The organism is Actinoplanes auranticolor (genome assembly GCF_018332655.1).
In the GTDB taxonomy this organism is placed as follows: Bacteria; Actinomycetota; Actinomycetes; order Mycobacteriales; family Micromonosporaceae; genus Actinoplanes; species Actinoplanes auranticolor.
Genome location: NZ_BOQL01000037.1, coordinates 56395 through 111373 on the forward strand (window position 1 = coordinate 56395; position 54979 = coordinate 111373).

Sequence of the window (54979 nt, forward strand, 5' to 3'; positions counted from 1 at the left end):
GCCGGTGGTGACCTTGACGGCGCGCCGGGCGGCGGCCTGGCCGACAGCCGAGCCGCCGATGACGGCGACCTCGTGCGCGGCCGAACCGGCGACCTCCGCGACAGCCCGGGCGCCGATCGCGGTCTGCGTCTCCAGCGTCCAGGCGGCCAGCTTGCGGACCCGGGCGGCGGCGTCGCGCAGCCGTTCCTCGCTCAGCTCACCGCTGCGCACAGCGGCGACGATGGCGTCCCGCAGCCGCACCGCGGTGTGCTCGTCGGCGTGGTCGCCGCCGACACAGATGGCGTCGGCTCCGGCGGCCAGCGCCCGTACGGTGGCGCCCTCGAGCCCGTAGGTGCGGCGCACGCCCTGCATCTCGATGCCGTCGGTGACGATGAGGCCCTGGAAGCCGAGCTCCTCGCGCAGCAGGCCGGTCAGGATGCGCCGGCTCAGCGTCGCGGGCAGCTCCGGGTCGTACGCGGGCACCAGCAGGTGCCCGGTCATGACCGACTGCACGCCGGCGGCGATGGCGGCCTTGAACGGCACCAGCTCCACCTCGGCGAGCCGCTCCCGGCTGCGGTCGATCAGCGGTACGTCGTGGTGCGAGTCGACGGCGGTGTCGCCGTGGCCCGGGAAGTGCTTGGCACAGGCAGCGACACCGGCTTCCTGCAGGCCACTGATCCAGGCCGCGCCGTGGCGGGCCACCAGAGCCGGCTCGGCACCGAACGCGCGTACCCCGATGATCGGGTTGTCGGGGTTGCTGTTGACGTCGGTGTCCGGGGCGTAGTCGAGCGTGATGCCCGCGTGGGCCAGCTCGAGGCCCAGGTCCCGGGCGACGGCGTGGGTGAGCTTGAGGTCGTCGATCGCGCCCAGGCCCAGGTTGCCGGGCCGGGAGCTGCCGTGCCGCGACTCGAAGCGGGTGACGTCGCCGGCCTCCTCGTCGATGGCCACGATGACGTCCGGGCGTTCCGCGCGCAGCTGGGCGGTCAGGGCCGCGACCTGGGCGGGTGTCTCGACGTTGCGGGCGAACAGGGCGACGCCGCCCAGCCCGTCGGCGAGCCAGCGACGGACCCAGTCGGGCACAGCGGTGCCTTCGAACCCGGGCTGTAACACCGTCGCGGCGAGAACTGGCAAATCGCCATGATTCGGCATGTGTCCGCGTACCTCCGGTGACGACGAATACGCGCTCAGCGAGCACGTCCCCCAACGTGATCGACCGACAACCGTCATGGGCGCGGCGACGACCTATGGTCACCCACTTCAGCCCTTTAGTCAACAAACCTTTCTATTAAGCGAACTTAAAGTATTTCGCCGCTTGCCGGGCTCGCTAAGCTTCCTCCGTGCGGACACAGTGGGCGACGCCCGCCCTGGCAGCCTCCGGCGTGGACTGGTCCGAGGTGCACGCGGTGCGGCTGCTCGGCCTCGCTCTCGGCGCCCTGATCCTGCTATGGGCCATCCGCCGGATGTTCGGCGGCAAATAACCGGGGTATCCGCCCGGTATGCGAATCGGATACTTCCTGTCCAGCGAGGAATACACCCCCGCAGAGCTCATCGAGCAGGCCAAGGGCGCCGAGCGCGCCGGCTTCTCGGCCCTGTGGATCTCCGACCACTACCACCCGTGGGTCGACGCCCAGGGCCAGAGCGCGTTCGTCTGGTCCGCCATCGGTGCCCTGAGCCAGGCCTGCTCCCTGCCCATCACCACCGCGGTCACCTGCCCGACCGTACGCATCCATCCCGCCGTGATCGCCCAGGCCGCCGCGACCAGCGCGGTGCTGACCGGCGGGAAGTTCCGGCTCGGCATCGGCACCGGCGAGGCCCTCAACGAGCACATCTTCGGCGACGCCTGGCCCGAGGCCGACGTGCGGCTGGAGATGCTCGAGGAGGCGGTCGAGATCATGCGCGAGCTGTGGAAGGGCGGCACGGTCTCGTACCGCGGCAAGCACTACACGGTGGAGAACGCCCGGATCTACACGCTGCCGGAGAAGCCGGTCGAGATCCTCATGTCCGGCTTCGGCCCCAAGGCCACGTCGGTGGCGGCACGCATCGCCGAGGGCTACATCAGCACGATGCCCGACGGCGAGATGGTGCAGCAGTTCCGCAACGAGGGCGGCGGCGACCGTACCTGTCAGGCCGGTTTCAAGGCCGCCTTCGCTTCCAGCGAGGAGGAGGGCGCGCGCATCGCGTACGAGAAGTGGCCCAACGCCGGCGTGCCCGGCGAGCTGTCCCAGGTCCTGCCCTCGCCCAAGCACTTCGAGCAGGCGTCGCAGCTGGTCACCCAGGACATGATCAAGGAGGCCTTCGTCTGCGGCAACGACCCCTCCGCGCACCTGGAGATGATCGACAAGTACGCCCAGGCCGGCTTCGACGAGGTCTACGTGGCCAACACCGGGCCGCACTTCCAGGGCCTGTTCGATCTCTACGCCGAGCACATCCTGCCCAAGCACTCGTAGCGTTTGGGTGACCCACCCGTGGGGCACAATGGCCGCTCGATGAAGCTACCCATCTACGGCCCGCGCCTGCGCAAGGTCGCCCGGAAGCACTTCGGCTGGCCCGGCCTGCGCCCCGGCCAGTTCAAGCCCATGCGGGCCGTGCTGCGCCGCCGCGACGCCCTCGTCGTCCTGCCCACCGGCGCCGGCAAGTCGGCGATCTACCAGATCCCGGCGGTCCTGCTGCCCGGGCCGACAGTGGTGATCTCACCGCTGCTGGCCCTGCAGCAGGACCAGATCGCCGCCCTCAACGAGCGGGACGACCCGGCCGTGCGGGCCGTGCGGGTCAGCTCCGCCGAGACCCCCCACCAGCAGCGCGAGGCCATCCGGGAGATCCAGGAGGGCCGCGCCGAGTTCCTCTTCATCACCCCGGAGCAGCTGGCCAACCCGGAACGGCTGGCCGAGGTACGCGCCCTGCGCCCGGGCCTGGTCGCGATCGACGAGGCGCACTGCATCTCCGCCTGGGGCCACGACTTCCGCCCGGAGTACCTCTCCCTCGGGCACCTGATCAAGGGCCTCGGCCGGCCGCCGGTGCTGGCCCTCACCGCGACCGCCTCGCCGCCGGTCCGCGAGGACATCATCGCCCGGCTGCACCTGAACAAGCCCGAGATCCACGTCTCCGGCCTGGACCGGGACAACCTGTTCCTCGAGGTCGCGTACTGCCCGGACGAGGACTACCGGTGGCGGCGGCTCACCGCCCTGCTGGACGAGGCCTCACGGCCGGGCATCGTCTACGTCGCCACCCGGCGCGGGGCCGAGGAGCTCGCCGAGCGCCTGACCCAGGCCGGTTACAGCGCCACGTTCTATCACGGCGGGATGGCCGGTGGCGCCCGCGAGCAGGCCCACGAGGACTTCCTCGCCGACAAGGTCGACGTCATGGTGGCCACGTCGGCGTTCGGCATGGGCATCGACAAGCCCAACATCCGCTGGGTCGCGCACGTCGCCCTGCCCGACTCCCCGGACAGCTACTTCCAGGAGATCGGCCGGATGGGCCGCGACGGGGAGCCGAGCCGGGCGCTACTGCTGTGGCGCTCCGAGGACGAGGCCATCCAGCGCTTCTTCACCGGCGGCTCGCCCGAGGTGGCGGAGATCCGCGAGCTGGCCGCCGCCCTGCGGGCCGGACCGGCCACCAAGACCGCGCTGAAGGAGAAGACCGGCCTCGGCCCGCGCAAGCTGGGCCAGCTGCTGAGCCTGCTCGAGCAGGTCGGCGCGGCGGTCGCCGGCAGCGGCAACAAGTGGACGGTCCCGGTCTTCGCGCCGCTGCCGGCCGCGGCGGCCGAGGCCGCCCTCGCCGAGTACGAGCGCCAGCAGGTCGTGCAACGCTCCCGCACCGACATGATGCGCGCGTACGCGCAGAGCAACGCGTGTCGTTCCCAGACGCTGCTGGCCTACTTCGGCGAGGATCTCGCCGAGCGTTGCGGGCACTGCGACAACTGTGCCGACGGCGTGGCCGAGGAGACCGAGGAGGAGACCGGTGACGAGCCGTTCGCCGTGCACAGCACGGTGCGGCACGCCGAGTGGGGTCCCGGCATGGTGATGGGGTACGAGGAGGATCGCATGACCGTGCTCTTCGAGGAGGTCGGCTACAAGACCCTCTCGGTGCCCGTCGTCCAGGAGCACGCGCTGCTGGTCGTTGAGAAGAAGAAAAAGAAGTGAGTGAGTGAGGATTCCGTGACCGACGAACCGTTGTACGCCACATTCGGCTTCACCGACGCCGAGTGGGGGCTGCTGGTCGGGCTCCCGCAGTCGGTGCTGACCGCCGCGAGCGTGGCGACCCATGACAGCGCCCGCAAGACCCGGGCCGAGACGGCTGCCGGCCTCGACCAGATCTCCGACGCCCGCGGCTCGGCCAGCCGGCTGGTCACCGCGATCGCCACGGCGGTGCTGGACCAGACCGGCGACCCCGACCGCGGCGAGGAGCTGCCGGCCATCGAGCCGGCCGACCCGGTGGGCTACGGCCAGGACGTCGTGGGCCGCGCCGCCGAGGCGTCCGCCCTGCTGGCCGCCAAGGCCGATCCCGCGGACGCGGAGACGTACAAGCACTGGCTGGTGGAGATCGCGGAGAGCGTGGTCGGTGCCGCCTCGTCCGGTGGCGTGCTCGGTCTCGGCGGCGACGTCGTGACCGACAACGAGCGTGCCTTCCGCGACGCCCTGGCCAAGGCACTGGCCGACTGATTCCCGGCCCGGGGCCGCGCCGGAGACCTGGTGACCGGCGGGGCCCTGGGCCGGCCCGCGTTCCGGTGGGATGCTCGGACCATGGTGGTGGACGAGTCCGCGTGGGCGCGACCGGCGGCGGCGCTGCGGCCGTACGTCGCGCACTACTCCGGCTGGCGGCAGTGCGGGGTGCCGCCGACGACCCACCGGGGGCTGCCCTCGCCGTACCTCACGCTCGTGCTCACCCTCGACGATCCGCTCGTCGTGCACGCCCACCCGGACGGCCGCCAGGCCCCGGGCAGCTACGACGCCCTGCTCGGCGGCCTGCACCTGGCCCCGGCCCTGATCGCCCACGGCGGCCGGCAGTCCGGCGTCCAGGTGGCCGTGCACCCGCTCGGCTGCCGCACGCTGTTCGGCCTGCCCGCGGGTGAGCTGGGCGGCCTGGACCTCAGCCTCGCCGACGTGCTCGGCGGTCCCGGGGTCGAGCGGCTGCGCGCCCGGCTGCTGGCCGCCCGGAGCTGGCCCGATCGTTTCGCGGCGGTGGACGCCGCCCTGCTCGCCCTGGCCCGGCACCACGAGACCGAGGTGCATCCCGACGTCTCGTATGCGTTCGGCCGGCTGCTGGCCACCGGCGGCCGGCTGCCGGTCCGCGACCTGGCCGGCGAGGTGGGCTGGAGCCCGCGCCACCTCACCGACCGGTTCCGGGTGGAGACCGGCCTCGGGCTCAAGGAGGCGGCCCGGGTGGTCCGTTTCGACCGGGCCCGGCGCCGGTTGACCCCCGGCACGCCGCTGGCCCGGCTCGCCGCCGACACCGGCTTCTACGACCAGGCGCACCTGGCCCGCGAGTTCCGGTCCCTGGCCGGCTGCTCACCGTCGCGCTGGCTCGCCGACGAGTTCACTTTCGTCCAAGACCATCCGCGCTCCGGCGCGCAGGATGAGGGTCATGAGTGATCCGAAGACCCCGCCACCGCAGGTGTGGCCCACGCTGCGGGCCCGGGACGCCCGGGCCCTGATCCGTTTCCTCGTCGACGCCTTCGGTTTCGTGGAGGTCGCCGTCTACGGCGAGGGCGACCAGGTCGCCCACGCTGAGCTGGCCTGGCCGCCGGGCGGCGGCATCATGCTGGGCTCGCACCGCGACGACCCGGACGACCCGTGGGCGCTGCGGCCGGGCACCTTCGGCGCGTACGTGGTCACCGACGACCCGGACGGCCTGCACGACCGGGCCCTGAAGGCCGGGGCGACCATCGTCCGCGAGCTGAACGAGACCGGCTACGGCTCACGGGAGTTCGCCGTCCGCGACCCCGAGGGCAACCTGTGGTCGTTCGGCACCTACCGCGGCGAGCCGGTCCCGGCGGCGTAACGCAGCACGACCGCGCCACCGTCGAACGGCCTGCTCTCCACCAGCCGCAGCGCCCGCCCGCGATCGCGTCGTACATGACCCGGCTCATCGCCCACGTGTCCGCCTGCCGGAAGAAACCGTTGAGGTAGGCGGACTCGGGCTCGCCCGACGGGAACGGCTCCCAGAACTGCCCGTCCGCCCCGGCGATGCGCCCGTCCAGCGTGGTCTGCGTGTGCACGACGATGCTCCGCATCCCGGCAGCCTATTGCTTTCCGGCGGCTCGCTGGACGATCAACCGCCGAGCAGACGCCGGGCGTAGGCCGCTGCCACCGCCGCCGCCCGGTCGCGGACGCCGAGCTTCGCGTACGCGTGCAGCAGATGCGTCTTCACCGTCGCCTCGCTGATGAACAGGCGCTTCGCGGTCTCCCGGTTGGAGCAGCCCTGCGCGATCAGGCCCAGCACCTCCAGCTCGCGCTGGCTCAGCTCCTCGCGGGCCGGGGAGCGCAGCTCGCCCATCAGCCGGCCGGCCACCGCCGGGGACAGCACCGACTCACCGCGGTACGCCGCCGACACCGCGCGGAACAGCTCCTCCCGGGGCACGTCCTTGAGCAGGTAGCCGGTCGCGCCCGCCTTGATCGCCGGCAGCACGTCGCTGTCCGTGTCGTACGTGGTCAGCACCAGCACCCGGGCCGGCACGCCCTGCTCGCGCAGTGCCCGGATGGCCGTCACGCCGTCCATGCCCGGCATCCGCAGGTCCATCAGCACCACGTCCGGCTGGACCGCCCGGGCCACCGCCAGCGCCTCGTTGCCGTCGGCGGCCTCACCCAGCACCCGGAAACGCTCGTCGCCGGCGAACATGCCGCGCAAGCCGTCGCGGACCACCGGATGGTCGTCGACGATCAGCAGGCCGATCATGCGGCCGCCGCCACGTGCAGCGCCGGTACGCAGGCCGAGATCGCCGTGCCGGCGCCCGGTTCGGACTCCACCGCCAGGGTGCCGGCGATCCGCTGCACCCGGTCCCGCATCGCGGTGAGCCCGTAGCCACCGGCGTACTCGTCGGTGCGGGTATGGGCCGGGTCGAAGCCGGCGCCGTCGTCGCGGACGTCCAGGGTCACCAGATCCTCCATGTAGGACAGGGTCAGCGCGACCCGGCCCGCCGCCGCGTGCCGGGCCACGTTGGCCAGCGCCTCCTGGGCGGTACGCAGCAAAGTGGCCTCGATCTCCGGCAGCAGCGGCAGTGCGGTGCCGGTGGTGATCAGCTCGGCGGTCACGCCGTGGCGGGCCGACCACCCCTGGACCACCTCGGCCAGCGCGTCCGGCAGCGTGGCCCCGGTCAGCGGTTGCGGGCGCAGCGCCTGGACCGAGCGGCGGGCCTCGGCCAGGCTGTCGCGGGCCAGCTGCCGGGCGGTGTCCAGGTGCCGGCGCCGGTCGCTCTCCCGGTCCGCCGCCTGGTCGGCCGCCTCGAGCTGGGTGACGATGCCGGTCAGGCCCTGGGCCAGCACGTCGTGGATCTCGCCGGCCATCCGCTGGCGCTCGTCCAGCACGCCGGCCTCCCGGGCCTGCACCAGCAGCTGGGCGTGCAGGCCCGCGTTCTCGGTCAGCGCCGAGGCCAGCTTGTCGTTGGTCTCCGCCAGCTCGCGCATCATCTCGGCCCGCCGGGCCGCGTGGTCGCTGTTGAGGATGGACAGGTACGTCATCGACACCGCGATGCCGATGTTGAACGCCAGCAGGATGAGGAACGCCACCAACACCTCGGCCGCGGCCCCGAGATTGCCGAAGCCGCCGATCTGGGAGACCGCGGTCAAGCAGGCGACTGCGCCGGCCCCGGCCAGCCGCCACCGGCCGCGCAGGACGGTGCCCACGTACAGGTAGCCGGTCCAGGCGAAGAACCCGTAGAAGGGGTGGCACCAGATCAGCAGCCCGATCAGCGCGAGCAGCCCGACGAAGAAGACGACCATGACCCGCGGCCGGTCCGCCCACCCGGGATGCAGGGTGACCATCCACAGCAGCCACCCGAGCGCGAGCAGCACGGCGGCGAAGGTGATCGGCAGGCCCTGGCGCGGCACCCCGATGTCACCGGCCGCGAGCACCATCACGGTCGAGCCGGCCAGCGCCACGTACGGCATCAGCAGCAGCCGCCGGTCGGCACGGCGCTGGCGGATCTCGAGCCGCTGCACGTCGGACATCGTTCCTCTCACTCCCAGCGGAACAGTCTGGCCGCCGCCAGCCCGAACACCAGCATGTACGCCACCAGTACAGTAAGCGACCCCCAGGCCGGCCACTGTCCGCTCATCGCCTCCTGCACGGCCCGTTCGCCGGCGCCCAGCGGGGTCAGGTCGGCGATCCGCCGCAGCACCTCGGGGAACACCTCGCGCGGCGTCCACAGCCCGGCGAAGAACATCAGCGGGAAGAACAGCAGGGTGCCGATGGTGTTGGCCGCCTTGCCGCTGGGTGCCACCGCGGCGACGAACAGCCCGATGGCGAACGCGGCGCCGGCGGTGGCCAGGAAGGCGAGGACGAAGCCGACCGGTTGCCGCGGCAGGGCCACGTCGAAGATCACCCGGCCGATGATCAGCACCAGGACCAGCGAGCCGACCGCGGTGAGCAGGCTCATCACCAGCTGGGCGCCGAGCAGCGCGACCGGGCGGGCCGGGGTGGTGGCCAGCCGGCGCAGGATGCCGCGCTCGCGGTAGGTGGCCAGCACCATCGGCGCCACCTGCAACCCGAGCGAGGCCAGGGTCATGATGATCGCGATGGCCACGTACAGGTCGATCACGCGCTGGCCGTCGAGGTAGTCGTTGGGTTTCCGGAAGGCCGGGATGCTGCCCAGGATGACGACCAGGACGGCCGGGAAGGCGAAGATCCAGAAGAGCTGCATCGGCTCCCGCACGAAGAGCCGGAACTCGGCGCGGGTGAGTTTGGCGAAGACCCTCATCAGGACTGCTCCTCCGCGGTGGCGCGCCCGGTCAGCCGGACGAAGGCGTCGTCCAGGCTGGCCTGCTCGACGCGCAGGTCGTTGGCGATGATCCGGTGGGCGGCCAGCGCCGCCGTGACGGCGTGCAGCACGTTGCCCTCGCCGATCACCTCCACCTGCGTGCCGTGCCGGCGCACCTCGCGAACCTCGGCCAGGCCGGTGAGCACGCCGTCGTCGAGCGGCACGGACGGCCGGAAGCGGATCCGCTGCTCCACCGAGACCCGGGCGATCATCCCGGCCGGGGTGTCCAGCGCGACGACCGTGCCCGCGTCGATCAGGGCGACGCGGTCACAGAGCCGCTCGGCCTCCTCCATGAAGTGCGTGACCAGCAGCACCGTGACCCCACGGTCGCGCACGGACTCGACCAGCCCCCAGGTGTCCCGGCGGGCCTGCGGGTCCAGACCGGTGGTCAGCTCGTCCAGGATCGCGATGGCGGGGTTGCCGATCAACGCCAGCGCGATGGACAGGCGCTGCTTCTGCCCGCCGGAGAGCTTGGCGTACCGGGTCGTCAGCTTGCCGCCGAGGCCCAGCTCGTCGGCGAGGCGGCGCCAGTCGGCGGGCTCGGGGTAGAAGGCGGCGTACAGCTCCAGGGCCTCGCCGGCGGTCATCTTCTCGGGCAGCTGACTCTCCTGCAGCTGCACACCGACCAGCCGGCGCAGCTCGGGGTCGCGCGGGTCGCGGTCCAGGACGGTGATCGTACCGGCGTCGGGCGTCCGCAGCCCGGCGATGGACTCGACAGTGGTGGTCTTACCGGCGCCGTTGGGGCCCAGGACGCCGAAGATCTCGCCGCGCTCGACGGTGAACGACACGTCCCGGACCGCCACCGTGTCGCCGTAGCGTTTCTGCAGGTGGTCGACGCTTATGACTGGCATACGCCCAGCGTCGCAGCGGACGCCGGGCGGCGAATCGACCAGCTCGCGAGTCCACCGGTCAACCGATCGGTGGACCCGGGACTACACCGTCGCCTCGGCGCCCGTCTCGCTGGGCTTGCGGCCGGAGACCGCCGCGTACACCGAGCCGACCTGGGCGGCGACCCGCTTCCACGAGTACGCCTGGCGGGCCCGGTCCAGCGCTGCGGTCGCGTACGCGAAGCGCCGTACCTTGTCGTTGACCAGCCGCCGCAGCGCGCCGCCCAGCGCCCGCGGGTCGCGGGCCGGGACCAGGTCACCGGTGAGGCCGTCGACGACGGTCTCGTTGATGCCGCCGACCGAGGTGCCGATGACCGGCACGCCGCAGGCCATCGCCTCCAGCGGGGCCAGCTCGAACTGCTCCTGCCACGGCGCGGCGACCAGCAGGTCGGCCGAGCGGTACCAGCGGGGCATGTCGGCGCTGGGCACGTTGCCGACCAGCCGCACCCGGTCGGCCACCTGGTAGTGCTCGGCGAGCGCGCGCAGCTTCTTGGCCTGCGGGTCCGCGGCGAGCTGGGCCGCGGAAGGACCGCCGACGACGACGTACTCGGCGCCGGGGAGATAACGCATGGCCTGGATGACGTCGCCGTAGCCCTTGCGCTCGACCAGCCGGCCGACGGACAGGATGCGGGGACGTTCCGGGTCGCGCTCGACCGCGGGGCCCTCCGGGGTGAACCGCTCGCTGTCGACGCCGGCGGGCACCACGGTCAGCTGGGTGCGGGGCACGCCGATGCGCACGAGCCCGCGGACCTCGTTCTGGGTCTGGGCGACGACGCGGTCGACCGCCCGGCCCAACGCGCGCTCGTAGCCGGTGCGGGTGGCGCCACTGCCGGCCGGTCCGGCCTCGCCGAGTTCGTGGAACGACTGGACGACCGGGATGCCGACCTGGCGGGCGGCGGTGACCGCGGCCAGGCCGCTGGTCCAGAAGTGGGCGTGGGCGACCTCGGGCAGCCAGTCGGTGTCGCGCCACTCGGTGCGCAGCCACTGCGCGAAATCGCCCATGTGCGACAGCAGCTGCTCGGGCGGCAGGGCCAGCGCGGGGCCGGCCGGCACGTGCACGACGTGCACGCCTTCGCTCATCTGCACGATGGCGGGCAGGTGCGGATCGTCGCGGCGGGTGTAGACCCGCACCTCATGGCCCTGCTCGGCCAGCGCCGCGGAGAGTTCGGCTACGTGGCGCTGCTGAACGCCGGTGGTGTCGCGGGTGGTCAGCGGGCTCGCGTGCTCGGAGATCATCGCGATACGCACGGGGTCCTCCTCCAACAGCTTGAGTCCGGGAGAAAGACCGGAGTTGAGGCTGTGATACGCGGCGAGACATGCCCGTCACTCAAAAGCGTAAACATGCCAAGTGCCGGGTACGTGTACCTCGTGGCTATCGTCAAGCGTACCGTCCAGGCATCCCCGGATCAGGTCTTCGCCGTGCTGGCGGACGGGTGGACCTACAGCGACTGGGTCGTGGGCACGGTGCACATCAGAGACGTGGACGAGCACTGGCCCCAGGTCGGCGCCCAGCTGCACCACAAGGCCGGGCCGTGGCCGTTGTCACTGCACGACAGCTCGACGGTGCTGGCCATGGTGCCGGACCGGCTGCTGAAGCTGCGCGCGGGCCTGTGGCCGCTCGGCTCGGCGGTCGTGGAGCTCGTGCTGGACCCGCTGGCCGACGGCGGCACCCGGATCACCATGAAAGAGGACTTCGAGGCCGGGCCGCTGCTGTTCGTCCGTAACAAGCTCAACGACCTGGTGCTGCACCGGCGCAACATCGAGTCGCTGCGCCGGCTGAACGACATCGTGCTGCGCTCTTCCACCAAGGGAGCGCAGACATGAGCGAGCTTGCGAGCGAATCATCAGCTCAGCGCCGGACGAATGTCATCGCCGGAGCGCCAGCGGAGGCGATGGCATGAGCCAGGTCGTGGTGATCGCCGGCGCGAGTGCCGGGGTCGGGCGCGCGGTCACCGCGGCGTATGCGGCCCGTGGCGCCAAGCTCGCCCTGATCGCCCGCGGCCGGGCCGGGCTGGAGGGTGCCTCGTTGGAGGCCCGGGCGACCGGGGCTGCCGACGTGCGCACGTTCCAGGTCGACGTGGCCGACGCCGAGGCGGTGCAGGAGGTCGCCGACGAGGTCGCGCGCGACTGGGGCGACATCGACGTCTGGACCAACGACGCGATGGTCTCGGTCTTCGCCCCGGCCTGGGAGGTCACCCCGGCCGAGTACAAGCGGGTCACCGAGGTCAACTTCCTCGGCACGGTGCACGGCACGCTGGCGGCGCTGCGGCACATGCGCCGGGCCGGGCACGGGGCGATCGTGCAGATCGGCTCCGCGCTGGCCTACCGGGGCATCCCGCTGCAGGCGCCGTACTGCGCCACCAAGCACGCCATCCAGGGCTTCAACGACTCGCTGCGGGCCGAGCTGCTGCACGACGGCAACCGGGTGAAGCTCTCGATGGTCCAGCTGCCGGCGGTCAACACACCCCAGTTCTCCTGGGTACGGACGCGGCTGCCCCGGCACCCGCAGCCCGTCCCGCCGATCTACCAGCCGGAGGTGGTCGCCCGGGCCGTGCTCTGGGTGGCCGACCACGGCAAACGCGAGATCAACGTCGGCGGCCCGACCCTGAAGACCCGGCTGGGCAACATCGTCGCGCCCGGACTGCTCGACCGGTACCTGGCGCGCGACCAGCAGGGCTACGAGGGTCAGCAGACCGCCGACCCGATCGACCCGGCGACCTGGCAGGACAACGTCGACAAGCCGGCCGACGAGGAACGCGACCACGGCGCCCACGGCGTCTTCGACGACCAGGCCCGGACCAGCTCGTTCGCCCTATGGGCGGCGATGCACAAGCCGGTGGTCGCGGGCGTCGTCAGCGCCGGGCTGGGCGCGGCAGCGGCGGCGCTGTTGCGCCGCCGCTGAACCTCAGCGGTAGATCGCTTTGTGCGCCGTGCTGATCGCGGCCTCGTAGAGCCGGCCGGTCAGCGCGCGGTCCCGGGCCAGTGCTGCCCGCGCCGCGTTCGCCCCCGGCGCCCCGTGCACACCGCCGCCCGGGTGCGCCGAGGCGCTGGCCAGGAACAGCCGGTCGACCGGGGTGTCCGGCCGGCCGAGCCCCGGGATAGGACGCAGGAAGAGCTGCTGGAACGCCGCTGCTGTGCCGCCGCCCAGGGCTCCGCCGACCAGGGACGGGTCTTCGCGTTCCAGGTCGGCCGGGGAGAAGACGTTGCGCCCGACGACCAGCCGGCCGAAACCGGGGGCCTGCTGCTCCAGCACGGCCTCCATGCGCTCGACGTGGGCGGCGATGTCCTCGGCGGCCCACTTCTTGCGATGCGGCAGGTGGGTGTACGCCCACACCGACTCGGTGCCCTCCGGCGAGTGCGACGGGTCCGCGGTGGTCATCTGCCCCAGCAGCAGGAACGGGTCCGGCGGCATCTCATCCACGGCCAGGTGGGCGGCGTACCGGGTCAGGCCGTTGAGGTCCGCGCCCAGGTGCACCGTGCCGGAGCCGGCCGCGGCCGGGTTCTTCCAGGGGATCTTGCCGTTGACCGCCCAGTCGACCTTGACCGTGGCGCCGTCCCAGCGGAAGAACTCCAGGTCCTCCTGGAACCGCGAGGGCAGCCACCGCGAGCCCACCATGTCGAGATACAGCGCGGGAGCCGGGACGTCGGCGAGCACGGCCCGGCGGGCACGCCAGTTGCGGCCGTCCGCCGTGCGTACCCCCATGGCCTTGCCCCGCGCGACCAGGATGCGGGTCACCGGGGTGCCGTAGGTGATCCGCCCGCCGCGCGACTCCAGCCGGGCGACCAGCGCGGAGGTGATCTGCTGGGCGCCGCCGACCGGGACCGGCCAGCCGTACTCCTGGCCGAGCATGGCCAGCAGCCAGCCGTAGACGCCGCCGCCCGCGTCCTCCGGTGACAGATCCGTGTGCAGGGCGCAGCCGGCCAGGGCGAGCTGGGCGCCCTCGCCCTCGAACAGCTCGCCGCCCAGCTGACGGACGGACAGCACGAGCCGCCGGGCCAGCCGCAGAGAGCCGCCGACGCGCAACTGCCGGGCCAGCTCCAGGCCGGAGCGCACCGGCGGGAACGGCGTGAAAAGCACGTCGAGCATCTGCTTGGAGACGTTCCGCCAGTCGTCGTAGGCGTGCCGCCACCGTTCCCCGTCGCCGGGGGCGAACTGCTCCATCGAGGCCATGGTCGTCTCGAGGTCGCGGTTGACGGTGGCCGCCCGGCCGTCCGGCAGCAGATGGGTCAGCACATCGGGGGCATTGGTCCAGCTCAGTCCGTGCTCCCCGAGCTCCAGCCCGCGCATCACCGGCGAGGCGAAGCCCAGCGGATAGAAGGAGCTGAACAGGTCACTCAGGTAGCCGGGAGCCGTCACGAAGCCGGAGCGCACCGCGCCGCCTGGATGGGGCGTCGCCTCCAGCACCTCGACACTCCAACCGGCGTCGGCAAGCAGGTTCGCCGCCACCAGCCCGTTGTGTCCCGCCCCGATGACTATCGCGTCCGCACGTTCCACGTCACCCGCCGCCTCTCGTCGCGCTCGCCCTACCCTGTCGAGTTTGTCGCAAACAAGGTGCGGGTAGTGCTGTGTGTGCACGGCGTGACGGAAGAGGAGCCCCACCATGACTGCCGTTGACGCCCGTACCGAAGCGAATCCGCTGCCCACCCGCTTCCGCCAGCTGCACTGGTCGACCTGGCGCGGAGTGCTGTGGCGCAGTGTCAACGGTTACCTCGACGACGACTGCGGGGACCTTGCGGCCGCCCTGACCTACAACGCGGTGCTCGCCGTCTTCCCGGTCGGCATCGTCGTGGTCGCCCTGGTGAACCTGGTGACCGACGGCCGCACGGCGGTCAACACGATCCTCGGCATCCTGGAGGATCTGGGCGCCGGCTCGATCGTCGCCGACCAGAGCCTCAGGGACGTGCTGGACGCGATCATCGTGCAGCAGAGCTCCGCGAAGGTACTGCTCGGCTTCGGTCTGCTCGGCGCCCTGTGGTCGGCGTCGAACTACGTCGGGGTCTTCACCCGCGCGTCCAACCGCATCTACGGGGTGCGCGAGGGACGGGCGTGGTGGAAGCTGCGCCCGCTGCAGATCGGCCTGAGCGCGATCGCCCTGGTCCTGATGGCCACGGTCGCCGCCGGGCTGGTGATCAGCGGCCCGCTGGTGGACGCGGTCGGCAATGCCCTGCACGCCGGCGAGGCGGCCAAGCTCACGTACTCGATCGGCCGCTGGCCGGTGCTGGTGCTGATCCTGATGCTGCTGCTCTCGCTGCTGTTCTGGATCGCGCCCAACGTCAAGCAGCCCCGGTTCCGCTGGCTCACGCTCGGCGGTGTGGTGGCGTTGCTGGTCTGGGCCCTCGCCACCTTCGGCTTCGGCCTGTACGTGGCCAACTTCGCCTCCTACGACAAGACGTACGGCAGCCTCGGTGCCGTCATCGCGTTTCTGGTCTGGCTCTACCTGTCCAACTCGGCCCTGATGCTCGGTGTCGAGATCAACGCCGAGGTGCAGCGCGGCCGGCAGCTCCAGGCCGGCAACGAGGACCCGGACCCGCCGCTGCAGCCCCGTGAGGTTCCCGACGACGACAAGCCGGGCGACCCGGTTTAGCCGAGCGCCGGCCGGGCACGTCTTCAGTCGAGGGCCGCGGAAGCGACCCGGCACCACGGCAAGGCGGGGCAACAAAACTGAAGGGGAATCACCGTGAGTACAGTCACCGAGTCCGTTGACGTCAACGTCCCGGTAACCACCGTGTACAACCAGTGGACCCAGTTCGAGGAGTTCCCTCGCTTCATGGGTGGGGTCGAGGAGATCAAGCAGCTCGACGCCACCACCACGCACTGGAAGACCAACATCGACGGGGTCAAGCGGGAGTTCGACGCCAAGATCACCGAGCAGCTGCCCGACGAGCGGGTCGCCTGGACCTCGATCGAGGGCTCCAAGCAGGCCGGCGTCGTGACCTTCCACCGGCTCAGCGACACCACGACCCGGGTCACCTGCCAGATGGACTTCGAGCCGCAGGGCGTCGCGGAGACCGCCGGCGACAAGCTCGGCTTCCTCGACCGCCAGGTCAAGGGCGACATGAAGCGCTTCAAGGAGTACATCGAGCAGCGCGGCACCGAGTCTGGCGCCTGGCGCGGCCAGGTGGACCGCCCGGGAGCATGATCGCGTGAACCACGGAACGGCCGCCGGTGTCCCGGCGGCCGTTTCGCCGTCCGGAGCCCGGGTACGCCACAGACATGACTGATCGCGAAGACGGCGTGTGGCGCAACGAGGAGAAGACCTCGGTGAAGGACCTCAGCGAGGCGATGGCCACCTGGGACACCGACGGCCAGGGCGACCCGACGGACAACGACGCGGGCCTGGAGCAGGCGTTCGGCCACGACGCCCAGGTGAAGAACGAGGTGGGCCAGACGGACCCGGACCGCGAAAGCCGCCCCAGCACGACGGGCCGCAGCGGACCGCATTGATTCAAGTTCCTCGACCCGGCTGTTCTAGCCGCCGGCTGCTGGGTCTCAGCCCCAGACGGTGACGCTGCCTACCTCTGTTCCTACGTTCAGGGTGTAGCGGTTGGGGGCTTTTCGCCAGGTTGCGGGGGCCAGGGTGGTGTTGGTCGGGGCCCGGGTCCGGTCGGCCCACGGGACGGCGACCAGGGCTGCGCCGCCTCGGAGGTGCAGGCGGAGGGGCGTACCCGGGGGGATGGCGACCGCCACCTCGCCCACGCCGCCGGCCACGATGATCGGGACCGTGCCGCGGGGGGCCGGGAGCCGCATGCTGACCAGGCCGGTGCCGGAGCCCAGCTCCAGGCGGCTGAGCCGACCGGCCGACAGGTCCAGGTGCTGTTCGCCGGCTCCCGCCGGCAGGCGGATGTCCCAGCTCACTGCCCGGTTCAGCAGGATCTCCACGGTGTCGGGGCCGTCCGCGCCGGTCGGGCGCAGGCCCAGCCGGACCCGCCCGTGGGTGCCGGTGACCGCCGGCGCTAGGCCCGAATCGGCCGGGGTGCTGATCCGGTAGAGAAGTCCGGGCAGGTCTGCGAGGCGCACGTCGACCCTCGACGCCGCGTCCCGGACGATCAGGAAGGCTCCGGTCCGACCGTGCAACGCGCCCGCCGAGACGTGATCCTGCGGACCGTCGGCGGCGGGCATCTGCCGGGCGCCGAGCATCGTCACTGGCGCGCAGCCGGCCCCGAATAGACCCACCAGGGCGGCGGCGAGCAGCGAAAAGACGGCTCGCGAACCGATCGTGGACCGACGATGACGCTGCGCAGTAGGCACCATCGGACAACATGAGATCGGCCGAAAGGGTGACGGTGAAGCACCCAAATCGGGCCACAATATCCGGATGCGTTCAGCCGGTTTTCTGTCCGAGCGTCAGCGCCGCCTCGCGTGGGTGGGTTTTCTGCTCGCCGCGTTCCAGGCCCCTGCCGCCGCCCAGCTCATCGACGACGCCTCCTGGCTCTTCGCCGTGGTGGTCGCTCTGCTCGTTGCCGCTGTGATCATCGCCGACGACACCCAGCGTCGGCGGCCCACCACGGAGTAGTCCCCGGACCTCTCCGAGTCACCGTCACCCGGTCCCGAGCCCGCGGGCTCGGGACCCTTCACGCCTGGTCGCCGCCGTGGCCAGGTGATGGCCGCGGTCAGCGGGCCTCGTGGCCTTCGCGCCCCCGGGTCCGCCTGCGTTCCTTCAGCTCCGCCTCGTAGAGGTGGCGCCGCCCGCCGGCCAGTTCGTCCCGGGCGTCCTTCTCGAGCGCGCGGAACTCGGCGTAGTAACCGTCGTCGAACTCCTCGACCAGCTGGAACGTCCAGTGCCCCGGCACGACGTTGCGCCCGATCAGCTCCTGGGCGATCCGCTCCGCGAGCTTGGGCTGCCCGGCCTGGACGAACAGCGACACGGCCTCGTCGAGCTTGAAATCGGCCTCGCCGATGAGCTGGTGCAGCGAATACAGGTGCCCGCGGACCCGTTCGACAGTCTCCAGGGCCTCGCTGAGCTTGCCCAGCGCCTCCACCGTGACGTCGTCCACCCCTTCGGGCCGCCGGTGCTCGCTGTCCGGGCCGTCCACCATCCGTGCCTCCCTCTACCTCAAGGTCCGGTCCCTGGCTTTCCCCACCGGCGCGAGTTCAACCGAGCTGCACCGGTCGGAGACACCGTTGGCTACCCTGCGGTCTCTAGCTTTCTTCTTATGAATGGCCTGTTCAGCGGCGCTGCCGCCCGTGCTGCCCTGCGTTCCGCCCACGCCTGCCTCGAGGAGCTGATGGCGTCCGTCGGCACCGGCGGCCTCGACGCAGCGACGCAGTCCCCGGGACTGCTCGCCACCGTCGACCAGCACGCCGCGGGCATCCGCGACAGCCTGTCGTCGGACGTCCGCCCGCTGACGGCGGTCATCCTCGCCGCCTACGCGGAGGGAGTCCGCGATGCGGCGTTCAGGCACGGCTGGCGCCCGCCGGTCGGCCCGATCGACTGGGCCGAGAACGACTGGGTGCTCAACCGCCTGCTGGCGGTCTGCTCGCTCACCCGCACCCTGCCCTGATCTCCCGCTGACAGGCCACGCCGACCCTTCGGGGCCGGTACCGGAAATCCGGTGCCGGTCCCCTTTCATGTCCGGGCCGCCCTCGTCAGGCAGCCGGTCCGTCATCCCGTCGCGCCCGGATGACCTGCGTCTTCTCCCCGTCCGCGGGATCACTCTGCTGGGGCAACGCCTGCCGCAGCTCGCTGCGCGAGATCACCACCGTGCTGTCCCCATCAGCCCCGTCGGGCACTGTCCCGCTCCGCTGCCCGGTGACATCGGCCGTCGTCTCCGCGTCGTCAACCACCGCGCCCGCATCTCGGACCTGGCCGTCGGGGTCGTCGCCACCGCTTCCGACCGGGGCACCGCTGCTCTGGCCTACCGGGGCTCCTTCACTCCCACCCGGCCGGCCCAGGGAAGACTCGTCAGCGGCCGCGTTTCCGGGCCCGGCCGGCGGCGAGCCCGCCGCCGACGCCGAAACAGCACCGGTGGTGTCCTCGACCGGTCGTTCCCCCGGCCCGCGACCGTCATCGGAACGGGGACTGGAATCGGTGCCGTCATCCGGACCACCGTCCGCATCCGAAGCGCTGACGGAGCCGCGGACGTCCGCGGCCGGACTGTCGGCCTCGCGGCGGTCACTCGGCCGGGATGACGAACGGCCGCCATCATCGGATCCGTCACCGCCGCCCGAGCCGGGCACGTCCACCCCGCCCTTACCGGCATCCGGCCCATCGCCCGCGCGACCTCCGTCAGCCTCTCGGCCGTGATCCCGGTCAGCGCCGTCGACAGCCTCACGGCCGTCGTCCCCGCCGCCACCGTCAACCTCCCCGACGTGATCCCGGCCGCCGCCGACAGACTCCCGGCCGCTACCGCTGGCAGCCTCCGGCCCGGCAGCTTCCCGGCCGTCATCGGCAGCCTCCGGACCGTCATCCCGGCCACTGCCGGCAGCCTCCGGCCCGTGATCCGGGCTGCCGCCCGCGGAGCCGTCGCCCGGCCGGCCGTCGGCTCCGGCGTCGAGATGCAGCCAGGTCGTCGTCTCCGCCGTGTCCACCGGAACCGGATCGTCGAACCCGGGCACCACATGCGGCAGGTCATCACTGCCGGGCCAGGGCCGCTGCATCGGAATGACCTGCGTCCGCTCCCCCGCCGCCTCAGCCGCCCGCCTCCGCTCGGCTTCCTCAGCCGCCAGCGCTTCAACCCGCTCAGCCTCAGCCCGCTCAGCCTCGACCCGCGCCGCCTCAGCCGCCGCGGCCGCCCGCGCCTGCTGCTCCTCCTCGTCGATCCGCGCCTGCTCGTCAACCCGTGCCTGCTCGTCAATCCGAGCCTGCTCATCGATCCGTGCCTGCTCAGCCAGCCGAGCCTGCTCAGCCGCCAGCGCCGCGGCCCGGGCCGCTTCCTCCTCGGCCGCCTGCTTGGCCGCCGCCGCGCGGGCCCGCTCGTCCGCGTAACTTCGGGCATGCTCACGGATCGCGGCCGACTCCGTGCTCGCCCGCTCCAGCCAGATCTCCCACCGTCGCTGCATCGGGCGGATCAGTCCGCCGCCCACGCCGACGATGAGCACCCCGGCCACGGTCGCCAGCACCGCGATCAGCACCGGCTGGGTCACCGCCGTGGCGATCTGCACCTGGTCCAGCGCCGCGATGACGCCCAGCGCGACGATCAGCCAGTACGCCGCCTGGGCCAGCACCCGTCCGTAGGCCAGGCCGCCGAGCGCGCTGCCGATCAGGTCGCGCACCGCACCGCCGATCGCCGCGGCGACCACGATGATGACGATGGCCACGAAGGCCCGGGGCAGCCAGCCGATCAGCGCGGTGAGCAGGTCGCTGACCGCGTTCGGGCCCCAGATGCCGAAGGCCAGCTGGAGGGCGAAGAGCAGCACCGCATAGAACGCGATCTTGGCGCAGAGGTCGCTGGGCTCGACCCGGCCGCCCAGGGCCCGTCCGATGGCGCCGCGTTCGACGGCCCGGTCGAAGCCGATCCGGCTCAGGGTCTTGACCACCACCGTGCGCACCAGCCGGGCCAGCACGTAGCCGATCAGCAGGATGGCGAGGAAGGCCAGCGCCGTCGGCACGAACAACAACACGGAACGCCACATGTCGCTCAACGCATCGCTCAGATCGGCACCGCTCATCTGCTCTCCCTGGAAGGTGTCAGCGGCCGGTGTCTGTGCGGCCTGCGCCGACCATAGGTCGCCGGTCCCCGATCCGCACCGTCTGCGCCGGGCCCGGCCTCAGGAGCAGGGGTTGCCGTCGATCACGCAGCCGCCCGGCAACGCGGCCAGCAGCCCGGCCACCTGGAAAGAGAAGGTCACCGAGCCGCCCGCGGGCACGGCTGCTTCCCCGGACGGCGTGAACGTCACCGTCTCGCCGTCCTGAGCCACCGACGCTCCGGTCGCGGTCACCGTGTTGCCGCCGGGCACGGTCAGGGCCACCCGCCAGCCGGTCACGTCCCCGGTCCCCGGGTTCTCGATGCGGACCGTTCCGGCGTACCCCAGGAGACCGTCCTCGGCAGTGTCGGTCACGTAGCTGATCGTCGCGGTCAGCGGAAGCGGCGGCGCGACAACCGGCTGCGTCATGACCGGTTCGGTCGGTGCCGCGGTCGCCGCCGGCGGTGGATTCCCGGGGCCCGGGAGCGTCACGGCGTCCGGCAGCGGACCCGCGGTCCCGGCGGCGCGCGTGGCCCTGACCGCGACCGTGGAGGTGCTGGTCGCGGCCGGGTCGGTGGGCCGCTCGGCGACCGGTTCCACGCCCGGCAGCGCGGGTTCGAGCGGGAGCAGACCGCCGGTGGGCCCGGGGGTGGGCCCGGCGGCCGGGGCCTGCGCGCGCGGCGAGCCCGCCGGGCCGCTCAGCGCGGCATAGCCGAGGCCGAAACCGGCCAGGATCACGACGGCCGCGGCGGCGATGATCGCGAACCGGATCCGGCGCTGCGACTGCTGTCGAATGTGCGACACGATCGGCGCCGGGACCGCCCGGGGCGGTGACGGAGCGGGAGCAGCCGGGAGCACCGGCCCGGCGGTGGCCGGCTCGTCCGCGTACGGCGGCACGGGGTCGAATTGCTGCAGCTCAGCGACGTATCCCATGACGCCGCGGCTGGGCCGGGGGCGCGGGTTCTCGGTCACGGCGGGACTATAGGCAAGTCGAGATCACAGGCGCCAAGGCCGATTTCCGTACGGCCGGACTACGCACCGTGAGATCACGCGTGATCGGGTCACGGGCCGCACAACCGCCTCACCCTGGCGTACCGGGCATAATCGGACGTCCGTACGGTGCCCCCATCGTCCGAACGGCCGAGGCGGGCTACGCTCATCTCATGGTCGGCATGGGGAGCTCTCTCGCGATGACCACGCTGCCCGATCAGACCGGCGTGCCGCCGGAGCGCGCCCTCGACTGCGCTGAGCTCGTCCGCCGACACCCGTGGGCGGCGACCTCGCTGGGCCCGGCCGAGGCGTGGGATCCCGTGGTGCGCGCGACGGTCGACATGTTGCTCGCCTCGCCGGTGCCGATGGTGCTCGCGTACGGCGATGACCACGTGATGATCTACAACGACGCGTACGCGGAGGTTCTCGGCGCCCGGCACCCGGCGGCGCTGGGCCGCCCGGCGGCCGAGGTCTTCGGCGAGCTGTGGCACACCCCCGGCGTCGGCGGCGTCATCGCCGACGTCTACCGCACCGGGCAGCCGTTCCTGGAGGCGGAGACCCAGGTCGCCGTGGCCCGGGGAGCCGCCGGGCACGTCGAGCAGGCTTCCTTCACCCGCGGCCACTCGGTCATCCGCGACCTGCACGGCGGCATCGTCGGCGTGCTGACCGTCGCCGCCGAGACCACCCAGGTGACCCGCCGGTTGCAGAGCCTCGGTGACCTCACCGCCCGGCTGGCGTCGGCGCTGACCATCGACGACGTCGCCCGGGTCGTCCTGGCCTACGGGATGACCTCGTTCGACGTCGACCACTGCGTCTTCGCCGTCGACGACGGCACGGAGTTCCGCTACGTCCGGCGCATCCGCGGCGAGATGATGGACGAGGCGGACGAGCGCCTGCCCCCGCTGTGGAAGAGATTCGCCCCCGACCCCGACTCACCGATGGTGACCGCGGCGCAGACCGGCCGCCCCACGTTCCAGGCCGACGGCAGCCCGCTCGCCAAGATCGCCAGCGACCGGCACGAACGCCGGATCCGCGCCCTGGCCGCGATGCCGTTGCGCACGCCGTTGCTGCGCGGGGCCCTGACCATGGGTTACCGCACCGCGCACACCTGGCTGCCGGCCGAGCGCGCTCTGCTCTACGCGGCGGCCGAGCTGGTGGCCCAGGCGGCCGAGCGGGCCCGCCGCTTCGAGGCTCAGCACGGCACCGCCCAGCTGCTGCAGCGCAGCATGCTGCCGGAGCACCTGCCGGAGCTCGACCGGTTCCGGATCGCGGCCCGCTACGACGTCGGCGTGGACGGCAACGCCGCGGGCGGCGACTTCTACGACGCGTTCGAGCTGTCCGACGGGCGCCTGGCGATGGTGCTGGGTGACGTGGCCGGGCACGACGTGCGGGCCGCCGCCGTGATGGGCCAGGTCCGGGCGGCGCTGCGCGCGCTGGCGCTGACCGACCCGGCGCCGGGCACCGTGCTCGCAGGGCTGGACCGGCTGGTCGGCTCGCTGGGCGCGGAGTCGCGCAACGAGGAGATCTTCGTGACCGTCGTGTACGGGGTCCTCGATCCCACCGACGGCACCATCACCCTGGCCAGCGCCGGCCATCCGCCGCCGGTGCTGCGTCGCGCGGACCCGGAGGGCGGCCCGGCCAGCGCCGAGCTCGTGCTGGTGCCGCCGGGCGCGCCGCTCGGCCTGGGCGGCCGGTGGCGCACGACGGTCCTGCAGCTGGAGCCGGGCGACTCGATCCTGATGTTCAGCGACGGTGTCGTCGAGCGCCGGGACCGGCCGCTGAGCGCGGGCCTGGCCGACCTGGTGGCCGCGGCCGCCGGCGCGACCAGCGGCGACCCGCGCAACCTGTGCTCGCTGGCCACGGCCGCGGTGTCCGGCAGCACCGACGACGACGTGGCGGTCCTGGCCGTGGAGCGGGCGGTGGCGCTGAGCCGGTCGGCCACGATGCTGGTGCCGGCCGAGCCGACCGGTCCGAGCCGGGTCCGCCAGTGGATGTCGACCCGGTTGCGGGAGTGGTCGGTGCCGGAGCCGGTGATCGGTGCGGCCATCCTGTGCACCAGCGAGCTGACCACCAACGCGCTGCTGCACGCGGGCACCCCGGCCCAGGTGCACATCGACCTGAGCGCGGAGCGCCTGCTGGTGTCGGTGGCCGACACGGGTACGCGAGGCAGCGTGACCCGGGCCCGCACGGACGCCCTGAGCAGCCGGGGCCGCGGCCTGGGCCTGATCGAGGAACTGAGCGACACCTGGGGCACGGACCCGACGGTGCGCGGCTCCACGGTCTGGTTCGAGATGCTCATCCCGCCGCGTTGATCCACCGCCGGGAGTTTGCCGGCGCGGGACGGGGTAAATGCCGGGTATGACAGCCAAGCCGGGAGTCCTCTTCGACGTCGACGGCACCTTGGTCGACACCACGTACCTGCACGCGGTGGCGTGGTGGGAGGCGCTGCGCCAGTTCGACCACGACGTGCCGATGGCCGAGATCCACCGGGGCATCGGCATGGGCTCCGACAAGATCATCGACCACCTGCTCGGCACCGACCGGGACAAGGGCGCGGACGAGGAGATGACCACCGCCCACGACGTCCTCTACGGCGCCTGGTGGGAGCGTCTGCGCCCGCTGCCCGGCGGCGGCGACCTGCTGCGCGCCTGCGCCGATCGCGGCCTGGCCGTGGTCCTGGCCTCGTCGGCCAAGGAGGCCGAGCTGAACATCCTGCGCAAGGTCATCGACGCCGAGGACGCGATCACGGCGGCGACCTCGTCCTCGGACGCGGAGCAGAGCAAGCCGGCCCCGGACATCCTCGAGGCGGCGCTGGAGCAGTCCGGGATCGACCCCCACCAGGCAGTCTTCGTCGGCGACGCGGTCTGGGACGTCAAGGCGGCGGCCCGGCTCGACATCCCGTGCATCGGCCTGGCCTGCGGCGGCACCAGCGCGGCGGAGCTGACGGCGGCCGGCGCCGTGGCCACCTACAAGGACCCGGCGGAGCTGCTGCGCGACCTGGAGAACTCGCCCATCGCGGAGCTGCCGAGGTAGCTGGAGCTGCCGGGACAACTCGCCTGGTGAAGCCGGCGGCGATCGCCCCGCCGCAGAGTGCCGGTTACCCGCGCTGTTCCGCGGTCCGCGGTCGGTCGCCCGCGAACAGCGCGAACAACGCCAGCGCGACCGCCAGCCCGGCCGCCACCGAGATGGCGAAGCCGCGATCCATCCCCTGCGGCGCCAGCATCACCCCGGCGATCAGGGCGACCACGGCCGCGGCGACCATCGCGAGGCGGGCGGTCCGCTGCGTCGCGACGGCACCGCGGACGCCTGAAGCATCCTGAGGCCCGGTGCCGGCCTCCCCGCGCTGCAGACGCCAGACGCTCACGGCGATGACCGCGGCGCCTCCGGCACCGGCGACGCCGGTCACCATGAAGGGCACCGCCATGCCGTACAGGCCCGGGCCCGCGGTGGTGGCCCCGGACAGGGCGAGCATCGTGAACACGACGGCCGCGATGCCGTGCTGTACCACGCTGCGACGCAGCCGCCGCCGTTCGGGATCCGTCATTGCGTTCTCCGCCCGCAGCTCTGGTCGCGTCATCTTCCCACGCGACACCCGCACGGCCCGGTCACCTCGGTCCGGCCGACCATCCCCGCGGCCGGCAAAGGCCGGGGCGGGCAGGGACCGAACCCGACACAAGGCCGGGCGCTACGGCCGGCGCCAGTCGTTGCCGGTCAGGTGGGAACCGGCCTGCGGCCCCATGTTGAGCATGCCGCCGTCGACCGGCCACGAGGATCCCGTCACGTAGGTGGCGCCGGGCCCGGCCAGGAAAGCCACCACCGCCGCCACCTCGCGGGCGTCGCCGGGCCGCCCCAGCGGCACGCCGGGCCGTTCGACCCCGGTCGGATCCACGTCCTCCTGGCCGGTCATCGGGGTGGCGATCTCCCCCGGTGCCACGGAGTTCACGGTGATGCCGTGCTCGCCCAGTTCCAGCGCCATGACCCGGGTCAGCAGGCCGAGACCGCCCTTGGCCGCGCAGTACGCGCCCGCGCCGACCCGCGGCTGCGTCTCGTGCACGCTGGTGATGTTGATGATCCGGCCGCCGCGGCCCGCCTCGACCATCCGGCGGGCGGCCCGCTGCGCGCACAGGAACGGCCCGTCCAGGTCCACGGCGAGCACCTGGCGCCACTCGTCCCAGCCGGTGTCCAGCACCGGGGTGGTGGTGCCGGTGCCGGCGCAGTTGACCAGTACGCCGATGCCGCCCAGCGCGTCCGCCAGCTCGTCGATGACGTCCGCCGCCCCGGGCAGCCGGGTCAGGTCGAGGTCGCGGATCTCGGCGCGGCGGCCGGCTTTGCGGACCTCGTCGGCGGTGCGCTGCGCGTGTTCGTCGTCACGGTAGCTGGTGATGCCCACGTCGTACCCGTCGGCGGCCAGGGCGACCGCGATCGCCCGGCCGATGCCGGATTCCGAGCCGGTCACGACCGCCACCCGGGGATGATTCGTGCTTTTGCCCGTCATGGGCGCCGCATACCCCCGCGGTGTCGCGACAATCACGCCCGCGACGGCATGTTTTACCCCCGCTACGGGCAGTGCAGAGCGGTGCAGCTGTCCGACCTTCTCTTCGCCCTGCTCGGTGTGGGCGCCCTGCTGGCCGGAATCCTGCCTCGGGTCCTCGAACGCCGTCCCCTGTCCATGCCGATCGTCTTCCTGGCCCTCGGGATGGTGGTCTTCGCCCTCCCGCTCGGCCTGCCGGACGCCGATCCGCTCGCCCATCCCAAACTCACCGAGCACCTCACCGAGGTGTGCGTCATCGTCGCCCTGATGGGCGCCGGCCTGAAGATCGACCGGCCGCTGACCAGGCGCCGGTGGTCGTCGACGTGGCGACTGCTGGCCGTCGCGATGCCCGTCACCATCGCCGCGGTCGCCCTGTTCGGCTGGTGGTGGGCCGGGCTGGTGCCGGCCAGCGCACTGCTGCTCGGTGCGGCCCTGGCCCCGACCGACCCGGTGCTGGCCGCGGACGTCCAGGTCGGCGAGCCGACCGGCGAGGAGGATTCCGAGGACGAGGTGCGGTTCGCGCTGACCTCGGAGGCGGGCCTCAACGACGGGCTGGCCTTCCCCTTCGTGTACGCGGCCATCGCGCTGGCCACCGTCGCCGCGACCGGGGAGAGCTGGTTCGGCGAGTGGGTCCTGAAGGACGTCCTCTACAAGGTCGCCATCGGCGTCGTCGGCGGCCTGCTCATCGGCCGGTCACTGGGTCGGCTCTTCTTCCGCGCCCACAACCGCAAGCTCCGGCTCGCCCATCACGCCGAGGGCTTCCTCGCGCTGGCCGCGACGTTCCTGGCCTACGGTCTGGTCGAGGTCGCCGGCGGCTACGGCTTCCTGGCCGTCTTCGTCGCCGCACGGGGCATCCGTTCGGCGCAACGGTCGCACGAATACCACCAGGTGCTGCACGACTTCGCCGAGCAGATCGAGCGGCTGCTGACCGTACTGCTGCTCCTGCTCCTCGGCGGCGCCGTGGTCGGCGGCCTGCTCGGCCCGCTCACCTGGCCCGCCGCCCTGGCCGGGCTGGCTCTGATCTTCGTGGTCCGGCCGGTGGCCGGCTTCCTGTCGCTGCGCGGGGCGCCCGGCCACGCCGCCGAGCACGCGGTCATCGCGGCGTTCGGTATCCGGGGCATCGGTTCGATCTACTATCTCGCGTACGCGTCGACCCACGCCACGTTCCCGGACGTGGATGTCCTGTGGGCGACAGTAGCTTTCGTCGTGGTCGTGAGCGTGGTGTTGCACGGCGTGGCGGTCACGCCCGTGATGCGGCTTCTGGACCGATACAACGAGCGGTCCCGCACGCCCGAGGAACGCCACGCTCAGTAGTCGCCGTAACGGTGAGTAATCCGCATGCCGCGAAGTCGTAGTTCTTTTAGGACATTGAACCCGGGTGTAGTGGCGGAGCGTATTCATGGCTGTAAGGTGATCGGCATCTCCCCCCGGGCTGAGATTCCACGATGGAACGACAGGAAAGGTGCGGCCGATGCGTATTCGGGGCTTTGCGCCGGCGACACCCTGCTGGGTCGAGCTGGCGAGTGCTGATCCCGCTCGCGCGGCGGACTTCTACGCCGGGCTCTTCGGCTGGGAACCCGCCGGTGACCGCTTCAAGCTCGGCGGCCGGGCCGCGGCCGGGCTGACCCGCGCCCGCGCCGACCGGCCCGCCGGCTGGCTCACCTACCTGACCGAGCACAATCTCGAGGCGTCCATCACCCGGGTCCGCGAGGCCGGGGGCCGCCTGGTCAGCGAGCCGATCGAGGCCCGGGGCGGACGCTCGGCCCTGATCGCCGACCCGGCCGGCGCCCTGCTGGGCCTCTGGGAGAGCGCGGGCTTCACCGGCGCCCAGGTCGGCGGGGAGCCGGGCACGATGACGTTCCCGGAGCTGCTCACCGACGACGCGGAGGCCGCGGCCCGGTTCTACGGCCAGGCGTTCGGCTGGCTGCTGCGCGACGAGTACGGCAGCGACGGCACCCGCGGCGAGTGGATCACCACGGCTCACGACGCGATGGCCGGCCTGGCCCCGAGCCGCGGCGGCAGCTGGTGGCGCGCGGCGTTCCAGGTGGCCGACTGCGCGGCGACCATGCAGACGTGCCGCGACCTCGGCGGCGGCGTCATCTCCGGGCCGACCGACATGGGCTTCGGCAGCTACGCGGAGCTGCTGGACCCGTGGGGCGTGCCGTTCGCGGTGGCGGCCCCGGCGGCCCTCCCGGTGGAACTCAGCATGTCGTTCACCCCCACGGCAGGCATGGAGTTGACATTCGGGGGGTAGTAGAACGCCTGTTCGAGAATTCGAGGAGGCAAGGCCATGGCGAATACCGACCAGGATCCGGCGTCGAACACGATCAAGGATCCGGCCGACTGGACCACCGGTGACGAGCCGGCGACCGGCGCCCAGCAGTCATACCTGCACACGCTGGCCTCGGAGGCCAGTGAGGAAGTGCCGGACGACCTGACGAAGGCCGAGGCGTCCCAGCGCATCGACGAGCTCCAGGAGAAGACCGGCCGCGGCCAGTAGGCCACCGCCACGACAAAGGCGCCGGGCATCCGCCCGGCGCCTTTTCGTATGCCCCGAGTGTCAACCGGAGTTGACACGAGCCTCGTGTCAACGTAAGTTGACAGCATGACCGAAGCAACCGATCTCGCCGCCGCCGCCGGCAGCGCCGATCCTCGGGTCGGCCTGCGGGCGGTCGTGGCGCTGCGCCGCCTCCTGGAGGGCCTCGAGCATCTCCAGGTGGCCAACGCGCGACGCAAGGGCTGGTCCTGGCAGGAGATCGCGGACGCCCTCGAGGTGACCCGCCAGGGCGTCCACAAGAAGCACGCCGGTCGCGTGCCCATGCAGGATCCACGGGAGGGCTGAGATGTTCGAGCGATTCACCCATGCCGCACGGGATGCCGTGATCCAGGCCCAGACGGAGGCCCGGGAGCTGCAGCAGAGCCCCATCGGCACCCAGCACGTGCTGATGGCCCTGCTGGCCGATCCCACCGGTCCGGTCGCCTCGGCGGGCGCGCTGACCACCAAGGGGGTCGACGCCCGGTTCGTCCGGGCCGAGGCGCACCGCCTGGCCGGGCCCGGCCCCGAGCCGAGCGTCCCGGTGACCGACACCGACGCGGAGGACGCGGCGGCCCTGAAGGCGATCGGCATCGACCTGGATGCCGTCCGCCGGGCGATCGAGGAGAACTTCGGCCCCGGCGCGCTGCAGCTGCCCGTGGCCACGGCTCCGAAGCGCCGCGGCCTGCTGCGCCGGTCCCGCCCCGGCACCCGCACCCGCGGGCACATCCCGTTCTCACCGCGCAGCAAGAAAGTGCTGGAGCTCTCCCTGCGCGAGGCACTCCGGCTCAAGCACAACTTCATCGCGCCGGAACACATCATGCTGGGCATCCTGCGCGAGGGTCAGGGGCTGGCCGTGCAGATCCTCACCGCCGCCGGGGTGGATCAGCAACGGTTCCGCGAGGAGGTCACCCGGTCGTTGAAGAACCAGGCGGCATGATCCCGGCGGGAACTTCACCAGCTCCGCGGTGGAGTTCCCGTCCCGGGTCCGCGCGTACCCCACCAGCGGGTATCCGACGGCCGGAGGGAACGACGGGCCGGGCCGGGCGCCGGCGGGCCGGGCCTCATCAGCTCCGGCGCGCCCCCGGCGGCCGCCCGCCGCCCGCCGGCGCAACCAGCCGTTACTCCCGCCCCGCAGGCCAGCAGGGTGGGCGTGGACGTCGCACAACCGCTCATCCTGTCACCCCCGCCGCACGATCGGACCGGCCATGACCCCACCTCCGGTGACCCGCCACCGGCGTGACCAGCGGCCCGGACTGCCACCAGAGCACACATCGCATCCCCGGGCAACGGCAATGCCGCAACCCGACTGTGACATCGGTGCCCCGGCCGGTCGGCAGGCCGACTGAAAGAGTCACCACCTGGGTAGAGACAGCCCGCTGACCGCTTGTGGGACCGCGCGGAGGAAAACGTGAACTATCGGGTCGAGTACAACGGCGAGGATCTCGAGCTCGCCACCCTGGACGCCGCGCTGGACAACGCGAAGCAGGCCATCGCCGCGGACATCGGACCGGTCAGCGGGTGGACCGTCGAGCACGACGAGTCGATCAACGACTGGTTCGTGCAAGGAGTGATCAACGGCGAGGCGGTCGGGGCGACCGCGGTGGTCACCGGTCCGGAGCCGATGATGACCGCGCAGACCTATCCACGGCATGCGCCGGCCGGCAACGACGACGTCGCCCGGCGCCGGGTCTTCACCGGGTCGACGCCGGCCGACGCGCTCGGCATGGCGGCGAACTGGCTGGCCGGGCGCCCGGAGGTGGTCGCCGTCGACGACCTGGGCTGGCGTCCCGGGCGCGACGGCTATGAGCTGCGGGTCTACTACCGCAGCTGACCGAGCTTGGCGTAGAGCAGCCGGTCGCGCCAGGCGCCGCGGATCAGGAAGTGGTCGCGCAGACGGCCCTCCCGGGTCATGCCGATCTTCTCCAGCACCCGGGCCGAGGCGGCGTTCTCCGGATCACACGTCGCGGCGATCCGGTGCAGGCCGCCGCCGGTCAGGCCGAAGTCCAGCAGCGCCTGCGCCGCCTCGGTCGCGTACCCCTGGCCCTGGGCCGCCGGTGCGATCACATAGCCCATCGTGCCGCGCCGGTGTTCCGGGCTCTCGATGTGCAGTTCGGCCGAGCCGATGAGCATGTCGTCCGTCCGCCGGACGACCGCGAACTTCCAGGTCCGGCGCGGGGTCGCCCGGTCCGATGCCAGGGCGTGGGCGAGAAAGATCCCGGTCTCCTCCGGCGTGTTCGGACCCAGTCCATCCACCGCACGACCTCCGGGTCACCGGCGATCGCGTGCAGCGCCGCGTGGTCGCCGGCGCGGAACGGGCGCAGCAGCAGCCGCGCGGTGCTCAGGTCCATCGCGCGATTATCGCCGGTCCCGCCGGGTCGTTCAGCGCAACGCGTAAGCACTGGACCGGGCGTCCCGGGCGCTGGCTGAATGAGGTGATGACGCGCGCCGCCTACGACGAGATCGCCGACTGGTACGAGTCCGACTTCATCCGCTCCCAGTCCACCGAGGACGATCCGCTGGGCGTGCACGACGCGCTGCGTGAGCTGCTCGGCCCCGGCACCGGCCGGTGTCTCGAGATCGGCTGTGGCACCGGCGTCTACGCCCCCGCGGTCCGCCGGCTGGGCCGTACGCCCATCGGTGTGGATCTCTCCGCCGGGATGCTGCGGCACGCGGCCGGCCGGCTCCCGGTCGCGCGCGGCGACGCCACCCGGCTGCCGTTCGCCGACGCCTCGGTGCCCGCGGTCATCGCGATGATGGTGCACACCGACATGCCCGGCTACCCGGCCGTGCTGCGCGAGGTGCGCCGGGTGCTCGCTCCCGGCGGCGTGTTCGTGCACGTCGGCGTGCATCCGTGCTTCTGCGGCGCGTTCGCCGACCGGTCCGACCCGGCCGCCACCGTGATCCGCCCCGGCTACCGCGAGCGCGGCTTCAGCCGCGACTCCTGGACCAGCCAGGGCGTGCGCGACAAGGTCGGCGCCATGCACTTCCCGCTGGCGGATCTGCTCGGCGCGTTCGTCGCCGCCGGGCTGACCGCGGACGGGTTCGCCGAGGGCGGCACGCCGACGCCGATCACCTTCTCAGTGCGGGCGCGCTGACCACTCGGCCAGCGCGGTCTCGCTGGTGACGTGGTCCAGCGCCAGGACGGCGGCGCCGTGCAGCGCGCCGTCGTCGCCGTGGACGGCATCGACCACCGGCGGCGGCTGTCCACGATGGAACGCCATCAACCCGCCGGTGTAGGCGGCGGCGAAGACCTCCGGGGCGGCCGCGCGCAGCGGAGCGGCCAGCCCGCCCAGCGTGACCACGTCCGGGTCGTGCACGTTGACCAGGCCGCCGATGCCCGCGCCGAGCGCACCCGCGACAGCCTCCAGGGCCTGGCGGGTGGCGGTGTCGCGCGGCGCGCGGTCCAGGAGCTGCCGGGCGAACCCGCGAGGGTCGGCCGGGGCGGGCAGGCCGAGGTGCCGGGCCAGGGCGCGGCCGTCGATCTCGAGATCCCAGCAGCCGCGCGACCCGCACGGACAGGGCAGAGACCGGTTCCCGTACGGCTGATGGCCGTACTCACCCGCAGCACCGTGCGCCCCGGTCGACGGCTGCCCGTCCACCGTGAACGCCCCGCCGATGCCGACCTCGACCATGAGGTGCAACGCCGCCCGCGCCCCCACCGCAGCCCCGGTGCGGGCCTCGGCGAGCCCGGCGAGCGTGGCATCGTTGCCGGGCAGCAGCGGCACTGTGCCACCCGCGGTCAGCGCGGTCAGGTCGACGTCCCGCCAGCCGAGGGTGGCGGACTGGGCGAGCCGGCCGTCGTGGATCGACCCGGCCACGGCCAGGGCGACCGCGCGCAGCCGGTGCCCGTAGCGGTCGCGCACAGCGGCGATCACCCGGCGGATGTCCGCGAGCACGGTCTCCGGGTCCCGGCTGACGTGCCGGGAGCCGGTGACGTCACGCAGGCCCCCGTCGACCCCGGCGACCGCGTGCCGCCAGTCCGCCATACGGAGGTCGATCGCCAGCACGACCGGACCGTCGGGGTGGGCGCCGAGCACGGTGGTCGGCCGTCCTCGGCCCTGCGGCGGGGCGGGCGCCTCGGCGAGCAGGCTCAGCGCCCGCATCCGGCCGGTGAGCTCGGTGGCCAGGCCGCTGCTGAGCTGCAGGTCCTGGGCCAGGGCGGCACGGGTCGCACCCGGGTGCAGGCGCAGCCAGGCGAGCACCTGGGACGCGGTGTGCCAACGGCTCTCCTGGGCGCGGCGACGGACGGGGCTTGCCATGACGGGGGTTCACCACCTTATGCTCGTACCACGAGGATAATGGAGGACGGCGTGGACCTGACCATCATCGAGGCGGTGCTCTTCGACATGGACGGCACCCTGGTCGATTCCGACGCGGCCGTCGAACGTGCCTGGCGGGTGTGGGCCGCCGAGTACGCCGCGGACCCGGCCGCCGTGCTGGCCGTCGCGCACGGTGCACCGGCTGAGCGTACGGTCCGGTTGATCCGCCCGGACCTCACCGAGGCCGGCGTCGCGCAGGCCGCGGCCCGGCAGCTGAGCCTGCAGTACGACGACCTGTCCGACGTCGTGGCCACCCCCGGCACACCCGAGCTGCTGGCCGCGCTGCGGCTGCCGTGGGCGGTGGTGACCAGCGCGGACGTCCGGCTGGCCAAGGCCCGGCTGGGTGCCGCCGGCATCACGCCGCCGCTGCTGATCACCGTCGAGGACATCCGGGCCGGCAAACCCGACCCGGAGGGCTACCTGCGCGCGGCCGAGCTGCTGGGCGTCGCTCCGGAGCGTTGCCTGGTGGTCGAGGACGCGGAGGTCGGCGTCACCGCCGGCCGGGCCGCCGGAGCTCAGGTGGCCGCGCTCAAGGGCGTCGACGGCGACCTGTCGATCGCCGATCTCGGCACTCTCACCGGGCTACTGGCCGCGGCGGGCAAAGCGCGCGCCTGACCGGGCCGCCACCGCGCCTGCACCGCTCGAGCGGCCTGTGCCCGGCGGGCGCCCTCGCCGTCGGGCAGGCGGTGGCCGACGAGACTCCTCGCCATCGGGTGGCGGTGCCCCGCGGGCGCCCTCGCCGCCGGGTGGGCTCGCCCCGGCCGAAGTCTCCCGGTCGCGGGCGACACCACCGACCGCACCACCCGAGCCAGCGGAGGAAATACCCGCATGGACAGCAACGTCAGGCAGGCCGGGATCGCGCAGGCGGCCCTCGGCTATGCGATCACCGCACTCGGCGCATGTCTCGTCCTGCTGGCCGGCGACTTCGGCGTGCCCCCGGAGGACCTGGCGTGGCTGCCCGCCACGTTCGGCTTCGGCCTGCTGGCCATGGCACCGGCCGGGCCGTTGCTGCTGCGGAACAGCCCGCGCCCGGCCCTCGTCGGTGGCTCACTGGCCGTCGCGGCCGGAGCGACCCTGCTCGCCCTCGCGCCCGTTCCGGCCGTGGCGGTCGCCGGCGCCCTGCTGCTGGGCGCCGGAGGCGCGGCGTTCGCCCTGGTCACCCCGGCGCTGCTGGCCGGGGCGCAGGCGGCGGTGCAGCTCACCAAGGTCAACGCCGCGTCCAGCACCGCGGCGGTGCTGGCCCCGGCGGCGATCGGCGGGCTCAACGCCACCGGCGTGGTCAGCGGGCGGCTGGCGCTGCTGGCCGTCGTACCCCCGTTGGTCTTCCTGGCCGCGACCGCCCGCCCGGCGGCGGCTGAGTCCGGGCGGGAACGGAGCGCCCGCCCCTCGCCCGGCGTGGTGTCGCGGCGCTGGGGCGTCGTGGTGCTGGCCGTGGCGGTCGAGTTCTGCTTCACCATCTGGGCCGTGGCCCGGCTCGCCGCCGCCGGCCTGGCCCCCGGAACCGCCGCCGCGCTCGGCACGGCGTTCCCGATCGGCATGGCGCTCGGCCGGCTGGCGGGCCCGGCCCTGATCCGCCGGATCCCGGTGGTGCCGATCGGAGCCGTGACCACCGCGGCGGGCGCGCTGGTGGTCGTCGCGGCCGACGGCGCGGCCGCGATCACCGCGGGCCTGGTGGTGGCCGGCGCGGGCGTGGCGACCCTCTACCCGGTCGCCCTGGCCGGCCTGGTCGCCACCCCCCGGCTGAGCGCCACGCACGCCGCGTCGCTGGCGCGCTGGCTTCCGGTACGGCCATCCTGGCGGCCCCGGCGGCGCTGGCCCGGCTGGCCGACGTGGTGGATCTGCGGCTCGCCTTCCTGATCACTCTCCCCCTGCTGGGCGCCCTGCTCCTGCTGCGCCGCCGGTGACGACGGCCACGGCCGCACCCCTGGTATTTAAGATTTGAAGGAGTATGGTTCTGGGCATGGCCGAACCGCTCAGCGAGACCCAGCAGGCCGCCTGGCGCGCCTTCGTGGAGAGCAGCTGGGCGCTGCACAACCGCCTCGAGGACGACCTGCGCGCCGATACCGGCCTGAGCATGGCCGACTACCACGTGCTGGTCGTGCTGTCCGAGGCGTCGGAACACCGGCTGCGGATGGGAGAGCTGGCCGGCCGCCTGGTCTTCTCGCCCAGCCGGTGCACGTACCAGATCACCACCATGGTCAAGCGCGGCCTGGTCCGTAAGCAGAGCTGTTCCGACGACGGCCGCGGCCAGGAGGCCGTGCTGACCGACGCCGGCCTGGCCGCGCTGACCGCCGCCGCGCCGCTGCATCTCGCCACCGTGCGGGAGACGTTCATCGACGACCTCGACGACGCCGAGCTCGCCACCATCACCCGCGTCTTCGGGCGCCTGGGTCCGCGACTGCGCACGCAGCCGCTCGCAGTCTGAGGAGAAGACCATGCCAGCGATCACCGTCGACGACGTCCTGGTCCTGCCGCGCGTGCCGCAGCTCGACCCGGCCACCACCGGCTACCGGCCGGTGCGCCGCCTGACCACCGCTCCGTCCGGCTACGAGGGCGAGGGCTTCCCGGTCCGGCGCGCCTTCGCGGGCGTGCCGACGAACGAGCTCGACCCGTTCATCCACCTCGACCAGATGGGCGAGGTCGACTACGCGCCGGGCGAGCCCAAGGGCACCCCGTGGCACCCGCACCGCGGCTTCGAGACCGTCACCTACATGATCGACGGCACCATGGACCACCAGGACTCCCTCGGTGGCGGCGGCACGATCACCAACGGCGACACCCAGTGGATGACCGCGGGCGGCGGCATCCTGCACATCGAGGCCCCGCCGGAGAAGCTGGTCACCAGCGGCGGGCTCTTCCACGGCCTGCAGCTCTGGGTCAACCTGCCCCGCGCGGCCAAGATGATCGCCCCGAAGTACCAGGACATCCGCGGCCGCGAATCGACCCTGCTGACCACCCCGGACGGCGGCAGCCTGATCCGCGTGATCGCCGGCGAGGTCGCCGGGCACGCCGGCCCCGGCTCGACGTTCACCCCGATCAACCTGGCCCACGTCACGCTGCAGCCGGGCGCCCAGCTCGATCTGCCGTGGCAGCCCGATTACAACGCCCTGGTCTACGTGCTGGCCGGCCGCGGCACGGTCGGCGTGGAGCAGCGCCCGATCCAGATCGGCCAGCTGGCGGCCCACGGCGCCGGCGACGCGATCCGGGTGAACGCGGACAGGAACCAGGACTCGAACATCCCGGCGATGGAGCTGTTCATCCTGGGCGGCCGGCCGATCCGCGAGCCGGTGGCGCACTACGGGCCGTTCGTGATGAACACCCGCGAGGAGCTCATGCAGGCGTTCGAGGACTACCAGAAGGGCCGCCTGGGAGTGATCCCGGCGGAGCGCCTGCCGCACACCAGCTGACGCCGCACCGCGCGCGGCATCCCCGGCCGGGGGTGCCGCCCGCTCGTGCCCGGGCGCCGAGCCACAAACGCAGCAGCGGGTTTGCCCTCAACCGGTGAAGGACGAGGGACTGTCCTCCGCGAACCAGCCGACTCCGATGTGCTGCCGATGGTGCCTCGGCTGCTCGGCCTCGTCGATCAGCGCTATCGCCAGGTCGGCGTAAGAGATCCGGGACCCGGCGTCCGCGGCCGTCACCCGGTAGCGGCCGAGGCGCGGGCCGTCGTGGTCGAAGTCGCCGGCCGGGCTGACCACCGCCCAGTCCCCGTCGAGGGCGGCGACCCCGGCCGCGTGGGCGAGGTAGAAGTCCCGCCACTCCTGCGGGTAACCCGCGGTGTCCATCAGCAACGTGCCGTCCGCGGTGGGGAGCACGCTGGCCAGCCCCACCACCACGATCCGCCGGGCGCCGGCCGCCGTGAGGGACTGCGCCGCCCGGACGAAGAAGTCGGCACCGCTCTGGTGGACCGCGCTGATCACCGCGTCGGCACCGTCGGCGTGGGCCGCGGCGTCCAGCACGTCGCCGGCCACCACCCGCGCATCCGGCGGCCCCTGGTAGCGCGAGACGTCACGGACCACCGCGGTCACGTCATGGCCGCGCGTGAGGGCCTCGGCCACAGCGGTACGCCCGGCCCGGCCACCAGCTCCGAAGATCACGATTCTGCTCATGGCGGGGACGCTATGCGGGCAGCCGGTATCCCCCGGGATACCGGCCGGGCCGTTACCGTGGACGGATGCGTGCGCCGCTGGAGCCGGACATGTTCGATCCGGTCTGCCCGTCGACCCTGAGCCCGATCCGCTTCGGTGACAAGTGGACGGGCATGGTCATCCGTTGCCTGCAGGACGGGCCCCGGCGCTTCTCGGAGCTGCGGGTGCCGCTGCCCGGGGTCACCGCACGGACCCTGACCCGCTCGCTGCGCGCACTCGAACGCGACGGGCTGATCTGCCGGGCCGGCGGTCACGGCTACGCGCTGACGCCGCTGGGCCGCAGCATGCTGGAGCCCATGGACGCCGCCTGCGCCTGGGCCCGCGAGCACTGGGACGAGCTCATCGACGCCCGCGAGGCCGGCGTGGCCGGCGTGGGCCCGCGGTAAGGCCAGACGTCAGCCCGCCACGGGGGCGGCCGTTCCGTTGGCGGCGACCGCCTTCGCCAGTAGTGCCGGATCGGCCAGCGTGGCGGGGTGACGCAGCATGTACGAGACGCTGTTGAACGCGCGTGTGACGTCCCCGTCGACGAGGGTGGCGGCCGCGATCTGTTCCATGGCCCACCGCTGCTGCCGTACGTCGTCCGGCACCTCGGTACCGTGCAGAGCGTCGAGGCGGGCGGCGTCGCCCCCGGCGGAGACCGCCCAGGCGGCGTCCACGACCACCTGCTGCAGACGGAAGAACTCCCGGGCGGCCGTGCCGAGATCGGGGCCGTCGGCGAGATACGACGCCAGGCAGGAGGCGTGCAGCGCGGCGGAGCTCAGACCCTGGCCGTAGATCGGGTTGAACGACGCCACGGCGTCCCCCACGCTGACCAGGCGTGCGGGAAAGCGGACCGCTCCGGTGAAGTCGCGCCGCCGGCTTTCGGCCTGGTGGTAGGTCATCACGTCGCCGATGACGGCGCCGGCGGTCGCTGTGGCGAAAACCGGGGGCAGCTTGGTGCAGATCTCACGGAACTCACCGATTGTCCGGCCGGGCCGGCTGTCGCCGTAGCCCATCAGCATGACGATCCACTGCCGGCCCTCGATCGGCTGCACCGCTGCGACGGACACCCCGCTCGAAGGGTATTCCGGCGTGAAGAGCGCCAGAGCGCCGGGTGTCTCCAGATCGGCCACCTTCGCCGGCCGGGCGAACCGGGCCGTCGCGTAGTTGACCGGGGCTTCCAGCCGCTCGATCCGGGGCTGGTCGTAGCCGCTGCCTTTGAGCCAGTTGGACAGTCTGCTCGATCGTCCCATGGCATCCACGACGAAGTCCGCGTCGAGCACCCCCTCGCTCCTGCCGCCCTGTCCCCCGCCAGCGCCGGCGTCGTAGCGGACGCCGCTGACAGCGTCGTCGCGGTACTGCAAGCCGGTCGCATGTCCACGCAGGACCGACACGTTGGGCAGCGACGTGATCCTGTTCCGGAGCAAGGCTTCCAGCAGGGGGCGACCGACCGCGAGCAAATGGTGACCCTCGCCGTCCGGCGCCTGGGGCACGCCGTTGATCACGGTGGTTCCCTGGTCGGCAACCAAGGATGCACCGCGATCCTGGGCCTGCCTCGTCGTCCCCGGTACCCACCGCTCCAACCACCGCTGACCGACCGGGAGCAGCGTGTGCACCTGCTGGTCCTGAGGCACACCGGGACGCGACCCGGTCTCCGCCGAGGTGTCGTCGGGCTCGATGACGACGACCCGGCGGGCGCGGTCCGACAGCACCCGGGCCGCCATGAGACCCGCGATGCTCCCACCGAGGACACACGCTGTGTCGAACAGCACGGGCACGTCGCCGGGCGGGCCGGCGTGAACGAGCTTCTCGTAGCGGGAGACCATGGACTCGGTCATGAACCTGCTCCTGTGATGAGGGAAGGGCACTCGAGCGCGCTGCGTGGTTGCCGCTCGCGGGCCGCCGATTCGCCAATCCTGCGGGTCCCGGCCGTCGCCGTCTTGTCCCGGCCGGCCAGACATCGTGTACGTCCGTGCCTACGGGCCTCAACGCTCACCGGCGCCGCGGCCGGGCGCTCGTACCCTGTTGCGGTGGACAGCGCTGTTGGTACGTCTCCTTGGCGGGTGGGCGGGGGTTCGCCACCCGTCGTCGACATCGCCGTGCCCTGTGCCGACGAGAGCCGGAATCACGTGCTGCTCGCCGAGTGGCGACGCCAGGGGGGTGAGTCGTTGCCCATGCCCCGCCTGACGCTGCCGCGGTACGAGGAAGGGGCGTACCGAGTCCGTATCCGGGCCCAGAGCATGCTGGATATCCCGATCGAGGATCAGTACAGCGACGCGGTCGCCGGGGCTACCGGCGGTCCGGGCGGGCACCACGGGGACCGGATCGTCACGCACGTCACGCTCAGCGGCGAGTGGAAATTCGCCTCACGCAACCAGCAGGCCAGGGTGGGAGCCGGGACGATGGGTGTCTACCGGAACCAAGTGTCCTGGGACTTCGAGGTCGCACGCGGTACGCGCGCCATCGCCGTGGGTCTGCCGGCGAACGCGCTCCGCTTCCCGTCCAACACTCTGGCCGTCACCGCCGAGCAGGCGTCTCCCGCCGCCCGGCTGTTGCTCTCCCAGCTCCGTCTCTTCGCGGAGGTGTCGGACGAACTGGGAACCGCAGCCGCCACGACGGCGCGTGACGCGACGGTCGAGCTGTTCCAAGGACTGCTGGACGACCAGGTCATTGACGATGACCACGTCGCGCCGGCGCTGTGGCGAGCGGCAGCGGGGTACATCGAGGACCGGCTGCTCGACGATCCCGACCTGAGTCCCCGAGTTGTCGCGGAGGCACTCCACGTGTCCGTCCGCACGCTCTACCGCGTGTTCGCCCAGCAGTCCTCGTCTTCGATCATGGCGTACGTCCGAGAACGACGCCTGGACCGGGCCCGGGCGGAACTCGTCTCCACGCGCTTGACCGTGTCGGAACTGGCTGCTCGGTGGCACTTCGCCGACGGCAGCCACTTCGTCAAGGCGTACAAGAGGTATTTCGGCGAGACTCCGACCGCCAGCCGGCGGCGCTGACGAGGCCGGCCGGCCCGCTTCCGCCATGGCCGCGGCGAGGCGGGCGAGCTCGGCCGGGTGAGCCAGGTGGGAAAAATGACTCCCGGACAGGACGGTGACAGCGGCCTTCGGCGCCAGGGAAGCCAGCCAGTTCCGGTACGAGGCGGGTGGCTCTTCGGAGGTCACCCAGTGGTAAGCGACGCCCCGGTCGCTGATCGCGCGGAGATCGGCCTCGCGGGCGGCGCGGATCTCGTCATCGGTGCCATGCAGGATCTCGTCCCAGTAGCCGAGCAGCAGCTCGGGTCGCGGGTCCGTGGCGGTCTCCACGATGGCGCGGGCCTCGGGAGGCAGGTCGGCGATGCCCATGCCGGCCAGGAACCGGTCCCAGACCGTACGCCAGTCGGGGCGAGCGCAAGGTGGGCTCGGCGGCGCGGACGGCGGCGCCGAGCGGGCCGAGCAGCAACGGCTGGTCCAGGTTCAGCACGCCGCGAACGGGGTAGCGGGCCGCGTAGGCCGTGGCGATCACCGCGGCCACCGAATGGCCCACCAGAACCGGCGTGGTGTCAGCCGGCACCTGGTCGTGCACCGCTTCGGCGATGTCGGCCAGCCGGTATCGCGGGCGAAGTGGCGGCGTTGTGCGCCTCACAGCCGCCAGCGCCCCGGACCACCGGGCATCGGGCGGTCTTCCCCGAGCCCGCCGGGCCGACGATCGCCAGGACGCCGCCGCGGTGGGCCAGGCGCTCCAGCGCGGCCAACTCGCGTCGCCGCCCGATCAGTGCCACGGATCAGAGGCTGGGCGCCTGTGCCGCCCGACCGTCACCGACCCGGCAACGCGTGGTCGGGCCGGTCAGTTCGGGAACGACTTGGGGTCGACGTCGCTGGTCGAGGCGTTGCCGCCGATCACCGGGGTCAGCGTGATCGTCCAGATCGAGGCCGAGAACGACGTCGTGCTGAACTTGAACGTGTCGTCGAACTTGCTGAACGAGCAGTCCCGGGTGAAGCCCTTGCGGCCCTTGTCCCAGTCCTCACCCGAGGCCGTGTAGACGCGGTACGTGCCGTCGCGCACGCCCTTGGCGGTGAAGGTGCCGCCGCCGCGTACGTACACCGTCAGGACCGGCTTCTTCTTGCCCTTGACCGGGACCAGGCTGACCGTGGTGTCGTCCGCGCCGTTCTTGATCTTCAGGTGGCCGGAGCCGCCGGTGCTCGACCGGGTGATGAACGTGCCGTTTTTGAGCCGGCGCTTGGTCTCCTTGGGTGCCGCCGGAAGCCACGTGCCGAACTTGTACTTGGGGTCGGCGGCGGCGAGCTTCCTGGCGTCCTCGCGGATGCCGTCGGCCCAGCCGGACTGCAGCACCGACGCCCACGGCGAGGCGGCCGGGCATTCCTGCTTGGCCGAGGCGGACTCGTCGACCATGTCGCCGAGGCTCTCCAGCTCGAGGGTGAGCTGGCCGTGCGCGGACGCCGCGCCGGCGGGCGGCCGGGTGGCCCGCAGCTTGTCGGCCTCGGCGCGGATCGTGGTCGCGGCCGCGGGCGCCGCCTTGGCGAAGGCGGCGCTGTCGGCGGTGTTGAGCTTGCGGAAGCTCGTCCCGATCGCCGCGTCGGAGGCCGCCAGCACCTGGCCGTACTCCTCCGGGGTGAGCGGGGTGGCGGCCGTGGGACCGGCGCTGCCGGCGGTCGCGGCGACGCCGTTGCGGTTTCCGGCCTGCGGGCTGTCATCGTCGCCGCTGAACACCCGGACGATCCCGCAGCAGCCGAGGGCGAGCAGCACGACGAGGCTGCCGCCGATCACGGCGTTGCGCTTGTTGTTACGCGGCGCGGCCTGCGGCGGCCCGGCGAACGCCTGCGGCTGGCCGGGGAACGGCTGACCCGGGAACGGCTGGCCGGGGAAACCCTGGCCGGGGTGGGCCTGGCCGGGATGCGGCTGGCCCGGATGGGGCTGGCCGGGGAACGGCGGCTGACCCGGGTAGGGCTGACCGGGCGGCGGGTAGCCCGGCCCGGACGCCGGAGCACCCGGGTAGGGCTGCGGCGGGGGGAACGGCGACGACACCCGGATGGTCACGGCGACGTTGCCGGCGGTCGGGCTCTGCACCCAGACCACCGCCCCGTCGACGGTGCCGGGCGGCACCACCACGTTGAGCGGGCCGTGCGTCGGCGACCAGACGGTCCTGCTCGTCCCGGCGGCTGCCTCCGCCTGCGGGACCTCGACCACTGCGCTGCTGTACCCCGGATCCCCCGTCATGGCGACGAGTATGGGCCAGGCGCGCCAACCGGCGCTGCCCCATATCCGTCAGCTGCGGCAACGGTTCGGTATCGGCAGCTCAGGACATCAGCAGCATCGCACCCACGCCGCAGAGCACCAGCAGGAGCATCGCGATGAGCAGTCCACGCTCCGAGGCGGCAGCGGCGTCGGCCGGGGTGGCGGTCGAGGTCAGGGGCTCAGTGGTCATGGAGTGTTTCCCATCTCACGGGGGGACGCGTGCTAAAGCGTGCGTTCGGCCGTCCGGGGGCCTACGGTGAGGGCGTCGTCGACCTCGGAAGGGCTGCCCCGTGCCACTGGAGGACTGGTTCCTGACCGCGGACGAGCGTGGCAACCCGGACTCACAGATACCCACCTGGACCACGGGAAACACCGCCGAACCGCTTGTTCACGGAAGAACGTATTTCGACCGGTTGGTGAACGAGGTGGAAGCGCTGCGTGAAGGCGACCACCTGTTCTTCACCGACTGGCGGGGCGACCCGGACGAGCGGATGCGCGACGACGGGCCGACCATCGCCGAGCTGTTCGCGGCGGCCGCCAAGCGGGGTGTGGTGGTCAAGGGCCTGCTCTGGCGCTCGCACATCGACAAGCTGGCGTACAGCGAAGAGGAGAACCGCAGCCTCGGTGACGACATCGCCGCCGCGGGCGGTGAGGTGCTGCTCGACCAGCGGGTACGCCGCGGCGGCTCGCACCACCAGAAGCTGGTGATCATCCGGCACCCGGACGAGCCGGAGAAGGACATCGCGTTCGCCGGTGGCATCGACCTGTGCCACAGCCGCCGCGACGACGCGGACCACCACGGTGACCCGCAGCCGATCGCGATGGCCACCGCGTACGGCAAGAACCCGCCCTGGCACGACGTGCAGCTCGCCCTGCGCGGCCCGGTGGTCGGCGCCCTGGATCTGACCTTCCGCGAGCGCTGGACCGACAAGGTGCCGCTGGACCAGCACGGCCCGATCTCCACGATCGAGGACAAGCTGCGCGGCGCCGACCTGCACGCCGACGAGCTCCCGCCGCAGCCGCCGGACCCGCCGGAGTGCGGTCCGCACGACATCCAGGTCCTGCGCACCTATCCGGCGATGCGCCCGCCGTACGGTTTCGCCCGGCTGGGTGAGCAGAGCATCGCCCGCGGCTACACGAAAGCCATCAAACGGGCCCGCCGGCTGATCTACCTGGAGGACCAGTACCTGTGGTCCAAGGAGGTCGCCCAGCTGTTCGCGGACGCGCTCAACGACAACGAGGACCTGCATCTGGTCGCGGTCGTGCCCCGGCACCCGGACGTGGACGGGCGCTTCGCCCTGCCGCCCAACCAGGTCGGCCGCGAGGAGGCCATCGAGCTGTGCCGCAAGGCGGCGCCGGAGCGGGTGCACGTCTTCGACGTGGAGAACCACGCGGGTACGCCGGTCTACGTGCACGCCAAGGTGTGCGTGGTGGACGACGTCTGGGCCAGCACCGGCAGCGACAACTTCAACCGTCGTTCCTGGACCCACGACAGTGAGCTCTCGTGTGCCGTGCTGGACGACACCCGGGACGAGCGGGTGCCGCTGGATCCGGCCGGTCAGGGTGAGGGCGCCCGCCGGTACGCGCGTGACCTGCGGCTCGAGCTGATGCGCGAGCACCTGGACCGCGACGACGAAGACGGCCTGATCGACCCGGACGACGCGGTGCGCACGATCAGCGCCGCCGCCGACGCGCTGCGTGACTGGCATGCCGGCGGTGAGCGGGGCCCCCGTCCGCCGGGCCGGCTGGTGCCCCACGAGACCGAGCGCCTGCCGTGGTGGCAGCGGATCTGGGCGGTCCCGGCGTACCGGCTCATCTATGACCCGGACGGACGGCCGTGGCGGGCCCGCCGGACCGGCACCTGGTAGTGCCAGGCATACCCCGGGTGTAGCCGTGGACGGCTGGGAGGGACCGCTCCGCACTCATTACCGTGACGCTGTGTCAACAAACGAAGCTCCCTGGCAAGCCCTCCGCAACCGTCACTACCTGCTCTCGGCGGGTCCGTGGCGGGCCATCCTCTACGGACTGACCACCCTGCCGCTCGCCGGCGTCGTCGGCGTCGGGCTGGTCACCCTCATCCTGCCCTGGCTGGCCGCCGGCCTGCGGTTCAACGACGGCCGGGTGATCGACGGCCCGCTGCTGTTCGTGATGGTCACCGCCCTGGCGATGTTCGCCGGGCTGGGTCCGCTCGTCGCGATCCCGCTGGCCGCCGTCGAACGCGGCCGGCTGGCCCTGATCGACCAGCGGCCCGTGCAGTCGGCGCACCGGCCGCTGCGCACCGATCCGATCACCTGGCTGCGGGTGCGCTACACCGAGGCGGCCACCTGGCGGGAGGTCCTCTACGGCGCCTTCCTGGGCCTGGTCGTCCCGGTCGTCTACGCCGTGTACGGCATCCTCGCGCTGATCGACTTCGGCTTCCTGGTGAGCCCGCTGCTCGCCGCGTCCGGCACGGACAGCTGGCAGTTCGGTGCCTTCACGGTCAGCACCCTCGGGCAGGCGGTCCCGCTCGCCATCGTCGGCGTACTGCTCATCCCCGTCCTGCTCTATCTGCTCGGCCTGATCGCCACCGGCCAGGCCGCCACGGCGCGGGCGCTGCTCGGCGACCGGGACGGGACCGCGCTGCGGGCGGTGGCGCAGTCGCGGGCCCGGCTGGCGGACGCGTTCGAGGCGGAGCGCCGGCGCATCGAGCGCGACCTGCACGACGGCGCCCAGCACCGGCTCACGAGCCTGACTCTGCAGCTGGGCATGGCCCGGCTGGACGTGCCCGCGGACTCCCCGGCCGCGGCCCCGCTGGCCCAGGCGCACGACGAGGCCAAGGAGCTCATGGTGGTGCTGCGCGAGCTGATCCACGACATCCGGCCGCAGTCGCTGGCCGACCTGGGCCTGCCCGCGGCCCTGCGCGAGCTGACGGTCCGCTCCCCGCTGCCGGTGACGGTGACGGTCGCGGAGGGTCTGCAGCGCCCGGCCCCGCACCTGGAGAGCACTGCCTACTTCGCGGCCTCGGAAGCGCTGGCCAACGTGGTGAAGCACGCCGCGGCGAGCCGCGCCGACCTGCTGCTCGCCCAGGCCGGGGACATGCTGGTCCTGGAGGTACGCGACGACGGGCGCGGCGGCGCGGACCCGGCGCACGGCACCGGGCTGACCGGGCTCGCCGACCGGGTGGCGGCCGTCGGTGGCCGGCTGCTGCTGGCCAGTCCGGCCGGTGGCCCTACCCTGATCCGGGTGGAGCTTCCGTGGCAGAGCTGATCAGGGTGGTGCTGGCCGAGGACGGCGTGCTGCTGCGCGAGGGCCTGGTCGGGGTGCTGTCCCGCTTCGGCTGCGCGGTGGTGGCGGCGGTCGGTGACGGTCCCGAGCTGCTCGCGGCGGTGGCCGAGCACCGGCCGGATCTGGTGATCACCGACATCCGGATGCCGCCGACCTTCACCGACGAGGGGCTCCAGGCGGCGGTCACCCTGCGCCGGGAGCAGCCGGGCCTCGCGGTTGTGGTGCTGAGCCAGTACGTGCAGGAGGAGTACGCGGCCGCCCTTTTGGACACCGGCGACGGCCGGCGGGTCGGTTACCTGCTCAAGGACCGGGTCGTCGACGTACAGGAGTTCATGACCTCGCTGCAGACGGTGGTCGGGGGCGGCACGGTGGTCGATCCCGAGGTCGTGCGCCGGCTGCTGCGCCGGCCCAAGGATCCGCTGGCGGCGCTGTCCCCGCGGGAGCGCGAGGTGCTGGGGCTGGTCGCCGAGGGCCACTCGAACTCGGCCATCGCGGCCAAGCTGTTCGTGACCGAGGCGGCCGTCGGCAAGCACGTCGGCAGCATCCTGGCCAAGCTGGACCTGCCGCCGGCCGAGGACACCAACCGCCGGGTGCTGGCGGTGCTGGCCTATCTGCGGGCCTGACCGCGATATTGCTTGACCCTGACGCTACGTCAACCCTCCATCCTCCTGTCATGAGCACCTCATCAACACCCGGGCCGGTCCCGGAACCCCCCATCCACGTGCGAGGGCTGGAGAAGTCGTACAAGGAGCTGCGCGTGCTGCGCGGCGTGGACCTCGACGTGGCGCGGGGCAGCATCTTCGCGCTGCTCGGCTCGAACGGAGCCGGCAAGACCACGGTGGTCAGGATCCTCTCCACCCTGCTGAAGGCCGACGCGGGCAGCGCGCGGGTCAACGGTTTCGACGTCGCGACCCAGGGCGCCGACGTCCGCGAGTCGATCAGCCTGACCGGGCAGTTCGCGGCGGTCGACGAGATCCTCACCGGGCGGGAGAACCTGGTCATGGTCGCCCGGCTGCGGCACTTGAAGAACACGGGCGCGATCGCGGACGACCTGCTGAGCCGGTTCTCGCTGACCGAGGCGGGCGCCCGGCGGGTGGGGACGTACTCCGGTGGCATGCGCCGCCGGCTGGACATCGCGATGAGCCTCATCGGGGACCCGCCGGTGATCTTCCTCGACGAGCCGACCACCGGCCTGGACCCGCAGGCCCGCATCGAGGTGTGGCAGGCCGTCCGCAAGCTCGCCGAGGGCGGCACGACGGTGCTGCTGACCACGCAGTACCTCGACGAGGCCGAGCAGCTCGCCGACCGGATCGCGATCCTGCACGAGGGCCGGATCATCGTCGACGGCACGCTCGACGAGCTCAAGCGGCTGCTGCCGCCGGCCAAGGTCGAGTACGTCGAGAAGCAACCCACCCTCGAAGACGTCTTCCTCGCTCTGGTCGGCACCGCCACGAAGGGCGAACAGCGATGAACAAGCACTTCCTCGGTGACACCGCCGTCCTGCTGGGCCGCTCACTGCGCCACATCGTGCGCAGCCCCGACACCATCATCACCACGGTGGTCACGCCGATCGCCATGCTCCTGCTGTTCGTCTACGTGCTCGGCGGCGCGATCAGCACCGGAACCGCCTCGTACGTGAACTACCTGGTGCCCGGCATCCTGATCATCACCATCGCCTCGGGCATCTCCTACACCGCGTACCGGCTGTTCCAGGACCTGCAGGGCGGCATCTTCGAGCGGTTCCAGTCGATGCCGATCGCCCGGGCCGCCGTGCTGTGGGCCCACGTCCTGACCTCGCTGGTCGCCAACGTGATCTCGCTCGTGGTGGTCCTGCTGGTCGCCCTGGTGATGGGCTTCCGGTCGGGTACGGGCGTCCTGGGCTGGCTCGCCGTCGCCGGCATCCTCGTCCTGTTCACCCTGGCGCTGACCTGGCTCGCCGTGATCCCCGGCCTGACCGCGAACTCCGTGGACGGCGCGAGCGGGTTCGCCTACCCGCTGATCTTCCTGCCGTTCATCAGCTCGGCCTTCGTGCCCACCGCGTCCATGCCGGGCCCGGTACGCGCCTTCGCCGAGAACCAGCCGGTGACCTCGATCGTGAACACGCTCCGGGCCCTGTTCGCCGAGCAACCGGTGGGCTCGGGCATCTGGACCGCCCTGGCCTGGTGCGCCGGCATCCTGGTCGTGGCCGTCGCTTTCGCGCTACGCACCTACCGCCGCCGGATCAGCTGAGCCAGGATCGGAACATGCTCACGATCGGCCAGCTGGCGGCGTACGCCGGCGTCACGGTGCGGACGGTGCGGCACTACCACCAGATCGGGCTGCTGCCCGAGCCGGAGCGGGACGCGTCGGGCTACCGCCGGTACGGCGCCTCGGCAGCCGTGGCCCTCATCAAGATCCGCACCGTCGCGGACGCCGGCGTACCGCTGTCGCAGATCGGCCTGATGCTGCAGGCCGACGCCGCGGCCCTGGCCGAAGCCGTCGAGAAGATCGACAGTGACCTGCGCGAGGAGATCGAACGGCTGGAGCTCAGCCGCAAACGGATCGCGCAGCTCGCCGCCGGCGATGCCCTGGTGCTCCCGCCGGAGGTCACCTGCTATCTCGACCGGCTCCGCGAGGTCGGGGTGTCGCAGCGGATCCTGGAGGGTGAGCGGGACGGGTGGATCCTGCTCGCGGCCCGGTGGCCCGAGCACATGCCCGCGGTCATGGCGGACAAGTTCGCGGAGCTGGAGGATCCGCAGCTCGTCCGGCTCTACCGGGTCCTCTCCGAGGTCGGGGACAGCGACGCCGCCGACGAGTCGCGCCTGGAGGAGATCGCCGACCTCATGGCCGGTCTGCTCGACCGGGCCTACGCCGCCGGTGAGCCCGACCTGGGCGAGGAATGGCAGGACGAGATGCCGTTCGACCTGATGAACAATCTCGCCGCCGAGGCCGATCCGCGGATGCCGCGGATCGTGGAGCTCATGCGCAAGCGCGGCTGGGACGGCTGGACCCGGCTCAAGCGGGTGGACTAGGCGAGTTCAGGGCGCTCCGGGCGCAGCGACCAGGCCGCCGGGGCCCAGATCGGCGCCTGCGGGTCCCCGGTCAGTTGCAGCGTGATCTGCCACTCCCGCATCGACGGCCGGCCCGCGGCCTCCCAGCGGTCGACGATCAGCACCGCCTGGTCGCCGTACTCGGCGGCCTGGTCTCCCCCGGCCAGCACCGAACCGTCCGGCAGAATCGCCGCGCCGCCGGCGCCCTGCTCGTCCAGCAGGACCACGCCGCTCACGTCCCGGTCGGGCAGGGCGGCGTGGGTGGCCCGACCGCTCCACACCCCGGCCGCGTACCAGAGGTCGCGGTAGGCGTAAGACCCCAGCGGCGGATCCCAGCGCGGCGGCGTGACCGGGGCGAACGCGGCCAGGGCGCCGGTCGGCACCGGATGCGGATGGGAGCGTGGATGGGCGGCGGTCAGCGGGCCGGCGGCGCTCATGAACCCGGACGGGCAGATCACCGTCGCGGTGACCGGGCCCCGCGGTGCGCCGTGCACCGCGAGCACCGGGTGGGTGCCGGCGTGCTCCACGGGCACGACGATCGGGCCGGGCTGGGCCTGGGCCAGCCAGTGCGGCGACACCCCGGCGACCCCGACGGTCACGATCGCCCGGTCGAACGTCTCGCCCGGCGCGCCCGCATAGCCGTCACCGGTGATCACCCGTACGCCCTCGACACCGGCCGCGGCCAGCGCGGCCCGGGCCCGTTCCGCGACGTCGGCCTGCACGTCCACGCTGGTGACCCACGCGCCCAGCGCCGCCAGCAGCGCGGCGTTGTAGCCGGTGCCCGCGCCGATCTCCAGGACCCGGTCGCCGGGTCCCACCTCCAGGCCCTCCAGCATGATCGCCATCAGCGACGGCTGGCTGGACGAGCTCACCGCCACCCGGCCGTCGACCTTGGTGACCAGCACGTCGTCGCGGTAGACGGCGTCCCGGAACCCCGCCGCGCCGGGCCGGGCCCAGGATCCGTCGCGGCGCTGGAAACCCTCGGCGACGAACAACTCCCGCGGCACGGCGGCGAACGCGGCGGCCAGCTCGGGCGTCAGCGGGGCGCCGTTGCGACGGAGCTGCTCCACGAAGCGTCGCCGCAGGTCAGTCACACCACCACCGTACGGCCGCGGCGGCCGCCGCGCTCAGTCGCGCCGGCACGTCGGCCCGGTGGTACGGCCACTCGGCCGGCTCGATCCGGTCCAGGAACTCCGCGTACAGCGCGGCCGACCGCAGCTCGGCGACCGGCCTGATCAGGTCGAGGACCCGCTCGGGATCGGCGCCGGGCACATCCGTGCGCCACCGCTGGGCCCACTGCTGCAGCACCTTGCCGGGCTCCTCCAGCCCCTCGCAGAGCCGCAGGATGTCGTACGCCGGATGGGCGACAGTGGCATCGCCCCAGTCGACGATCACGCGGGACTCCCCGTCGGCGCGTACGTTGCCGGGGTGCAGGTCGCCGTGCACCAGGGTGTCGGGCAGCCCGCAGGCCACGATCGCCGCGATCCGCGCGGGCAGCTGGTCCAGCACCGCCGCCAGCCCGTCGATCTCGTCCAGGAACGGCTCGGCCACCCGGGCCAGCCGGTCGATGTCGAAGCGCCGGTCGGGCACGCCGGCCGCCAGCAGCTCGTCGATCCGGCCGGCGAAGTGCACCTGGGCCGGGTGCCAGTCGGCGGCGACGGCCGCGCAGAAGTCCTCGTCGGCGCCGTAGCGGTCCTCGCCGGGCACGTGGGCGAGCAGCATCCGGCCCGGGGCGCCGGCCCGCAGGACCGTGGGCACGAGCCCCGGCGCGAAGCCGTCCACGAGCGCCAGCACGGCGGGCTCGTGCGCGAACATCCGCGGCACCTGCTTGAGCCAGGCGACCGGGGTGCCCGCGGCGTCCAGGTGCCAGATCATGGACAGGTTCCAGGTGCGCTGCTGGACGGGGGTCAGATCGTCGCGGCCGGTCGCGGCCAGCGCCCAGGCCACCGAGGCGGCCGGGCCGCCGGGGACCGCGTACGGGGCGCGCAGCGGATGCGGCGTCAGGTCGGCGTCGGCCGGCGCCAGCGGCACGCCGGGCGGCTCGAAGACCTGCGCCAGGTACGTGACGTGCCCGCCGGGCTGGGCCGGCCGGTCGGCCGTGAGCAGCCGCAACACGTGCACCTCGATGCCGTACCGCTCCCGGGTGGCGGCCACCACGTCGGCGGCCTCGGGCCACCAGGGCATCTCCACCTCGATCGGTGGCAGGGCCCCGAGCACGGCACCGGCGGCATCGACAAGGACAAGCGTCACGGTTCGGCCCACGCCAGGACGGTATCGGCCGGGCCGGGATCGGGCGACCGCGTTTTCCGCCGGCCCGCGCCGTAATCCGGACGACATCCGGATCCGGCTACCGTGACGTCCGTGAACAACTCCCAGGTCGGTGCCACGCTCGTCTTCGACGTCACCGAGCCCGCCGAGATCGTCCTGCTGATCGCCGCCGCGGATCCGGTCTCGGAGTCCCTGTCGCTGTCCAGCGACGGCCGCAGCGTGGAGGCGGTCGAGTTGCCCGGCCGCCAGCACTACGTCCGGGCCCCTCAAGGCCGGTTGACCGTCACGTACGCGGCCGAGGTGGCCGTCACCCGGCCGGTCCCGGCGGACGTCACCGAGCCGGACCGGATCGTCGCGCTGCGGCCGAGCCGGTACTGCCCGTCGGACAAGATGGCCGGGTTCGCGGGCACGTTGTTCAGCGGACGGCCGGACGCCACCGCCACCGTCCGGGCGATCCGCGACTGGGTGCACGACCACCTCAGCTACGAGGCCGGCAGCAGCGGGCCGACCACCGACGCGGCGGACACGCTGCTCGACGGCCGCGGTGTCTGCCGCGACTACGCCCACCTGATGACCACGCTGTGCCGGGCCATGAACGTGCCGGCCCGCGTCGCGGCGGTCTACGCCCCGGGCCTGTCCCCGATGGACTTCCACCTGGTGGTGGAGACCGCGCTGGACGGCCGGTGGCAGGTGTGGGACGCGACGGGGCTCGCACCCCGGCAGAGCTTGATCCGCATCGCCACCGGCCGGGACGCGGCGGACACCGCGCTGGCCACCACCCTGTCCGGCCTGCTGACCATGCCGGAGCTGATCATCACCGCGGTGGCCGGCGGCGACCTGCCGATGGACGACCACCGCGAACCGGTCGAGCTGGCCTGACGAGGCCCTAGGTCACGGCCTCGAAGCGGGCGCGCAGGACAGCGCCGTCCGGGCGGCCGTGCAGGCGCAGCCGGGCCATGCCGCCGTCCGGGAAGATGTCCAGCCGCACGTGGGTGGCCACCGGGACCACCGACACCCCGAAGCGGTGCCGGGTGTCCGGGGAGAGCCGCACCTGCGGCAGCAGGTCGAACCAGTCGGTCGGGTCGTCCAGCAGGCCGGTGCGGGCGTCGATGCCGCGCAGGGTCGCGCTGCCCGGTGCGTTGCCCTTGAAGTGACTGGTGTCCAGCTCGGCCAGCTCGATCACCGACGGCACGGCCAGCTGCACCAGCACCCAGTCGTTGCCGTCGTCGCGGCGGCGGGACGTCTCCCAGCCGTCGCCCATGGAACGGGCCAGGCCCGGGTAGATCAGGTTCTGCGGGTGGCCGTAGAACATGTTGCTGCAGCCGGCGATGCGGGCGCCGTACTCGGCCGCGGCCACGTCGAAGACGCTCGGCAGCAGCCGCGGGTCGGGCACGACCTCGCCGTGCACCCGCAGCCGGGCCACCCCGCCGTCCGGGTAGATGTTCAGCCGGATGTGGGTGTAGCGCTGGCTGGAGTCGACCGGGAACAGGTTCTGGCTGTCGCCGACCAGCGGCGAGCGCGGCACCAGCGCCACCCAGTGCGCCTCGGCCAGCTGGATCGGATCGGGATAGCCCTCCAGCGCCGCGCCCTCGACCGACGCGTGCGGCGGGTAGTTGCCGGTGAAGAACGCCGTGTCGACGTCGATGCCGTGCACGATGCCCGGCGCGCCCAGCCGGATGATCGCGGTGTCGTGCCCGGGCTCGCGCCGGCGGCGGGTCTCCCAGCCGTCGTACACCTGGCCCTTGTGCCCGAAGGTCCGCGGCGCGAACACCGGCCGGGCCGGCTCGACGAGATGGTCGGCCGCGGCGAAGAACTCGTCGTTGGCGAACACCACCCCGCCGCCGAAGGTGCGCGACGCCAGGTCGGGCAGCAGCGTGAACTCCTCCATCAGGAACCCTCCCGGGTCAGGAAGACGCCGCGGGGGGCGTCGCCGGTCACGGTCCGTCCGCGCAGCCAGGTCGTGCGGACCACACCCGTCAGGACCTTTCCCGCGTACGGCGTGACGGGGTTGCGGTGGTGCAGGCGTACGGGATCGACGGTGAAGTCCGCGGCCGGGTCGAAGGCGACCAGGTCGGCGTCCGCCCCCACCGCGATCCGGCCCTTGCCGGTGAGCCCGACCAGGTCGGCGGGGCGCTGGGCCATCCAGCTGACCACGTCGGCGAGGGAGTGCCCCCGGGCGCGGGCAGCCGTCCAGACCACCGGCAGGCCCAGCTGCACCGAAGCGATGCCGCCCCACGCCGCCGCGAAGTCGCCGGTGTCCGGCCGCTTGAGCTCGGGAGTGCACGGCGAGTGGTCACTGACCACACAGGTGATCAGGCCCTCGGCGAGCGCGGCCCACAGCCGGTCGGCGTTGGCCGCGTCGCGGATGGGCGGGCAGCACTTGAACTCGGTGGCGCCGGCCGGGATCTCGGCGGCGTCCAGCGTCAGGTAGTGCGGGCAGGTCTCGGCGGTGACCCGCAGGCCGTCCGCCCTGGCCCGGGCGATGAGCGGCAGGGCGCTCGCGGCGGACAGGTGCAGGATGTGGACCCGCCCGCCGGTGACGCGGGCCGCCTCGATCGCGTTGGCGACGGCGGCGTGCTCGGCGTCGGGCGGCCGGGAGGCGAGGAAGTCCGCGTACGCCGGGGAGGACACGGCGGCGTGCAGGTGGTCGGGGTCCTCGGCGTGCACCACGAACTGGGCGTCGACCGCGCGCAGGGCCTCGCCGAGCTGGTCGGGGGTCAGCGGCGGGAACTCGGGCACGCCGGAGTCGGCCAGGAAGGCCTTGAAGCCGTACACCCCGGCGGCGTGCAGGGCGGGCAGCGCGCCGGTGTTGCCCGGGATCGCACCGCCCCAGAAGCCGACGTCCACGTGGATCTGACCGCGGGCGGCGTTCTGCTTGACCGCGAGCGCGTCGGCGTCGACGGTCGGCGGCAGGCTGTTCAGCGGCATGTCCACGATGGCGGTGACCCCGCCGGCGGCCGCGGCCCGGGTGGCGGTGGCGAAGCCCTCCCACTCGGTGCGGCCGGGCTCGTTGACGTGCACGTGGGTGTCGACCAGGCCGGGCAGCAGGGCGAGGTCGCCCAGGTCGACGTCCTCGGCGGTCTGGAGCACGGCGGCGTAGTCGTCCACGGCGACGATCCGGCCCCCGGCGACGGAGACCGCGGCGGGCTGCTCACTGCCGCCGACGACGGCACGACGGGACCGCACCACCAGATCGACCATGGGCCGAGCCTAACCGCCAACTGTTGCCACACGGCTACGTCGGGTGAAGCCGAGCGGCAAGATCACCGATCCCGTGTCCGGTTCCCGACCGGGTGGATCATCGGGGCTGGGCGGATCGCCGGCGGCTGAGGGCGGTTCGCCGCTCAGAGCAGTGCGGTCAGCTCCTCCCGGGTGAAGCCCGCGTCGTCCAGCGCCCCGCAGTCCAGGCCGCGCAGCAGATAGCCGGCCAGCGCCCGGGCCGTGGCCGGCTCGTCCAGGATGCCGCCCGACTGCCGGTCCAGATACCGCCGCAGCCGGATCGAGGCCGCGTCCACACCGTCGGCGAAGAAGGCGTAGGTGGCCGCGAACCGGGTCGGCAGCTGCGCCGGGTGCAGGTCCCAGCCCTGGTAGAAGCCGCGTTCCAGGGAGCGGCGGACCAGGCGGTGGTGCAGCGCCCAGGCGTCGTGGACGGCCACGTCCGAGCCCACCGGGAGGATGTTGGTCGAGCCGTCGGAGAGCCGGACGCCGGTGCCGGCCGCCGCCGCCTGGATCACCGCCTTGGCGTAGTCGGCGACCGGGTGGTCCATCGCCTGGTAGGCCGCCGCCACCCCGGCCGCGGCGCTGTAGTCGTACGTGCCGTAGTGCAGGCCCGTGCACCGGCCGTCCGCCGCGGTGATCAGGCGGGCCACGGTCGCTGTGCCGTCCGCGCCGAGCACCGCCGACGGCAGCTCGATCTGGATCTCGAACGTCAGCGTGCCGGCGGCCAGGCCGTACCCGCGCTCCAGCGTCCCGCACAGCGCGACCATCGCGGTAACCTGGTCCGGGCCGCTCACCTTGGGCAGGGTCACCGTGAACGGCTCCTGGTGCAGCGACAGGAACAGGTCCAGGGTGCGCAGCGCGCGGTGCCGGGTGGCCGCCTCCAGCGACTTGATCCGGATCCCCATGAACGGCGGGCGGGGGCCCTCGGCGAGCACGGCCACGGCCGCCTTGACCGCCGCGTCCTCCTGGTCGTCGTCGCGGACGCCGTAGC

At 72.7% G+C, this 54979-nt stretch carries 58 protein-coding genes and 2 pseudogenes (2 of these 60 running past the window's edge); 36 read left to right on the forward strand and 24 right to left on the reverse strand.

All coding sequences use genetic code 11. The annotated features are described in order from the left end of the window. A protein-coding gene (locus Aau02nite_RS23250) for a glycoside hydrolase family 3 protein (protein WP_212990658.1) crosses the window boundary here: on the reverse strand, positions 1 to 1128 show its 5' portion. 450 nt of this gene lie to the left of the window's left edge; the window shows 1128 of its 1578 coding nt (coding positions 1-1128); its start codon is at positions 1126 to 1128; its stop codon lies beyond the left edge, outside the window. 188 nt (positions 1129 to 1316) lie between these two features. Here Aau02nite_RS23250 and Aau02nite_RS23255 point away from each other — a divergent pair, with 188 nt between their 5' ends. From Aau02nite_RS23255 to Aau02nite_RS23280, 6 genes are all read left to right on the forward strand, one after another. Next, on the forward strand, positions 1317 to 1457 hold the full coding sequence (locus Aau02nite_RS23255) for a hypothetical protein (protein WP_212990659.1): 141 nt from the start codon (positions 1317 to 1319) through the stop codon (positions 1455 to 1457). A gap of 18 nt (positions 1458 to 1475) precedes the next feature. Next, on the forward strand, positions 1476 to 2426 hold the full coding sequence (locus tag Aau02nite_RS23260; RefSeq protein WP_212990660.1) for a TIGR03557 family F420-dependent LLM class oxidoreductase: 951 nt from the start codon (positions 1476 to 1478) through the stop codon (positions 2424 to 2426). A gap of 39 nt (positions 2427 to 2465) precedes the next feature. After that, entirely contained in the window at positions 2466 to 4118 is a 1653-nt protein-coding gene (locus Aau02nite_RS23265) for a RecQ family ATP-dependent DNA helicase (RefSeq protein ID WP_212990661.1), read from the forward strand. A gap of 15 nt (positions 4119 to 4133) precedes the next feature. Further along, positions 4134 to 4637 carry a hypothetical protein gene (locus Aau02nite_RS23270; RefSeq protein ID WP_212990662.1) on the forward strand — a complete coding sequence of 168 codons (504 nt, stop codon included), beginning with the start codon at positions 4134 to 4136 and terminating at the stop codon, positions 4635 to 4637. Positions 4638 to 4718: 81 nt separating this feature from the next. Continuing rightward, positions 4719 to 5567, forward strand: a complete 849-nt coding sequence (locus Aau02nite_RS23275; RefSeq protein ID WP_212990663.1) for a helix-turn-helix transcriptional regulator — start codon at positions 4719 to 4721, stop codon at positions 5565 to 5567. After that, positions 5560 to 5976, forward strand: a complete 417-nt coding sequence (locus Aau02nite_RS23280) for a VOC family protein (protein ID WP_212990664.1) — start codon at positions 5560 to 5562, stop codon at positions 5974 to 5976. The genes Aau02nite_RS23275 and Aau02nite_RS23280 overlap by 8 nt, the downstream gene beginning before the upstream one ends. Positions 5977 to 6246: 270 nt before the next feature. Here the strand turns inward: Aau02nite_RS23280 and Aau02nite_RS23285 are convergent, their stop codons facing one another. From Aau02nite_RS23285 to Aau02nite_RS23305, 5 genes are all read right to left on the reverse strand, one after another. Continuing rightward, entirely contained in the window at positions 6247 to 6870 is a 624-nt protein-coding gene (locus tag Aau02nite_RS23285; RefSeq protein WP_212990665.1) for a response regulator, read from the reverse strand. After that, positions 6867 to 8141 carry a sensor histidine kinase gene (locus tag Aau02nite_RS23290; protein ID WP_212990666.1) on the reverse strand — a complete coding sequence of 425 codons (1275 nt, stop codon included), beginning with the start codon at positions 8139 to 8141 and terminating at the stop codon, positions 6867 to 6869. The genes Aau02nite_RS23285 and Aau02nite_RS23290 overlap by 4 nt, the downstream gene beginning before the upstream one ends. A gap of 8 nt (positions 8142 to 8149) precedes the next feature. Further along, positions 8150 to 8890, reverse strand: coding sequence for an ABC transporter permease (locus Aau02nite_RS23295; RefSeq protein WP_212990667.1), 741 nt, complete (start codon positions 8888 to 8890; stop codon positions 8150 to 8152). Then, on the reverse strand, positions 8890 to 9801 hold the full coding sequence (locus tag Aau02nite_RS23300; protein WP_212990668.1) for an ABC transporter ATP-binding protein: 912 nt from the start codon (positions 9799 to 9801) through the stop codon (positions 8890 to 8892). The genes Aau02nite_RS23295 and Aau02nite_RS23300 overlap by 1 nt, the downstream gene beginning before the upstream one ends. Positions 9802 to 9882: 81 nt before the next feature. Further along, on the reverse strand, positions 9883 to 11085 hold the full coding sequence (locus tag Aau02nite_RS23305) for a glycosyltransferase (protein WP_212990669.1): 1203 nt from the start codon (positions 11083 to 11085) through the stop codon (positions 9883 to 9885). Positions 11086 to 11205: 120 nt separating this feature from the next. Here Aau02nite_RS23305 and Aau02nite_RS23310 point away from each other — a divergent pair, with 120 nt between their 5' ends. Then, a complete protein-coding gene (locus Aau02nite_RS23310) occupies positions 11206 to 11661 on the forward strand; it encodes an SRPBCC family protein (RefSeq protein WP_212990670.1) in 456 nt (151 codons plus the stop codon). A gap of 73 nt (positions 11662 to 11734) precedes the next feature. Beyond that, positions 11735 to 12739, forward strand: coding sequence for an SDR family oxidoreductase (locus tag Aau02nite_RS23315; protein ID WP_212990671.1), 1005 nt, complete (start codon positions 11735 to 11737; stop codon positions 12737 to 12739). Positions 12740 to 12742: 3 nt separating this feature from the next. Here the strand turns inward: Aau02nite_RS23315 and Aau02nite_RS23320 are convergent, their stop codons facing one another. Then, positions 12743 to 14332: a phytoene desaturase family protein gene (locus Aau02nite_RS23320; protein ID WP_212990672.1), complete on the reverse strand. Its 1590-nt coding sequence runs from the start codon at positions 14330 to 14332 to the stop codon at positions 12743 to 12745. Between the two features lie 106 nt (positions 14333 to 14438). Here Aau02nite_RS23320 and Aau02nite_RS23325 point away from each other — a divergent pair, with 106 nt between their 5' ends. From Aau02nite_RS23325 to Aau02nite_RS23335, 3 genes are all read left to right on the forward strand, one after another. Further along, entirely contained in the window at positions 14439 to 15422 is a 984-nt protein-coding gene (locus Aau02nite_RS23325; RefSeq protein WP_212990673.1) for a YihY/virulence factor BrkB family protein, read from the forward strand. A 93-nt stretch (positions 15423 to 15515) separates the two neighbouring features. Beyond that, positions 15516 to 15977 carry an SRPBCC family protein gene (locus Aau02nite_RS23330; protein ID WP_212990674.1) on the forward strand — a complete coding sequence of 154 codons (462 nt, stop codon included), beginning with the start codon at positions 15516 to 15518 and terminating at the stop codon, positions 15975 to 15977. A 74-nt stretch (positions 15978 to 16051) separates the two neighbouring features. Continuing rightward, on the forward strand, positions 16052 to 16282 hold the full coding sequence (locus Aau02nite_RS23335) for a hypothetical protein (protein WP_212990675.1): 231 nt from the start codon (positions 16052 to 16054) through the stop codon (positions 16280 to 16282). 45 nt (positions 16283 to 16327) lie between these two features. Here Aau02nite_RS23335 and Aau02nite_RS23340 read toward each other — a convergent pair whose 3' ends face one another. Then, entirely contained in the window at positions 16328 to 16975 is a 648-nt protein-coding gene (locus tag Aau02nite_RS23340; protein WP_246595383.1) for a toast rack family protein, read from the reverse strand. A 178-nt stretch (positions 16976 to 17153) separates the two neighbouring features. Between Aau02nite_RS23340 and Aau02nite_RS23345 the strand changes: the two genes are divergently transcribed. Continuing rightward, positions 17154 to 17351, forward strand: a complete 198-nt coding sequence (locus tag Aau02nite_RS23345; protein ID WP_212990676.1) for a hypothetical protein — start codon at positions 17154 to 17156, stop codon at positions 17349 to 17351. 97 nt (positions 17352 to 17448) lie between these two features. Here Aau02nite_RS23345 and Aau02nite_RS23350 read toward each other — a convergent pair whose 3' ends face one another. Continuing rightward, positions 17449 to 17874, reverse strand: a complete 426-nt coding sequence (locus Aau02nite_RS23350) for a hypothetical protein (protein WP_212990677.1) — start codon at positions 17872 to 17874, stop codon at positions 17449 to 17451. Positions 17875 to 17991: 117 nt separating this feature from the next. Between Aau02nite_RS23350 and Aau02nite_RS23355 the strand changes: the two genes are divergently transcribed. Then, positions 17992 to 18339 carry a DUF6401 family natural product biosynthesis protein gene (locus Aau02nite_RS23355; protein ID WP_212990678.1) on the forward strand — a complete coding sequence of 116 codons (348 nt, stop codon included), beginning with the start codon at positions 17992 to 17994 and terminating at the stop codon, positions 18337 to 18339. An 85-nt stretch (positions 18340 to 18424) separates the two neighbouring features. On the opposite strand, the gene Aau02nite_RS23360 is transcribed toward Aau02nite_RS23355, so the two are convergent. Both Aau02nite_RS23360 and Aau02nite_RS23365 read right to left on the reverse strand, forming a co-directional pair. Further along, on the reverse strand, positions 18425 to 20446 hold the full coding sequence (locus Aau02nite_RS23360) for a mechanosensitive ion channel family protein (protein WP_212990679.1): 2022 nt from the start codon (positions 20444 to 20446) through the stop codon (positions 18425 to 18427). Positions 20447 to 20545: 99 nt separating this feature from the next. Beyond that, entirely contained in the window at positions 20546 to 21433 is an 888-nt protein-coding gene (locus Aau02nite_RS23365; RefSeq protein WP_246595377.1) for a cellulose binding domain-containing protein, read from the reverse strand. Positions 21434 to 21624: 191 nt separating this feature from the next. Here Aau02nite_RS23365 and Aau02nite_RS23370 point away from each other — a divergent pair, with 191 nt between their 5' ends. Next, positions 21625 to 23763, forward strand: coding sequence for an ATP-binding SpoIIE family protein phosphatase (locus tag Aau02nite_RS23370; RefSeq protein WP_212990680.1), 2139 nt, complete (start codon positions 21625 to 21627; stop codon positions 23761 to 23763). Between the two features lie 46 nt (positions 23764 to 23809). Then, positions 23810 to 24484 carry an HAD family hydrolase gene (locus Aau02nite_RS23375; protein ID WP_212990681.1) on the forward strand — a complete coding sequence of 225 codons (675 nt, stop codon included), beginning with the start codon at positions 23810 to 23812 and terminating at the stop codon, positions 24482 to 24484. Positions 24485 to 24548: 64 nt separating this feature from the next. On the opposite strand, the gene Aau02nite_RS23380 is transcribed toward Aau02nite_RS23375, so the two are convergent. Together Aau02nite_RS23380 and Aau02nite_RS23385 are read right to left on the reverse strand one after the other, a co-directional pair. Next, on the reverse strand, positions 24549 to 25028 hold the full coding sequence (locus Aau02nite_RS23380) for a hypothetical protein (RefSeq protein ID WP_212990682.1): 480 nt from the start codon (positions 25026 to 25028) through the stop codon (positions 24549 to 24551). Positions 25029 to 25136: 108 nt separating this feature from the next. Beyond that, entirely contained in the window at positions 25137 to 25946 is an 810-nt protein-coding gene (locus tag Aau02nite_RS23385; protein WP_212990683.1) for an SDR family oxidoreductase, read from the reverse strand. Positions 25947 to 26027: 81 nt separating this feature from the next. On the opposite strand from Aau02nite_RS23385, the gene Aau02nite_RS23390 reads away from it, so the two are divergent. The 7 genes and pseudogenes from Aau02nite_RS23390 (at position 26028) to Aau02nite_RS23415 (ending at position 30349) form a co-directional block, all read left to right on the forward strand. Then, complete coding sequence (locus Aau02nite_RS23390; protein WP_212990684.1) at positions 26028 to 27296, forward strand: cation:proton antiporter; 1269 nt, start codon at positions 26028 to 26030, stop codon at positions 27294 to 27296. A 157-nt stretch (positions 27297 to 27453) separates the two neighbouring features. Further along, positions 27454 to 28236, forward strand: a complete 783-nt coding sequence (locus Aau02nite_RS23395) for a VOC family protein (protein ID WP_246595378.1) — start codon at positions 27454 to 27456, stop codon at positions 28234 to 28236. 36 nt (positions 28237 to 28272) lie between these two features. Beyond that, positions 28273 to 28482 (forward strand): DUF3072 domain-containing protein, encoded by a 210-nt coding sequence (locus tag Aau02nite_RS23400; protein ID WP_212990686.1) that lies wholly within the window; start codon positions 28273 to 28275, stop codon positions 28480 to 28482. Between the two features lie 105 nt (positions 28483 to 28587). Continuing rightward, positions 28588 to 28824 carry a hypothetical protein gene (locus Aau02nite_RS23405; RefSeq protein ID WP_023560874.1) on the forward strand — a complete coding sequence of 79 codons (237 nt, stop codon included), beginning with the start codon at positions 28588 to 28590 and terminating at the stop codon, positions 28822 to 28824. A gap of 1 nt (position 28825) precedes the next feature. Beyond that, positions 28826 to 29044: pseudogene (locus tag Aau02nite_RS48095) on the forward strand (Clp protease N-terminal domain-containing protein); the annotation flags it as partial. A 192-nt stretch (positions 29045 to 29236) separates the two neighbouring features. Then, positions 29237 to 29437, forward strand: a pseudogene (locus tag Aau02nite_RS48100) (Clp protease N-terminal domain-containing protein); the annotation flags it as partial. A gap of 489 nt (positions 29438 to 29926) precedes the next feature. Beyond that, on the forward strand, positions 29927 to 30349 hold the full coding sequence (locus Aau02nite_RS23415) for a hypothetical protein (RefSeq protein WP_212990688.1): 423 nt from the start codon (positions 29927 to 29929) through the stop codon (positions 30347 to 30349). Here Aau02nite_RS23415 and Aau02nite_RS23420 read toward each other — a convergent pair. Further along, entirely contained in the window at positions 30337 to 30771 is a 435-nt protein-coding gene (locus Aau02nite_RS23420) for a GNAT family N-acetyltransferase (RefSeq protein ID WP_307857939.1), read from the reverse strand. The two genes, Aau02nite_RS23415 and Aau02nite_RS23420, sit on opposite strands and share 13 nt — an antisense overlap. 182 nt (positions 30772 to 30953) lie before the next feature. On the opposite strand from Aau02nite_RS23420, the gene Aau02nite_RS23425 reads away from it, so the two are divergent. Beyond that, on the forward strand, positions 30954 to 31613 hold the full coding sequence (locus tag Aau02nite_RS23425) for a class I SAM-dependent methyltransferase (RefSeq protein ID WP_212990689.1): 660 nt from the start codon (positions 30954 to 30956) through the stop codon (positions 31611 to 31613). Here Aau02nite_RS23425 and Aau02nite_RS23430 read toward each other — a convergent pair. After that, positions 31596 to 32777, reverse strand: a complete 1182-nt coding sequence (locus Aau02nite_RS23430) for an ROK family protein (protein ID WP_212990690.1) — start codon at positions 32775 to 32777, stop codon at positions 31596 to 31598. The two genes, Aau02nite_RS23425 and Aau02nite_RS23430, sit on opposite strands and share 18 nt — an antisense overlap. Positions 32778 to 32828: 51 nt before the next feature. Between Aau02nite_RS23430 and Aau02nite_RS23435 the strand changes: the two genes are divergently transcribed. From Aau02nite_RS23435 to Aau02nite_RS23450, 4 genes are all read left to right on the forward strand, one after another. Next, positions 32829 to 33452, forward strand: coding sequence for an HAD-IA family hydrolase (locus tag Aau02nite_RS23435; protein WP_212990691.1), 624 nt, complete (start codon positions 32829 to 32831; stop codon positions 33450 to 33452). Between the two features lie 213 nt (positions 33453 to 33665). Next, positions 33666 to 34694, forward strand: coding sequence for a hypothetical protein (locus Aau02nite_RS23440; protein ID WP_212990692.1), 1029 nt, complete (start codon positions 33666 to 33668; stop codon positions 34692 to 34694). Between the two features lie 103 nt (positions 34695 to 34797). Next, positions 34798 to 35262 (forward strand): MarR family winged helix-turn-helix transcriptional regulator, encoded by a 465-nt coding sequence (locus Aau02nite_RS23445; protein ID WP_212990693.1) that lies wholly within the window; start codon positions 34798 to 34800, stop codon positions 35260 to 35262. Positions 35263 to 35272: 10 nt separating this feature from the next. Beyond that, on the forward strand, positions 35273 to 36244 hold the full coding sequence (locus Aau02nite_RS23450; protein WP_212990694.1) for a pirin family protein: 972 nt from the start codon (positions 35273 to 35275) through the stop codon (positions 36242 to 36244). An 87-nt stretch (positions 36245 to 36331) separates the two neighbouring features. On the opposite strand, the gene Aau02nite_RS23455 is transcribed toward Aau02nite_RS23450, so the two are convergent. Beyond that, positions 36332 to 36946 carry an NAD(P)-dependent oxidoreductase gene (locus Aau02nite_RS23455; RefSeq protein ID WP_212990695.1) on the reverse strand — a complete coding sequence of 205 codons (615 nt, stop codon included), beginning with the start codon at positions 36944 to 36946 and terminating at the stop codon, positions 36332 to 36334. Between the two features lie 65 nt (positions 36947 to 37011). Here Aau02nite_RS23455 and Aau02nite_RS23460 point away from each other — a divergent pair, with 65 nt between their 5' ends. Beyond that, on the forward strand, positions 37012 to 37371 hold the full coding sequence (locus Aau02nite_RS23460) for a winged helix-turn-helix transcriptional regulator (protein ID WP_246595379.1): 360 nt from the start codon (positions 37012 to 37014) through the stop codon (positions 37369 to 37371). A 9-nt stretch (positions 37372 to 37380) separates the two neighbouring features. Here Aau02nite_RS23460 and Aau02nite_RS23465 read toward each other — a convergent pair whose 3' ends face one another. Further along, on the reverse strand, positions 37381 to 38802 hold the full coding sequence (locus Aau02nite_RS23465) for an FAD-dependent oxidoreductase (RefSeq protein WP_212990696.1): 1422 nt from the start codon (positions 38800 to 38802) through the stop codon (positions 37381 to 37383). A 192-nt stretch (positions 38803 to 38994) separates the two neighbouring features. Here Aau02nite_RS23465 and Aau02nite_RS23470 point away from each other — a divergent pair, with 192 nt between their 5' ends. Continuing rightward, positions 38995 to 39972 carry a helix-turn-helix transcriptional regulator gene (locus Aau02nite_RS23470; RefSeq protein ID WP_212990697.1) on the forward strand — a complete coding sequence of 326 codons (978 nt, stop codon included), beginning with the start codon at positions 38995 to 38997 and terminating at the stop codon, positions 39970 to 39972. 826 nt (positions 39973 to 40798) lie between these two features. Here the strand turns inward: Aau02nite_RS23470 and Aau02nite_RS23475 are convergent. Then, the gene (locus Aau02nite_RS23475) at positions 40799 to 42190 is read right to left on the reverse strand and encodes a hypothetical protein (RefSeq protein WP_212990698.1); all 1392 of its coding nucleotides are present in this window, start codon (positions 42188 to 42190) and stop codon (positions 40799 to 40801) included. A 79-nt stretch (positions 42191 to 42269) separates the two neighbouring features. Then, complete coding sequence (locus Aau02nite_RS47440) at positions 42270 to 42398, reverse strand: hypothetical protein (protein ID WP_281421014.1); 129 nt, start codon at positions 42396 to 42398, stop codon at positions 42270 to 42272. Positions 42399 to 42498: 100 nt separating this feature from the next. Here Aau02nite_RS47440 and Aau02nite_RS23480 point away from each other — a divergent pair, with 100 nt between their 5' ends. From Aau02nite_RS23480 to Aau02nite_RS23505, 6 genes are all read left to right on the forward strand, one after another. Continuing rightward, the gene (locus tag Aau02nite_RS23480) at positions 42499 to 44076 is read left to right on the forward strand and encodes a phospholipase D family protein (RefSeq protein WP_212990699.1); all 1578 of its coding nucleotides are present in this window, start codon (positions 42499 to 42501) and stop codon (positions 44074 to 44076) included. A gap of 70 nt (positions 44077 to 44146) precedes the next feature. Beyond that, positions 44147 to 45454, forward strand: a complete 1308-nt coding sequence (locus tag Aau02nite_RS23485; RefSeq protein ID WP_246595380.1) for a sensor histidine kinase — start codon at positions 44147 to 44149, stop codon at positions 45452 to 45454. Next, positions 45442 to 46095: a response regulator gene (locus Aau02nite_RS23490; protein WP_212990701.1), complete on the forward strand. Its 654-nt coding sequence runs from the start codon at positions 45442 to 45444 to the stop codon at positions 46093 to 46095. The genes Aau02nite_RS23485 and Aau02nite_RS23490 overlap by 13 nt, the downstream gene beginning before the upstream one ends. Positions 46096 to 46145: 50 nt before the next feature. Next, a complete protein-coding gene (locus Aau02nite_RS23495; RefSeq protein ID WP_212990702.1) occupies positions 46146 to 46943 on the forward strand; it encodes an ABC transporter ATP-binding protein in 798 nt (265 codons plus the stop codon). Next, positions 46940 to 47701 carry an ABC transporter permease gene (locus Aau02nite_RS23500; protein WP_212990703.1) on the forward strand — a complete coding sequence of 254 codons (762 nt, stop codon included), beginning with the start codon at positions 46940 to 46942 and terminating at the stop codon, positions 47699 to 47701. Before Aau02nite_RS23495 ends, Aau02nite_RS23500 begins: the two co-directional genes overlap by 4 nt. Before the next feature lie 14 nt (positions 47702 to 47715). After that, positions 47716 to 48483, forward strand: coding sequence for a MerR family transcriptional regulator (locus Aau02nite_RS23505; protein ID WP_212990704.1), 768 nt, complete (start codon positions 47716 to 47718; stop codon positions 48481 to 48483). Here Aau02nite_RS23505 and Aau02nite_RS23510 read toward each other — a convergent pair. Next, positions 48480 to 49595 (reverse strand): protein-L-isoaspartate O-methyltransferase family protein, encoded by a 1116-nt coding sequence (locus tag Aau02nite_RS23510; protein WP_212990705.1) that lies wholly within the window; start codon positions 49593 to 49595, stop codon positions 48480 to 48482. The two genes, Aau02nite_RS23505 and Aau02nite_RS23510, sit on opposite strands and share 4 nt — an antisense overlap. Beyond that, positions 49588 to 50763, reverse strand: coding sequence for a phosphotransferase family protein (locus tag Aau02nite_RS23515; protein WP_212990706.1), 1176 nt, complete (start codon positions 50761 to 50763; stop codon positions 49588 to 49590). Before Aau02nite_RS23515 ends, Aau02nite_RS23510 begins: the two co-directional genes overlap by 8 nt. Before the next feature lie 99 nt (positions 50764 to 50862). Between Aau02nite_RS23515 and Aau02nite_RS23520 the strand changes: the two genes are divergently transcribed. Next, positions 50863 to 51648 carry a transglutaminase-like domain-containing protein gene (locus Aau02nite_RS23520; protein ID WP_212990707.1) on the forward strand — a complete coding sequence of 262 codons (786 nt, stop codon included), beginning with the start codon at positions 50863 to 50865 and terminating at the stop codon, positions 51646 to 51648. Between the two features lie 7 nt (positions 51649 to 51655). Here the strand turns inward: Aau02nite_RS23520 and alc are convergent, their stop codons facing one another. The 3 genes from alc to Aau02nite_RS23535 all read right to left on the reverse strand — a co-directional run. Further along, positions 51656 to 52657, reverse strand: coding sequence for an allantoicase (gene alc, locus Aau02nite_RS23525; protein ID WP_212990708.1), 1002 nt, complete (start codon positions 52655 to 52657; stop codon positions 51656 to 51658). Further along, positions 52657 to 53970 (reverse strand): allantoinase AllB, encoded by a 1314-nt coding sequence (allB, locus tag Aau02nite_RS23530; RefSeq protein WP_212990709.1) that lies wholly within the window; start codon positions 53968 to 53970, stop codon positions 52657 to 52659. The genes alc and allB overlap by 1 nt, the downstream gene beginning before the upstream one ends. Before the next feature lie 143 nt (positions 53971 to 54113). Continuing rightward, on the reverse strand, positions 54114 to 54979 hold the 3' portion of the coding sequence (locus tag Aau02nite_RS23535; protein WP_212990710.1) for a DUF6986 family protein. It continues 283 nt past the right edge of the window; the window shows 866 of its 1149 coding nt (coding positions 284-1149); the start codon falls outside the window, past its right edge; its stop codon occupies positions 54114 to 54116.

Coding starts and splice junctions, on each gene's coding strand:
- allB (WP_212990709.1), bottom strand. CDS start 53,970: ATGGTCGATCTGGTGGTGCGGTCCCGTCGTGCCGTCGTCGGCGGCAGT.
- Aau02nite_RS23280 (WP_212990664.1), top strand. CDS start 5,560: ATGAGTGATCCGAAGACCCCGCCACCGCAGGTGTGGCCCACGCTGCGG.
- Aau02nite_RS23345 (WP_212990676.1), top strand. CDS start 17,154: ATGCGTTCAGCCGGTTTTCTGTCCGAGCGTCAGCGCCGCCTCGCGTGG.
- Aau02nite_RS23290 (WP_212990666.1), bottom strand. CDS start 8,141: ATGTCCGACGTGCAGCGGCTCGAGATCCGCCAGCGCCGTGCCGACCGG.
- Aau02nite_RS23275 (WP_212990663.1), top strand. CDS start 4,719: ATGGTGGTGGACGAGTCCGCGTGGGCGCGACCGGCGGCGGCGCTGCGG.
- Aau02nite_RS23360 (WP_212990679.1), bottom strand. CDS start 20,446: ATGAGCGGTGCCGATCTGAGCGATGCGTTGAGCGACATGTGGCGTTCC.
- Aau02nite_RS23350 (WP_212990677.1), bottom strand. CDS start 17,874: ATGGTGGACGGCCCGGACAGCGAGCACCGGCGGCCCGAAGGGGTGGAC.
- Aau02nite_RS23370 (WP_212990680.1), top strand. CDS start 21,625: ATGGTCGGCATGGGGAGCTCTCTCGCGATGACCACGCTGCCCGATCAG.
- Aau02nite_RS23260 (WP_212990660.1), top strand. CDS start 1,476: ATGCGAATCGGATACTTCCTGTCCAGCGAGGAATACACCCCCGCAGAG.
- Aau02nite_RS23445 (WP_212990693.1), top strand. CDS start 34,798: ATGGCCGAACCGCTCAGCGAGACCCAGCAGGCCGCCTGGCGCGCCTTC.
- Aau02nite_RS23430 (WP_212990690.1), bottom strand. CDS start 32,777: ATGGCAAGCCCCGTCCGTCGCCGCGCCCAGGAGAGCCGTTGGCACACC.
- Aau02nite_RS23455 (WP_212990695.1), bottom strand. CDS start 36,946: ATGAGCAGAATCGTGATCTTCGGAGCTGGTGGCCGGGCCGGGCGTACC.
- Aau02nite_RS23495 (WP_212990702.1), top strand. CDS start 46,146: ATGAGCACCTCATCAACACCCGGGCCGGTCCCGGAACCCCCCATCCAC.
- Aau02nite_RS23355 (WP_212990678.1), top strand. CDS start 17,992: ATGAATGGCCTGTTCAGCGGCGCTGCCGCCCGTGCTGCCCTGCGTTCC.
- Aau02nite_RS23440 (WP_212990692.1), top strand. CDS start 33,666: ATGGACAGCAACGTCAGGCAGGCCGGGATCGCGCAGGCGGCCCTCGGC.
- Aau02nite_RS47440 (WP_281421014.1), bottom strand. CDS start 42,398: ATGACCACTGAGCCCCTGACCTCGACCGCCACCCCGGCCGACGCCGCT.
- Aau02nite_RS23325 (WP_212990673.1), top strand. CDS start 14,439: ATGACTGCCGTTGACGCCCGTACCGAAGCGAATCCGCTGCCCACCCGC.
- Aau02nite_RS23460 (WP_246595379.1), top strand. CDS start 37,012: ATGCGTGCGCCGCTGGAGCCGGACATGTTCGATCCGGTCTGCCCGTCG.
- Aau02nite_RS23405 (WP_023560874.1), top strand. CDS start 28,588: ATGACCGAAGCAACCGATCTCGCCGCCGCCGCCGGCAGCGCCGATCCT.
- Aau02nite_RS23340 (WP_246595383.1), bottom strand. CDS start 16,975: ATGCTCGGCGCCCGGCAGATGCCCGCCGCCGACGGTCCGCAGGATCAC.
- Aau02nite_RS23395 (WP_246595378.1), top strand. CDS start 27,454: ATGCGTATTCGGGGCTTTGCGCCGGCGACACCCTGCTGGGTCGAGCTG.
- Aau02nite_RS23380 (WP_212990682.1), bottom strand. CDS start 25,028: ATGACGCGACCAGAGCTGCGGGCGGAGAACGCAATGACGGATCCCGAA.
- Aau02nite_RS23295 (WP_212990667.1), bottom strand. CDS start 8,890: ATGAGGGTCTTCGCCAAACTCACCCGCGCCGAGTTCCGGCTCTTCGTG.
- Aau02nite_RS23375 (WP_212990681.1), top strand. CDS start 23,810: ATGACAGCCAAGCCGGGAGTCCTCTTCGACGTCGACGGCACCTTGGTC.
- alc (WP_212990708.1), bottom strand. CDS start 52,657: ATGGAGGAGTTCACGCTGCTGCCCGACCTGGCGTCGCGCACCTTCGGC.
- Aau02nite_RS23315 (WP_212990671.1), top strand. CDS start 11,735: ATGAGCCAGGTCGTGGTGATCGCCGGCGCGAGTGCCGGGGTCGGGCGC.
- Aau02nite_RS23465 (WP_212990696.1), bottom strand. CDS start 38,802: ATGACCGAGTCCATGGTCTCCCGCTACGAGAAGCTCGTTCACGCCGGC.
- Aau02nite_RS23475 (WP_212990698.1), bottom strand. CDS start 42,190: ATGACGGGGGATCCGGGGTACAGCAGCGCAGTGGTCGAGGTCCCGCAG.
- Aau02nite_RS23505 (WP_212990704.1), top strand. CDS start 47,716: ATGCTCACGATCGGCCAGCTGGCGGCGTACGCCGGCGTCACGGTGCGG.
- Aau02nite_RS23335 (WP_212990675.1), top strand. CDS start 16,052: ATGACTGATCGCGAAGACGGCGTGTGGCGCAACGAGGAGAAGACCTCG.
- Aau02nite_RS23500 (WP_212990703.1), top strand. CDS start 46,940: ATGAACAAGCACTTCCTCGGTGACACCGCCGTCCTGCTGGGCCGCTCA.
- Aau02nite_RS23425 (WP_212990689.1), top strand. CDS start 30,954: ATGACGCGCGCCGCCTACGACGAGATCGCCGACTGGTACGAGTCCGAC.
- Aau02nite_RS23450 (WP_212990694.1), top strand. CDS start 35,273: ATGCCAGCGATCACCGTCGACGACGTCCTGGTCCTGCCGCGCGTGCCG.
- Aau02nite_RS23265 (WP_212990661.1), top strand. CDS start 2,466: ATGAAGCTACCCATCTACGGCCCGCGCCTGCGCAAGGTCGCCCGGAAG.
- Aau02nite_RS23285 (WP_212990665.1), bottom strand. CDS start 6,870: ATGATCGGCCTGCTGATCGTCGACGACCATCCGGTGGTCCGCGACGGC.
- Aau02nite_RS23300 (WP_212990668.1), bottom strand. CDS start 9,801: ATGCCAGTCATAAGCGTCGACCACCTGCAGAAACGCTACGGCGACACG.
- Aau02nite_RS23385 (WP_212990683.1), bottom strand. CDS start 25,946: ATGACGGGCAAAAGCACGAATCATCCCCGGGTGGCGGTCGTGACCGGC.
- Aau02nite_RS23400 (WP_212990686.1), top strand. CDS start 28,273: ATGGCGAATACCGACCAGGATCCGGCGTCGAACACGATCAAGGATCCG.